50 protein-coding genes and 1 riboswitch (1 of these 51 cut by a window edge) are annotated in these 56593 nt (G+C 70.1%); of the genes, 33 read left to right on the top strand and 17 right to left on the bottom strand.

The window, feature by feature from the left end; genetic code table 11:
* Together AB0C30_RS35790 and AB0C30_RS35785 are read right to left on the bottom strand one after the other, a co-directional pair.
* Positions 1–1308: the 5' portion of an ABC transporter permease subunit gene (locus AB0C30_RS35790; RefSeq protein ID WP_357952579.1), read on the bottom strand. 261 nt of this gene lie to the left of the window's left edge; 1308 of the gene's 1569 nt are visible here — the first part of the coding sequence; its start codon is at positions 1306–1308; its stop codon lies off the left edge, out of view.
* A gap of 4 nt (positions 1309–1312) precedes the next feature.
* A complete protein-coding gene (locus AB0C30_RS35785; protein ID WP_357952578.1) occupies positions 1313–2596 on the bottom strand; it encodes a maltose ABC transporter substrate-binding protein in 1284 nt (427 codons plus the stop codon).
* Between the two features lie 267 nt (positions 2597–2863).
* On the opposite strand from AB0C30_RS35785, the gene AB0C30_RS35780 reads away from it, so the two are divergent.
* The 3 genes from AB0C30_RS35780 (at position 2864) to AB0C30_RS35770 (ending at position 6667) form a co-directional block, all read left to right on the top strand.
* Positions 2864–4351: a glycoside hydrolase family 13 protein gene (locus tag AB0C30_RS35780; RefSeq protein ID WP_357952577.1), complete on the top strand. Its 1488-nt coding sequence runs from the start codon at positions 2864–2866 to the stop codon at positions 4349–4351.
* A 79-nt stretch (positions 4352–4430) separates the two neighbouring features.
* Positions 4431–5771, top strand: a complete 1341-nt coding sequence (locus AB0C30_RS35775) for a HAMP domain-containing sensor histidine kinase (RefSeq protein ID WP_357952576.1) — start codon at positions 4431–4433, stop codon at positions 5769–5771.
* A 77-nt stretch (positions 5772–5848) separates the two neighbouring features.
* Entirely contained in the window at positions 5849–6667 is an 819-nt protein-coding gene (locus AB0C30_RS35770) for an SAM-dependent methyltransferase (RefSeq protein WP_357952575.1), read from the top strand.
* Between the two features lie 40 nt (positions 6668–6707).
* On the opposite strand, the gene AB0C30_RS35765 is transcribed toward AB0C30_RS35770, so the two are convergent.
* Entirely contained in the window at positions 6708–8048 is a 1341-nt protein-coding gene (locus AB0C30_RS35765) for a cation:dicarboxylase symporter family transporter (protein ID WP_357952574.1), read from the bottom strand.
* A 105-nt stretch (positions 8049–8153) separates the two neighbouring features.
* Between AB0C30_RS35765 and AB0C30_RS35760 the strand changes: the two genes are divergently transcribed.
* The 5 genes from AB0C30_RS35760 to AB0C30_RS35740 all read left to right on the top strand — a co-directional run bounded on the left by AB0C30_RS35760 (position 8154) and on the right by AB0C30_RS35740 (position 14669).
* Positions 8154–9671 carry a sensor histidine kinase gene (locus AB0C30_RS35760; protein WP_357952573.1) on the top strand — a complete coding sequence of 506 codons (1518 nt, stop codon included), beginning with the start codon at positions 8154–8156 and terminating at the stop codon, positions 9669–9671.
* Positions 9668–10333, top strand: a complete 666-nt coding sequence (locus AB0C30_RS35755) for a response regulator (protein WP_357952572.1) — start codon at positions 9668–9670, stop codon at positions 10331–10333. Before AB0C30_RS35760 ends, AB0C30_RS35755 begins: the two co-directional genes overlap by 4 nt.
* A gap of 72 nt (positions 10334–10405) precedes the next feature.
* The gene (locus AB0C30_RS35750) at positions 10406–12442 is read left to right on the top strand and encodes an N-acetylneuraminate synthase family protein (RefSeq protein ID WP_357952571.1); all 2037 of its coding nucleotides are present in this window, start codon (positions 10406–10408) and stop codon (positions 12440–12442) included.
* 11 nt (positions 12443–12453) lie between these two features.
* A complete protein-coding gene (locus AB0C30_RS35745) occupies positions 12454–13434 on the top strand; it encodes a glycosyltransferase family 2 protein (protein ID WP_357952570.1) in 981 nt (326 codons plus the stop codon).
* The gene (locus AB0C30_RS35740; RefSeq protein WP_357952569.1) at positions 13431–14669 is read left to right on the top strand and encodes a polysialyltransferase family glycosyltransferase; all 1239 of its coding nucleotides are present in this window, start codon (positions 13431–13433) and stop codon (positions 14667–14669) included. Before AB0C30_RS35745 ends, AB0C30_RS35740 begins: the two co-directional genes overlap by 4 nt.
* A 46-nt stretch (positions 14670–14715) precedes the next feature.
* Here AB0C30_RS35740 and AB0C30_RS35735 read toward each other — a convergent pair whose 3' ends face one another.
* Positions 14716–15876 (bottom strand): DUF6716 putative glycosyltransferase, encoded by a 1161-nt coding sequence (locus tag AB0C30_RS35735; RefSeq protein WP_357952866.1) that lies wholly within the window; start codon positions 15874–15876, stop codon positions 14716–14718.
* Between the two features lie 173 nt (positions 15877–16049).
* Complete coding sequence (locus AB0C30_RS35730) at positions 16050–16994, bottom strand: hypothetical protein (RefSeq protein WP_357952568.1); 945 nt, start codon at positions 16992–16994, stop codon at positions 16050–16052.
* Positions 16995–17090: 96 nt separating this feature from the next.
* Here AB0C30_RS35730 and AB0C30_RS35725 point away from each other — a divergent pair, with 96 nt between their 5' ends.
* From AB0C30_RS35725 to AB0C30_RS35710, 4 genes are all read left to right on the top strand, one after another.
* Positions 17091–17918, top strand: a complete 828-nt coding sequence (locus tag AB0C30_RS35725) for an aldo/keto reductase (RefSeq protein ID WP_357952567.1) — start codon at positions 17091–17093, stop codon at positions 17916–17918.
* Positions 17919–17937: 19 nt separating this feature from the next.
* Complete coding sequence (locus tag AB0C30_RS35720) at positions 17938–18891, top strand: Gfo/Idh/MocA family oxidoreductase (protein ID WP_357952566.1); 954 nt, start codon at positions 17938–17940, stop codon at positions 18889–18891.
* 118 nt (positions 18892–19009) lie between these two features.
* A riboswitch (cyclic di-AMP (ydaO/yuaA leader) is annotated at positions 19010–19148 on the top strand.
* A gap of 12 nt (positions 19149–19160) precedes the next feature.
* Positions 19161–19844: a CHAP domain-containing protein gene (locus AB0C30_RS35715; protein ID WP_357952565.1), complete on the top strand. Its 684-nt coding sequence runs from the start codon at positions 19161–19163 to the stop codon at positions 19842–19844.
* Between the two features lie 267 nt (positions 19845–20111).
* Complete coding sequence (locus AB0C30_RS35710; RefSeq protein WP_214641500.1) at positions 20112–20276, top strand: hypothetical protein; 165 nt, start codon at positions 20112–20114, stop codon at positions 20274–20276.
* 90 nt (positions 20277–20366) lie between these two features.
* On the opposite strand, the gene AB0C30_RS35705 is transcribed toward AB0C30_RS35710, so the two are convergent.
* Positions 20367–21101 carry a hypothetical protein gene (locus tag AB0C30_RS35705; RefSeq protein WP_357952564.1) on the bottom strand — a complete coding sequence of 245 codons (735 nt, stop codon included), beginning with the start codon at positions 21099–21101 and terminating at the stop codon, positions 20367–20369.
* A gap of 640 nt (positions 21102–21741) precedes the next feature.
* Here AB0C30_RS35705 and AB0C30_RS35700 point away from each other — a divergent pair.
* From AB0C30_RS35700 to AB0C30_RS35660, 9 genes are all read left to right on the top strand, one after another.
* On the top strand, positions 21742–22173 hold the full coding sequence (locus AB0C30_RS35700) for a YciI family protein (RefSeq protein ID WP_357952865.1): 432 nt from the start codon (positions 21742–21744) through the stop codon (positions 22171–22173).
* Positions 22174–22282: 109 nt separating this feature from the next.
* A complete protein-coding gene (locus tag AB0C30_RS35695) occupies positions 22283–23527 on the top strand; it encodes an RNA polymerase sigma factor (protein WP_357952563.1) in 1245 nt (414 codons plus the stop codon).
* Between the two features lie 395 nt (positions 23528–23922).
* On the top strand, positions 23923–25263 hold the full coding sequence (locus AB0C30_RS35690) for an extracellular solute-binding protein (RefSeq protein WP_357952562.1): 1341 nt from the start codon (positions 23923–23925) through the stop codon (positions 25261–25263).
* A 57-nt stretch (positions 25264–25320) separates the two neighbouring features.
* Positions 25321–26241: a sugar ABC transporter permease gene (locus AB0C30_RS35685; protein ID WP_357952561.1), complete on the top strand. Its 921-nt coding sequence runs from the start codon at positions 25321–25323 to the stop codon at positions 26239–26241.
* A complete protein-coding gene (locus AB0C30_RS35680; RefSeq protein ID WP_357952560.1) occupies positions 26238–27068 on the top strand; it encodes a carbohydrate ABC transporter permease in 831 nt (276 codons plus the stop codon). Before AB0C30_RS35685 ends, AB0C30_RS35680 begins: the two co-directional genes overlap by 4 nt.
* Positions 27065–28474, top strand: a complete 1410-nt coding sequence (locus AB0C30_RS35675) for a GH1 family beta-glucosidase (protein WP_357952559.1) — start codon at positions 27065–27067, stop codon at positions 28472–28474. Before AB0C30_RS35680 ends, AB0C30_RS35675 begins: the two co-directional genes overlap by 4 nt.
* Positions 28455–29456, top strand: a complete 1002-nt coding sequence (locus tag AB0C30_RS35670; RefSeq protein WP_357952558.1) for a LacI family DNA-binding transcriptional regulator — start codon at positions 28455–28457, stop codon at positions 29454–29456. Before AB0C30_RS35675 ends, AB0C30_RS35670 begins: the two co-directional genes overlap by 20 nt.
* Positions 29457–29500: 44 nt before the next feature.
* Entirely contained in the window at positions 29501–30343 is an 843-nt protein-coding gene (locus tag AB0C30_RS35665; RefSeq protein ID WP_357952557.1) for an aldose 1-epimerase family protein, read from the top strand.
* A 65-nt stretch (positions 30344–30408) separates the two neighbouring features.
* Entirely contained in the window at positions 30409–31407 is a 999-nt protein-coding gene (locus tag AB0C30_RS35660; RefSeq protein ID WP_357952556.1) for an aminoglycoside phosphotransferase family protein, read from the top strand.
* Here the strand turns inward: AB0C30_RS35660 and AB0C30_RS35655 are convergent.
* Together AB0C30_RS35655 and AB0C30_RS35650 are read right to left on the bottom strand one after the other, a co-directional pair.
* Complete coding sequence (locus tag AB0C30_RS35655; protein WP_357952555.1) at positions 31351–33597, bottom strand: M64 family metallopeptidase; 2247 nt, start codon at positions 33595–33597, stop codon at positions 31351–31353. The genes AB0C30_RS35660 and AB0C30_RS35655 overlap by 57 nt on opposite strands.
* Before the next feature lie 58 nt (positions 33598–33655).
* A complete protein-coding gene (locus tag AB0C30_RS35650) occupies positions 33656–34516 on the bottom strand; it encodes an anti-sigma factor (RefSeq protein ID WP_357952554.1) in 861 nt (286 codons plus the stop codon).
* Between the two features lie 120 nt (positions 34517–34636).
* Here AB0C30_RS35650 and AB0C30_RS35645 point away from each other — a divergent pair, with 120 nt between their 5' ends.
* The 3 genes from AB0C30_RS35645 to AB0C30_RS35635 all read left to right on the top strand — a co-directional run bounded on the left by AB0C30_RS35645 (position 34637) and on the right by AB0C30_RS35635 (position 38161).
* Positions 34637–35836: an FAD-dependent oxidoreductase gene (locus AB0C30_RS35645; RefSeq protein WP_357952864.1), complete on the top strand. Its 1200-nt coding sequence runs from the start codon at positions 34637–34639 to the stop codon at positions 35834–35836.
* Between the two features lie 79 nt (positions 35837–35915).
* Positions 35916–37262: a class II 3-deoxy-7-phosphoheptulonate synthase gene (locus AB0C30_RS35640; RefSeq protein WP_357952553.1), complete on the top strand. Its 1347-nt coding sequence runs from the start codon at positions 35916–35918 to the stop codon at positions 37260–37262.
* A gap of 122 nt (positions 37263–37384) precedes the next feature.
* Entirely contained in the window at positions 37385–38161 is a 777-nt protein-coding gene (locus tag AB0C30_RS35635) for an SAM-dependent methyltransferase (RefSeq protein ID WP_357952552.1), read from the top strand.
* Positions 38162–38226: 65 nt separating this feature from the next.
* Here the strand turns inward: AB0C30_RS35635 and trxA are convergent, their stop codons facing one another.
* Positions 38227–38601 carry a thioredoxin gene (trxA, locus tag AB0C30_RS35630; RefSeq protein ID WP_357952551.1) on the bottom strand — a complete coding sequence of 125 codons (375 nt, stop codon included), beginning with the start codon at positions 38599–38601 and terminating at the stop codon, positions 38227–38229.
* Positions 38602–38953: 352 nt separating this feature from the next.
* On the opposite strand from trxA, the gene AB0C30_RS35625 reads away from it, so the two are divergent.
* Positions 38954–39988 (top strand): iron-containing alcohol dehydrogenase family protein, encoded by a 1035-nt coding sequence (locus AB0C30_RS35625; protein WP_357952863.1) that lies wholly within the window; start codon positions 38954–38956, stop codon positions 39986–39988.
* A gap of 119 nt (positions 39989–40107) precedes the next feature.
* On the opposite strand, the gene AB0C30_RS35620 is transcribed toward AB0C30_RS35625, so the two are convergent.
* Complete coding sequence (locus AB0C30_RS35620) at positions 40108–41718, bottom strand: DUF6880 family protein (RefSeq protein WP_357952550.1); 1611 nt, start codon at positions 41716–41718, stop codon at positions 40108–40110.
* A gap of 298 nt (positions 41719–42016) precedes the next feature.
* On the bottom strand, positions 42017–43699 hold the full coding sequence (locus AB0C30_RS35615) for an ExeM/NucH family extracellular endonuclease (protein ID WP_357952549.1): 1683 nt from the start codon (positions 43697–43699) through the stop codon (positions 42017–42019).
* Between the two features lie 106 nt (positions 43700–43805).
* On the opposite strand from AB0C30_RS35615, the gene AB0C30_RS35610 reads away from it, so the two are divergent.
* On the top strand, positions 43806–45239 hold the full coding sequence (locus AB0C30_RS35610) for a pentapeptide repeat-containing protein (protein ID WP_357952548.1): 1434 nt from the start codon (positions 43806–43808) through the stop codon (positions 45237–45239).
* 55 nt (positions 45240–45294) lie between these two features.
* Here AB0C30_RS35610 and AB0C30_RS35605 read toward each other — a convergent pair whose 3' ends face one another.
* From AB0C30_RS35605 to AB0C30_RS35595, 3 genes are read right to left on the bottom strand one after another with little or no spacing between them, the layout of a single operon-like run.
* Positions 45295–45729, bottom strand: a complete 435-nt coding sequence (locus AB0C30_RS35605) for an SRPBCC domain-containing protein (protein ID WP_357952547.1) — start codon at positions 45727–45729, stop codon at positions 45295–45297.
* A complete protein-coding gene (locus tag AB0C30_RS35600) occupies positions 45722–46063 on the bottom strand; it encodes a metalloregulator ArsR/SmtB family transcription factor (RefSeq protein ID WP_357952546.1) in 342 nt (113 codons plus the stop codon). Before AB0C30_RS35600 ends, AB0C30_RS35605 begins: the two co-directional genes overlap by 8 nt.
* Positions 46060–46413 (bottom strand): VOC family protein, encoded by a 354-nt coding sequence (locus tag AB0C30_RS35595; RefSeq protein WP_357952545.1) that lies wholly within the window; start codon positions 46411–46413, stop codon positions 46060–46062. Before AB0C30_RS35595 ends, AB0C30_RS35600 begins: the two co-directional genes overlap by 4 nt.
* A 93-nt stretch (positions 46414–46506) precedes the next feature.
* Here AB0C30_RS35595 and AB0C30_RS35590 point away from each other — a divergent pair, with 93 nt between their 5' ends.
* On the top strand, positions 46507–47199 hold the full coding sequence (locus tag AB0C30_RS35590) for a permease prefix domain 1-containing protein (RefSeq protein ID WP_357952544.1): 693 nt from the start codon (positions 46507–46509) through the stop codon (positions 47197–47199).
* Here the strand turns inward: AB0C30_RS35590 and AB0C30_RS35585 are convergent.
* Positions 47170–47505, bottom strand: a complete 336-nt coding sequence (locus AB0C30_RS35585; protein WP_357646300.1) for a helix-turn-helix transcriptional regulator — start codon at positions 47503–47505, stop codon at positions 47170–47172. The two genes, AB0C30_RS35590 and AB0C30_RS35585, sit on opposite strands and share 30 nt — an antisense overlap.
* A gap of 105 nt (positions 47506–47610) precedes the next feature.
* Here AB0C30_RS35585 and AB0C30_RS35580 point away from each other — a divergent pair, with 105 nt between their 5' ends.
* From AB0C30_RS35580 to cydC, 4 genes are read left to right on the top strand one after another with little or no spacing between them, the layout of a single operon-like run.
* The gene (locus tag AB0C30_RS35580; RefSeq protein ID WP_357952543.1) at positions 47611–48762 is read left to right on the top strand and encodes a cytochrome ubiquinol oxidase subunit I; all 1152 of its coding nucleotides are present in this window, start codon (positions 47611–47613) and stop codon (positions 48760–48762) included.
* 10 nt (positions 48763–48772) lie between these two features.
* Entirely contained in the window at positions 48773–49537 is a 765-nt protein-coding gene (locus AB0C30_RS35575) for a cytochrome d ubiquinol oxidase subunit II (RefSeq protein ID WP_357952542.1), read from the top strand.
* A 6-nt stretch (positions 49538–49543) separates the two neighbouring features.
* Entirely contained in the window at positions 49544–51379 is a 1836-nt protein-coding gene (gene cydD, locus AB0C30_RS35570; protein WP_357952541.1) for a thiol reductant ABC exporter subunit CydD, read from the top strand.
* Positions 51376–53145, top strand: coding sequence for a thiol reductant ABC exporter subunit CydC (gene cydC / locus AB0C30_RS35565; RefSeq protein WP_357952540.1), 1770 nt, complete (start codon positions 51376–51378; stop codon positions 53143–53145). Before cydD ends, cydC begins: the two co-directional genes overlap by 4 nt.
* Positions 53146–53155: 10 nt before the next feature.
* Here cydC and AB0C30_RS35560 read toward each other — a convergent pair whose 3' ends face one another.
* Together AB0C30_RS35560 and AB0C30_RS35555 are read right to left on the bottom strand one after the other, a co-directional pair.
* Entirely contained in the window at positions 53156–54091 is a 936-nt protein-coding gene (locus AB0C30_RS35560; RefSeq protein WP_357952539.1) for a discoidin domain-containing protein, read from the bottom strand.
* An 18-nt stretch (positions 54092–54109) separates the two neighbouring features.
* Complete coding sequence (locus AB0C30_RS35555; RefSeq protein WP_357952538.1) at positions 54110–55678, bottom strand: alkaline phosphatase D family protein; 1569 nt, start codon at positions 55676–55678, stop codon at positions 54110–54112.
* A 136-nt stretch (positions 55679–55814) separates the two neighbouring features.
* Here AB0C30_RS35555 and AB0C30_RS35550 point away from each other — a divergent pair, with 136 nt between their 5' ends.
* Both AB0C30_RS35550 and AB0C30_RS35545 read left to right on the top strand, forming a co-directional pair.
* The gene (locus AB0C30_RS35550) at positions 55815–56255 is read left to right on the top strand and encodes a PadR family transcriptional regulator (RefSeq protein ID WP_357952862.1); all 441 of its coding nucleotides are present in this window, start codon (positions 55815–55817) and stop codon (positions 56253–56255) included.
* Positions 56248–56593 (top strand): ATP-binding cassette domain-containing protein (locus tag AB0C30_RS35545; RefSeq protein ID WP_357952537.1); only part of this gene is annotated, 346 nt, incomplete at its 3' end. The genes AB0C30_RS35550 and AB0C30_RS35545, both read left to right, overlap by 8 nt.

Below are 56593 nucleotides of genomic sequence, written 5' to 3'. Positions count from 1 at the left end.
CAGCGGCGTCAGCGCCACCAGCAGCAGCGGCAGCGTCACCTTGCGGAAGCCCTGCCACGGCGTCGCCCCGTCGATGGAGGCCGCCTCGGTCAGCTCGCGGGGGATGGCCTGCAGCGCGCCCGTGGTCACCAGGAACATGTATGGAAAGCCCAGCCAGAGGTTGACCAGAATGACCGCGAACCTGGCGGTGGACGGCTGCCCCATCCAGTCGACGTCCAGCCCGAACAGCTGGTTGATCAGCCCGAAGTCGCGGTTGAACATGTCCCGCCAGACCAGCAGCATCGCGAAGGCGGGCATCGCGTACGGCAGGATCAGCGCGATCCGGTAGAAGCGGGTGCCGCGCATGCGCGGATGGTGCAGCGCGAGCGCCACGGCCATGCCGAGCGCGAACGTGGCCGCCACGGATACCAGGGCGAACACCACGTTCCATCCGAAGACCCCGATGAAATATCCGGAGATCGTGGGATTCGTCAGGACGCGGGTGAAGTTCGCGAAGCCGACGCTCACCTGCCAGCCCTGCGCGAGGTGCGCGCCCGCGGCGTTGACGAAGTAACCCTGCCCCTCGTCGGCCTTCCATCGGTCGCCCTCGCCCTGGACGCAGTCGCAGCGCGCGTCATAGACCAGCGCCGAGCGGCCCTCGACCGCGCGGCTCAGGCCGTTCGCCTTGATCAGGCCGCCGCGGGTCGGTACGGCCAGCGCCGCGATCTGCTGCGCCCTGGCCGCCGCCTGCGGTGCCGTCAGCACGGTGAAGCCGGGCGCCCGCAGCACCTTGCCCGTCACGCCCACCTCGGCACCGGTCACCGGCGCGAGCCCGGCCGGGTCGCCGGCCTGGACCTGCTTGGTCTTCGGGTCCACGAGGAGGAAGACCAGCCGGTCGCCCTTGAGCGCCGTGGTCAGGCTGTACTCGGGTGAGCCGGGCGCCTGGCGTACGGAGCCGGTCTCGATCGCCGTGATGGCGGCCTGCTTGTCGCCGCGGTGGCCGTCGCCGAAGTTCGTGAACGCCGTGCTGACCGTGTAGAGGACCGGGAACACCTGGAAGGCGATCAGGAAGACGGTGCCGGGGATCAGGTACTTGGCCGGGATGAAGCGGCGGGTCAGGTAGAGGTAGGCGATGGCCGCGGTGGCCAGGCCGAGGACCGCCAGGGCGGGCCACGACCCGGCGGCGATCAGGGGCGGCGCCGCGTACACCAGGAGCGCCGCCGCCACCGCGAGCACCACGACTCTGCTGACCAGGAACGCCGTGGTGATCTCGCGGCGGGGCCGCGGGGGAGCATGGGATCCCGCGGCCGCACGCACGTCCAGGGACATGACGTCAGTTCTTGAGGGAGCTGTCGATGGCCTTCTGCGCGGCCTCGGCGGCCTTGGCCGCGTCGCCGCCCTTGACCACCGCCGCCTCGGCGATGCCGAACGGCTCCCAGACGGCCTGCATCTCGGGGATGGCCGGCATCGGCATACCGTTCTTGCCCGCGTCCATGAACTTGCCCGCGTCGGGGTCGGTCGCGCCGACCTCCTGCAATGCCTCGGTCAGCGCCGGGGGCCGCGGGTCGGCCGCGTACAGGGCCTTGGCCACGTCCTTGTTGGTCACGTAGTTGGCGACGAACTCCTGCGCCAGGGTCTTGCTCTTGCCCTTGGAGGCCACGAAGAACGACTGGACGCCGACGAACGGGGTGGCGGGCTTGCCGTCCTTGAACGACGGGACGGGCGTGATGTCGTAGCTGATGCCGCCCTTCTTCACATCGCCCATGGCCCAGGGTCCGGAGATCAGGAACGCGCACTTGCCGCCGGCGAAGCTGGCGATGTAGTTCTCGTTGGTGATGGACGTCTTGAGCGCGCCGTCACCCTTCTCCCCCAGCTCCTTCAGCTTGCCGAACGCCTTGACCGAGTCGGGCGAGCCGAGCAGCACCTTCTTCGGGTCAGGGTCGCCGGAGGCGGTGGTGCCGAACAGCGAGCCGCCGCCCGCCGCGAAGATCGGGTAGACGTGGAAGGCGTCGCCCTTCTGCGCCACCGGCAGGCAGAGCACCTCCTTGACCTTGCCCGCCGCCTTGAGCTCCTTGCCCTTCTTGACCATGTCCTCGAGCGTCGCGGGGGCCTCGGGCGCGAGCTTGGTGTTGCGGATCAGCGCGATGTTCTCCACCGCGTACGGCGCGGCCATCACCTGCCCGTTGAAGGTGACCGCCTTGATGGCGATCTCCGGGAACGCCGCCTTCTGCGCGTCGGTGAGGTTGACCGGGTCGATGGCACCGTTCTGCACCAGGTTGCCGATCCAGTCGTGCGCGCCGACCATGATGTCCGGGCCGCTGCCCTGCTGGGAGGCGGTGAGGAAGGTCTGCTGGTTGTCCTTGCTGATCTCCTTCACCTCGACGGTCACGCCGTTCTCGGTGCCGAACTGCTCGGCGAAGGGCTTGAGCGCCTTGACCCGGTTGGGGTCGGCCCAGATCACCAGCTTGCCGCTGCCCTTGTCGGCGGGGGCCGAGGAGGAGGCGGCGGCGGAACCGCTGGGGGCGGCGGAGGGGGTGCCGGGCTGAGAACCGCCGCAGGCCGTGGCGGCTAATGCCAGGGACGTGAGAGCGGCCACACCCAGGGCTCGCTTGCGCATGGGACCTCCTGAGGTCACGGAGGGAGCAATTGACCGCTTTCGCGGCTTATGTTTCCGGGACGTTAGCGACTCTTTGCAAAATTTGGAAGAACTTGCGAAAGAGCGTTACCCGATCCAGACCCGCTGGATACTCCCTTGACCTCGCCAACCGAACGCGGCGGAGAAGTGGGGCCCCATCTGCAACTTTCCGCAACTTACACTTGACCCCACTGAACCATGCAGGCCATCCTGCACCAGACATCACGGACAAACCCCGGAAGGACCCCCATGCTCGGCAACGACGACTGGTGGCGGGACGCCGTCGTGTACCAGGTCTACCCACGCAGCTTCGCCGACGCGAACGGCGACGGCATGGGAGACCTGCCGGGCGTGCGCGAACGCCTGGACTACCTCGCCGAGCTGGGCGTGGACGCCATCTGGCTGAGCCCCTTCTACACCTCGCCGATGGCCGACGGCGGTTACGACGTGGCCGACTACCGCGACGTGGATCCGATGTTCGGCACGCTGGCCGACCTCGACGGGCTGATCGCCGACGCGCACGAGCGGGGCATTAGGGTGATCGTGGACCTGGTGCCGAACCACTCCTCCGACCGGCACCCGTGGTTCCAGGCAGGGCTGCGCGACCGCTACATCTTCCGGGACGAGCCCAACGACTGGGAGTCCATCTTCGGCGGCCCCGCCTGGACCCAGGTGGCCGACGGGCAGTGGTATCTGCACCTGTTCGCGCCCGAACAGCCCGACCTCAACTGGGACAACCCGGAGGTGCGGGCCGAGTTCCGCGACATCCTGCGGTTCTGGCTGGAGCGCGGGGTGGACGGCTTCCGCGTCGACGTGGCGCACGGCATGGTCAAGGCCGCCGGGCTGCCCGACGTGGGGCCCAAGGAGGGCCGCCAGGCCGAGATGCTCGGCGACGAGCGCGTGCCGTACTTCGACCAGGACGGCGTGCACGAGATCTACCGCGAGTGGCGGCCGATCCTCGACTCCTACCCCGGCGGGCGGATGGCCGTCGCCGAGGCGTGGGTGTCCTCCCCCGAGCGGCTGGCCCGCTACGTCGGCCCCGACGAGCTGCACCAGGCGTTCAACTTCGACTTCCTGCTGGCCGACTTCCACGCCAAGTCCTTCCGCGCGGTCATCGAGAAGGCGCTGGCCGAGGCGGAATTGGTGGGCGCGCCGACCACCTGGGTACTGTCCAACCACGACAAGCCCCGGCACGTCACCCGCCACGGCGGCCTGGCCAGGGCCAAGGCGGCCACGCTGCTGATGCTGGCGCTGCCCGGCTCGGCCTACCTCTACAACGGCGAGGAGCTCGGCCTGCCCGAGGTGCTCGACCTGCCCGACGAGCTGCGGCAGGACCCGGCGTTCCTGCGCAGCGGCGAGAGCCGCGACGGCTGCCGGGTGCCGATCCCGTGGACCACCGCCCCCGGCCTCGGCTGGCGGGACCCGTGGCTGCCGATCCCCGCCTCGTGGGCGGCGCTGTCGGTCGAGGCCCAGCACGACGACCCCGGCTCCACGCTGAACCTCTACCGGACCGCGCTGCGCCTGCGCAAGGCCCACCCGGCACTCGGCGGCGGCACGCTGACCTGGCTCGACTCGCCCAAGGACGTGCTGGCCATCGAGCGCTCGCCCGGCCTGGTCGTCATGCTGAACACCAGTGACCAGCCGGTGGAGGTGACCGGCGAGGTGCTGCTGTCGAGCGGCCCGCTCACCGCGGACGGCACCCTGCCGCCCGACACCACGGTGTGGCTCCAGCACTGACACGGGGCTGTTGGAGAATGGGACAAACTTTCCCCTTGTCCGACATATCGGGGTAAATGCCGTTAGTAGCCTCGATTTGATGTCACGCCTATGGGCGAGTTCTCTCCGCGGCCGCATCACGCTGGTGGCGGCCGCGGTGGCTACCGCTGTGCTGATTCCCGTGGGGACCGGCACGATCCTCGTGGCCAGGTCCGTGGTCGAGGCGAACGTGTGGAAGCAGACCAGGGACACCGCCGAGCAGGTGGCGGCCGAGTGGCGCGTGGGCGACCTCCCGCTGGGCGCGGCGATGCCGCTGATCGACCCCTCCGTCGACCTGATCCAGGTCGTCACGCCGACCGGTCAGGTGGTGGCGACCAGCGACGCGGCCCGCAACCTGCCGCCGCTCAGCGACGTCTGGCCCACCGCGGACAACCGGGTCATCAGCACCACGCACTGCCTGCCGAGGCAGTGCGTCCACCTGACGGCCGTCCGCACGTCGCCGTCCCCGACCTCGAACGTCGTGTACGCCGGGCGCACCACCCCCGGCCTGCTGGACACGAGGATTCTGGAGGCCGTCGTGCTCACCGAGATCCTCGTGCTCATCGCGCTGGCCACCTGGACGACCTGGCTGGTCATGGGCCGGGCGCTGCGGCCGGTGGGCGCGATGCGGGCCGAGCTCGACGCGGTCAACGCCAGCGACCTGAGCAGCCGGGTGAGCCAGCCGCCGGGCAAGGACGAGGTCGCCCAGCTCGCCAGGTCCGTCAACGGCACGCTGGCCCGCCTGGAACGCTCGGCGTACCAGCAGCGCCGGTTCGCCTCCGACGCCTCGCACGAGCTGCGTACCCCCATCGCCGGGCTGCGCGCGCAGCTGGAGAGCGCCCAGCTCTACCCCGAGGACACCGACTTCATCGCGCTGGTGGACAGCGCGCTGCGCGACACCGACCGGCTCGAAGCGATCATCACCGACCTGCTGCTGCTGGCCAGGATCGGCTCCCGCGTGGACGTGGTGAAGGAGCGGGTGGATCTCGCCGTCCTGGTCCGCGACGAGCTGTCAACCCGCAATGACCGGCTGCCCGTCAAGCTGATGCTGGACGAGGGCGTGGTGGTGGAGGGGGTACGCCTGCAACTGGCCCGGGTGCTGACGAACCTGCTGGACAACGCCCAGCGCCATGCCGAGAGCATCGTCAAGGTGGCGGTCACCAGGGACGGGGACATGGCCGTACTGGCCGTGGAGAACGACGGCGTGGAGATCGCGCGGGCCGACCGCGAGTCCATCTTCGAGCGCTTCACCCGCCTGGACGCGGCCCGCAGCCGCGACTCCGGCGGCACCGGCCTGGGCCTGGCCATCGCGCGCGACGTGGCGGTGGCGCATCGCGGCGAGATCCACGTCGAGGAGTGTCGCGGCGGCGCCCGCTTCGTCCTGAGGCTGCCTGCCGTGTGACACGATCCACCTCCCGTTAGTCACCTTGTGACATGAAACGGTGGATTTCCTGATTGTTTGTCCGAGATCATGGGCACATGACGGAACAAGCGCCGCAAGGTGTGGACCCGCACATCCCCAATGCGTCGCGGATGTACGACTACTTTCTCGGTGGCAAGGACAACTTCAAGGCCGACCGGGATCTCGCCGAACTGGTGATGAGCGTCCTACCCGAGGTCAGAGAGGGCACGAGGCAGAACCGCAAGTTCATCGGGCGAGTGGTCGAATACCTGTGCCGTCAGGGCATCACCCAGTTCCTCGATCTCGGCTCCGGCCTCCCGGCCGCGGAGAACGTGCACGAGGTCGCCCACCGGTTCGCGCCGGACGCGCGCATCGTCTACGTCGACAACGACCCCGTGGTCGCCGCGCATGGCCGCGCCCTGCTGGCCGACCCGAAGAAGGTCGCCATGGTGCTGGGCGACGGCCGCGAGCCGGAGAAGCTCCTGCAGCATCCCGAGGTGCTGTCGGTGCTGGACTTCGACCAGCCGGTCGCGGTGCTCATGATGTTCTTCCTGCACCTGGTGCCCGACGAGGACCGCCCGCAGGAGTTCGTGGCCGCCTACCGGGACGCGCTGGCGCCGGGCAGCTACCTGGCCATCTCCCATGTCGGCAACGACGTCGTGCCGGAGCGGGTGGCCAAGATCGTTGAGTTCTACCAGAAGGCCAACTCGCCGTTCTGCCCGCGCCCCGGCGCGGAGATCGCCCGGTTCTTCGGTGACTTCGAGCTGATCCCGCCGGGGCTGGCCAGCGGCCTGGGGCCGGAGGTCGGCTGGCCGTTCAACGACCCACAGGAGACGATCTTCCTCGACGACGAGATGGCGCGGATGGGCTACGCGGGCATCGGCCGCAAGCTCTGACCCGTCTGACGACGGAGCAGAGCTTGCGGCGACCAGCGGCTCAGACCGGCGACATCTCCCGCCGCTCGTCGTCCGCCGCGGGCGGCTCGGGCCGCTCGTCCTCGTCCAGCAGCGTCGACTCGTCGAACGGCGCGTTGCCGGCGAGCACCTCGGCGGCTCGTTCCTTGTCGAAATCCCCCGTCCAGGTGGCGACGAGGATGGTGCCGACCGCGTTGCCGGCGAAGTTCGTCAGGGCGCGGGCCTCGGACATGAACCGGTCGATGCCGACGATGAGGCCGACGCCGTCGACCAGCGCCGGCCGGTGCGACTGGAGAGCACCGGCCAGCGTGGCCAGGCCCGCTCCGGTCACGCCCGCCGCGCCCTTGGAGGCGATCATCATGAACAGCAGCAGCGCGATCTGCTCACCGAACGACAGCGGCGCTCCGGTGGCCGAGGCGACGAACAGCGTGGCCATGGTCAGGTAGATCGCGGTGCCGTCGAGGTTGAAGGAGTAACCGGTCGGCACGGTGATGCCGGCCACCGTACGGCTCACGCCGAGGTGCTCCATCTTGGCGATCAGCCTGGGCAGCGCGGCCTCGGACGACGACGTGGACAGGATCAGCAGGAACTCGCGCCCCAGGTAGCGGAAGAGCGGCCACATGCCCACCTTGGCCACCATCCACAGCAGCGGGCCGAGCACGAGGCCGACGAACAGCAGGCAGGTGATGTAGAAGGCGACCATGATGATGCCCAGGGCCTTGAGCGCGTCCAGGCCGGTGGCGCCGACGACGGCGGCGATGGCGCCGAACGCGCCGATCGGCGCCGCCCACATGATCATGGCGAGGATGCGGAACACCAGCCGCTGGATGTGCTCGACGGCCGTCAGGATCGGCGCGGCCTTGGGTCCCATGGCCAGCAGCGCGAACCCGACGAGGAGCGCGACCAGCAGCGTCTGCAGCGTCTGTCCCTCGGTGAACGCCGACACCAGCGTGGTCGGGATGATGCTGAGCAGGAAGTCGGTCGATCCGGCGGCGGCCCCCTTGGCCGCCTCGGCCTCCGCGGCCTGCTTGGCCGCGTCGGTGAGGTGCAGCCCTGAGCCCGGGTCGATGAAGTTACCGACCACGAGTCCGATGATCAGGGCTACGGTGGACATGATGGTGAAGTAGCCGATGGTGAGGCCACCGACCTTGCCGACCTTGGCCGCCTTGCTGACCGAGCCGACACCGAGCACGATCGTGCAGAAGATGATCGGGCCGATCATCATCTTGACGAGGTTGACGAACGCGGTGCCGAGCGGCTTGAGCTCCTTGCCGACGTCCGGCCAGACGAATCCGACCAGGATCCCTAGCAGCACCGCCACGATGACGGCCATGTAGAGAAGGTGGGTGCGATCACGACGCATGGGACGGTCTCCGGTCGTATGGACGAGACTGCTAACCATGCGAATATGCGCTCTGTGGTGACGCAGGTCACCATTGCGTAAGTTTCGTACACTGAAGAGATTCCCATGAGCCGATGGACCCTGGCCGGCCAGATGCTGGCCCTGCAACTGTTCGTTGTCGTCCTCACCCTGGTGAGCGCCGCCACGCTCGTCTCCGTGCTGGCCGGCAACCTCGTCACGGCCGAGGCGGCGGCCCAGGCCAGGGCGGCGGCCACCGCGGTGGCGGCCTCGCCCGACGTGCTGGCCGCGCTGGACGCTCCGTCGCCGACCAGCCGCCTGCAGCCGTTCGCCGAGCAGGTGCGTACCCAGACGGGCGTCGACTTCGTCACCATCATGAAGCCCGACGGAACCCGCTACACCCACCCCAACCCGGCGGAGATCGGCAAGCGCTTCCTCGGCCACATCGACCAGGCCCTGCGCGGGCAGACGTTCACGGAGACCTACACCGGCACGCTCGGCCCGTCCGTGCGGGCGGTCGCCCCGGTCCGCGCGCACGGCGCGACCGGCCCGGTGCGGGCGCTGGTCAGCGCGGGCATCAAGGTCGAGAGAGTGAGCGCCAGGCTGCGCGGCCTGCTCTTCTGGACCGGGCTCATCGCGCTGGTCGTGCTCGCCCTCGGCGCCGCCGGCACCTGGCTGGTGACGGCCCGGCTGCGCAGGCAGACACACGGGCTCGGGCCGGCCGAGCTGGGCCGCATCCACGAGCACCATGACGCGGTGCTGCACGCCGTACGCGAGGGGCTGCTGCTGGTCGGCAAGGACGGCACGCTGACGCTCTGCAACGACGCCGCGCGGCAGCTGCTCGGCCTGCCCGCCGACGCCGAAGGGCGGCACCTGGACGAGCTGGGCCTGTCGGAAGTGCTGGACGCCGGCCAGGAGGAGCGGGTGCACCTGGTCGGCGACCGGGTGCTGGCCGTCAACGGCGCGGCCAGCAGGCTGGGCACGGTGGTGACCGTGCGCGATCACACCGAGCTGCAGGCGCTGGCCGGGCAGCTGGACGCCGAGCGCGGGTTCGCCGAGTCGCTCCGGTCGGCCGCCCACGAGTCGGCCAACAAGCTGCACACGGTCATCACTCTGGTGGAGCTGGGCCGCACGGAGCAGGCCGTGGCGTTCGGCACCGCGGAGCTGCGGGCGGCGCAGCATCTGACGGACCGGGTGATGGGCGCGGTACGCGAGCCGGTCCTGGCCGCGCTGCTGCTGGGCAAGAGCGCGGAGGCGGCCGAGCGCGGCGGCGAGCTGGTGATCAGCGAGGACAGCGAGCTGGACGACCTCGGCCTGGACGCCGGGGAGCTCGTCACGATCGTCGGCAACCTCATCGACAACGCGATCGACGCGGCGACGCGGGTCGAGGTGCTGCTGCGGGCCGGGCCGGACGGCTTCCTCATCAGGGTGGCCGACGACGGGCCCGGTCTGACCGCGCCCGACGCGTTCCGGAAGGGCTGGACCACCAAGGGCGACGGGCACGGGCTGGGGCTCGCGCTGGTGGGGCAGGCGGTGCGGCGGCTGGGCGGGTCGATCGAGGTGGACGGCTCGGTGTTCACCGTACGACTGCCCGTTCCCGAGCCCGCGACGGAGCCGGTCCGATGATCTCGGTGCTGGTGGTCGAGGACGAGGAGATCACCGCCGAGGCCAACCGCATCTACGTGGCCCGGGTGCCGGGCTTCGAGGTGGCGGGCGTGGTGCGCTCGGGCGGGGAGGCGCTGCGGTTCCTGCGGCGCACGCCGGTCGATCTCATCCTGCTCGACCTGTACCTGCCCGACATGCCGGGGCTGGAGGTCTGCCGGGCCGTACGGGCGGGCGGGCTGCTGTGCGACGTGATCGCGGTCACCTCCGCGCGCGATCTGGCCATGGTGCGTTCGGCGGTGTCGCTGGGCATTTCCCAGTACCTCCTCAAGCCGTTCACCTTCTCGACACTTCACGAGAAGCTGACCCGCTATGCCCGGTTCAAGGAGGAGGCCTGCGAGATCGTCGGGCAGGGTGACGTGGACCGGGTGCTCGGCACCCTGCGCGGCCGCTCCGAGCTGCCGAAAGGCATGGCCCGCGACACCCTCGACGTGGTCGTCGCCGAGCTGCGCGGGCGCCCCGCGGGGATGTCGGCCCAAGCCGTGGGGACGGCGGCCGGGGTCTCCCGGGTGACAGCCCGCAGATACCTGGAACACCTGGTGGAGCTGGGGATCGCGGTACGGATGCCACAGTACGGCGGAGTGGGCCGTCCAGAGTTGCTCTACCGGATCCCCCCGGAAAGTTAATAAAGGGGATGCTGCTCGTTCAATCCGTGCCTCTAGCTTCGGGATGCAATCCGTAAGCACTGAGGAGTCACGTTGCGAGTCCTGGCCGTTGTTCCCGCCCGCGGCGGTTCTGCGGGTGTTCCCCTGAAGAACCTCGCGCCGGTCGGTGGTATCCCCCTGGTCACCCGAGCCGTACGCGCCGCGCTGCGCAGCGAGCTGATCGACCGGGTGGTGGTCAGCACCGACCACGCGGGAATCGCCGAGGCCGCCAAGGAGGCGGGCGCGCACGTCGTGGACCGTCCGGAAGAGCTGAGCGGCTCGACCGCCTCCAGCGAGTCGGCGGTCCTGCACGCGCTCGACACGCTCGGTGAGGACCCGGAAGTGGTCGTGCTCGTGCAGTGCACCAGCGCGTTCATCGACTCCGAGGACCTGTCGGCGGCCGTGCGCAAGGTGCTCGACGGCGAGGCCGACGCGGTCGTGTCGGGCCTGCCGACGCACGAGTTCCTCTGGACCCCGGCCGGCGCCGGGATCAACCACGACCCCGCGTTCAGGCCGCGCAGGCAGGACCGTGAGCCGCAGTTCCGCGAGAACGGCGCGTTCTACGTCATGCGCACCTCCGGGCTGCGCGAGCACGGCCACCGCTTCTTCGGCACCATCGCCGTGCAGCCGGTGCCGGTGCGGCACGCGATCGAGATCGACGACCCCGAGGACCTGGAGCTGGCCCGCGCGCTGGCCCCGTTCGTGGACCTGCCCGAGCCGATCGACGTCGACGCGGTCATCACCGATTTCGACGGCGTGCACACCGACGACCGCGCCTACGTCGACTCCGACGGCCGCGAGATGGTGCTGGTCAGCCGCTCCGACGGGATGGGCATCGCGCTGCTGCGCCGCTCCGGGGTGAAGGTGCTGGTCATGTCGACCGAGCACAACCCGGTCGTGGCCGCCCGCGCCCGCAAGCTGGGCGTGCCCGTGCTGCAGGGCATCGCCGAGAAGCGGGTCGTGCTGCGCGACTGGCTGACGATCGAGGGCCTCGACCCGGCCCGCGTCGCCTACGTGGGCAACGACGTCAACGACCTGGGCCCGATGGCCGAGGTGGGCTGGCCGATCGCGGTGCCCGACGCGCACCCGCGGGTCCGGGCGGCCGCCAGGGTCGTGCTGTCCAAGGCGGGCGGCGAGGGAGCCGTACGCGAGCTGTGCGACCGGGTCGTGGCGGCCCGGCCCGCGGAGCCTGCGCCTGAGACCAGGCAGCGGCCCAGGTTCGGCCCGGTGGCGGTCGGCGAGGTGCTGGTCGGCGACGGCGAGCCCGTCTACGTCATCGGCGAGATCGGCATCAACCACAACGGCGACCTCGACCTGGCCCGCCGGCTCATCGACGTGGCGGCCGACGCGGGCTGCCAGGCGGTGAAGTTCCAGAAGCGCACCCCGGCGATCTGCGTGCCCGAGGCGCAGAAGGGGCAGATCAGGCAGACGCCCTGGGGCGAGATGACCTATCTGGAGTACAAGGAGCGGACCGAGTTCGGTTACGACGAGTACCGCCAGATCGCCAAGTACTGCGACGAGCGCGGCCTGCACTGGTTCGCCTCGCCGTGGGACGTGCCCTCCATCGACTTCCTCGAAGAGATGGACGTCGTGGCGCACAAGATCGCCTCGGCCAGCGTCGCCGACCATGAGCTGCTGCGCGCCCTCGCGGCGACGGGCAAGCCGCTGATGCTGTCGACCGGCATGTCCACGCTCTCCGAGATCGACCAGGCCGTCGAGATCCTCGGCACCGACAAGCTGATCATGATGCACGCCACCTCCACCTACCCCCTCCCGCCGGAGGAGGCGAACCTGCGTACGATCACCACCCTCAAGGAGCGCTACGGCGTGCCCGTCGGCTACTCCGGGCACGAGCGCGGCCTGCAGATCTCGCTGGCCGCGGTGACGCTCGGCGCGGTCTGCGTGGAGCGGCACATCACGCTCGACCGGACCATGTGGGGCTCCGACCACGCCGCGTCGCTGGAGCCGTCGGGTCTGGAGCACCTGGTGCGCGACATCCGGATCATCGAGCAGGCCATGGGCGACGGCGTCAAGCGCGTCTTCCCCGGTGAGGAGGCCCCCAAGGCCCGCCTGCGCCGCGTCACCGTCTGACGAGCGCGATCTTGACCACTCTGTCCGTCATCGTGCCCGTGCGTGACGGCGAGCGTTTCATCGCCGACGCGCTCGCCTCGCTCTGCCGCAACGCCCGGCGCGACTTCGAGTTCATCGTCGTGGACGACGGGTCGGTGGACGCCACCGGCGCCATCGCCGATGACTTCCGCGCCGACCTGCCCGGCCTGTCCGTCCTGCGCAATCCGGCGCCGGTCGGGCTCGCCGACGCGCGCAACACCGGGCTGTCGGCCGCCTCGGGCCGGTACGTCACGTTCATGGACGGCGACGACTGGCTCGCCCCCGGCTACCTGGCCGGGCTCGTCGAGGCCATCGAGGGCCTCGGCTGCGACTTCGTCCGCGCCGACCACGTACAGGTCGAGGGACGTAAGCGGGTCGTGCACCGCGCTCCGCTGGCGCGGCGGGGCGTGGTGCTCAACCCTCGGGACGCGATCCTGCCCGCGAACGTGCGGACCATGGTCGACTATCCCTACGCCTGGGCCGGGATCTACCGGCGCTCGCTGCACGATCTGCTGCACTTCCCCGGCTCGCTGCACACCGCCGAGGACCGGCCGTGGATCTGGCGGCTGCACAGGGAGGCGGCCTCGTTCGCGGTGGTCTCCCTGGCCGGGGTGTTCTACCGGCGGATGGTGTCGGGGTCGCTCACCCGGGTGGGCGACGAGCGGCAGCTGCACTTCTTCGACGCCTTCGAGCTGGTGTTCAAGGACCTCGAGGAGGAGTTCCTGCCCAAGGCCGTACGGAACTTCTGCGCGCTGCTGGCCCACCACCTGGAGATCGCCGACCGCTTCACCCCGCAGCTGCGCGCCCGGTTCGAGGAGCGCGGCGCGGAGATGGTGCGCACGCTGCCCACCGGCCTGGTGGCGGACGTGGTGTCGCGGATGTCCGTGGAACGCGAGGCCACCCTGCGGGCCCTGCTGCCCGACCTCCCCCCGAACCCCCACGTGCGGCCGCGCCGCGAACGGGAGGACTCATGACGACCGTCTTCTACGCCTCGACGCTGTTCGGGGCGATGTCGCTGGCGGCCGGGATCGACGACGGCCGCTTCGCCGAGGGACGCCGGGTCCTCATCGTGTCCAACAACGCGGCGATCCCCGAGGTGACCGTCCCGCTCGACCGGACGCCGGGCTTCGCGGTGCTGCGCTCCCGCTTCGACGAGATCCACTCGTGGAACGACCTGATCGCGCCGCTGCACCCGTCGGACTGGAAGGCCCGCGTCATCGAGGTGCCGATGATGGAGCGGCTGATCCGCGCTCAGTTGGGGCTCGAGGACGCGGCCGAGCTGGTGCTGGAGTCGATCGCCGTGCCGCCCGCCCGGACGATCGCCGGGCTGGTGCGCGACTGCCCGATCACCGTCTACTCCGACGGCCTGATGAGCTACGGCCCGACCCGCGACCCGCTGCCCGCCGAGATCTTCCGCCGCATCACCCGCCTGCTGCATCTGGACCTCGTGCCGGGGCTGGAGCCGCTCCTGCTCAGCGAGTACGGCGTGCCGGCCCAGATCCTGCCGGACGAGGCGTTCCTGGCGGTGGTCCGGCAGGTGGCGACGACCGCGCCCGACATGCTGGCCGGGCAGGCGATGATCCTCGGGCAGTACCTGTCCGCGCTGGAGATCGTCACGCCGGAGGAGGAGGCGGCGCTGCACGAGACGATGCTGCGCGGCCTGGTCGCCCGGGGCTACTCGACCGTCGTGTTCAAGCCGCACCCGGCGGCCGGGCGCCGGCACGCGCAGCTGCTCAGGGCCGCCGCCGAGCCGCTGGACGTGCGGCTGCTGGTCGCCGGGGAGAGCGTCCCGGCCGAGGTGTGCTTCCCGGCGCTCCGGCCCGAGCTGGTCGTGGGCTGCTTCTCGACCGGCCTGATCACGGCCGGGCGCTACTTCGGGCTGCCGGTGGCCTCGTACGGGACCGATCTGGTGCTGGAGCGGCTGGCCCCGTACGAGAACAGCAACCGGGTGCCCGTCACGATCGTCGACGCGCTGCTGCCCCGCATGTCGGCGGACGGCACGATCGAGCCGGCGCCGCGCGGCTACCTTCGGGAGCTGGTGCGGGCCGTGGGTTACTGCATGCAGGCCGAGACCTATCCGGAGCTGCGGCCGGTGGACTTCGACTTCGACCCGCGCTACTTCAAGCGCAAGCGCCTGGAGACGCTCGGGCTGACGGCCAAGCCCACGGCGCTGACGCGGCTGCGCCGCAAGATCCGCTCCGCGATCTGAACGAGCGGCGCCCCCGGAGGACAGCGTCCTCCGGGGGGCAACGACTTCAGGACAGCGCCCGCAGATAGCGGCGCATCCGCCGCTTGGCCCGGTAGCCGACGCGCAGCATGGTGGGCGGCACGTCCAGGCGCATCCTGGCCCGTCGGCGGGCGGCGGCGTGCTCCGGCCCGTCGAGCAGCGACCTGGCCGGGACCCGCGGGCCGCCGGCCACCAGCCCGCCCAGCAGCGCGGCCCAGTCGTTGCGCTCCGCCGGGTGGAAGTAGTTGGCCGCGCACCACCTGGCGTCGGCGGCGCGGAAGCCGCCGCCGGCCAGCTCGTCGAGCGTGCCCAGCAGCCCGCTGTCCTCGAACACCAGGTTGATCATCTCCGCGCTCACGCCGAAGTCGCTCAGCACCAGCAGCGGCACGTCCTGCGCGATGGCCTCCAGCGCCGCCGTCGAGCTGACGGTCACGAACCCGGCCGCCTGAGCCAGCTGGTCGTGCATCGAACCCACCTCGAACGCCACCCGCCCCGGCTCGCCGAGCTCGCGCCAGAGCCGCTGGTAGTGGAAGCGCTCGTTGTGCGTCTGCCGCTCGTCCTCCAGCGCGCGCAGCTTCACCACCACGTCCAGGTCCGGGCGGCGGGCGGCCAGCTCGGCCAGGGACAGCAGGATGCGTTCGCGATCCTCACGCTCACGCGGCACCTTGGCCTGGGTGGCGAACACCACGCGGTTCCCGCCGCCGCGCACGGCCCGCGGGCGCAGGAACGGCAGCCGGGCCAGCCCGACCGCCCCTCCCCCGCCGAGCTGGGCGGCGATCCCGCCGAACTCGGCCACTTCCCGCTCGCTGTGCACCACGAACAGGTCGCACCCGCTGCGGAACAGCCACGCCTTCTCCGTCGCGGGCACCGAGATGCCCGGCAGCCCGGTCACGAACACCGGCCGCGGCCGCAGCCCGGCGAACGCCTCGGCCACCAGTACGTCGACGACCGGCCCCGTACAGGCCACGATGATCGCGTCCGGCCGCGTCCGCTCCGCCAGACGCCGCACCGCCCGCGCCGGCATCAGCGGCGGCGCGGGACGCCCGCCCACGGCGGCGGCGATCTGCTCGGGCGAGGGCGCGATCGGCGTGCGCACCACCGCGAGGTCCGTCTCGCAGCCGGGCGGCAGGTCTTCCAGCAGGCAGGACGCCCACTTCAGGTACGAGTCGGAGTCGGCCACGGCCAGCACTCTCAAGTGGTCACTCCAGTCAAATACGGGCAGACGCCCAGTCGTATGGGTTGAACGCCGGTCTTGACCGGCCGTTCCAGTCACGTACGGAGCAAGCCGGTCACCCGGCGACTCCGTCAGCTGCGGGATGAGCCGGTCACCCGGCGACTCCCATCAGCGGCGAGATAAGCCGATCATCCGGCCACTCCGGTCAGATGGGAGCGCAGGTCGGGGGCCGCCCTGCTGGTCCACCAGTCGTCCGGCACGTCCACCGCCTCGACCGCGACGCCGCGCGGGCCGAGCAGCACGCGCAGCGAGGTGATCGCGGTGGACGGCAGGCTGAGCACCCGCTGGCCGGGATCGAGACCGCGCAGCGTCAGCTCAGCGGGTACGCCGGCGTCGTGCACGGTGATCTCGGGCCGCTCGCGGATGACCGCCACGTCAGCGGGGTCCTCGCGGCGGTGCGGGAAGTAGGCGAGCGGCTCCTCGGCGGCCCGCTCCATCAGCCAGCTCAGGTAGCGGTCCCGGTGGACCAGTCCGTTCCTGACCAGGGAGGTGCCGAGCACGACGGTCCGCTCGGCCGGTCCCGGCCCGCTCAGCGGCTGCTCGCGCAGCCAGCCGAAGTCGTGGCGGACCAGGTCGACGCCCGCCGCGCGGACGGCCGCCGCCAGCTCGTCGGTCACCGGCAGCGCGGTGAAGACCGACACCCGGCTCGCGCGCAGCCTGATCGCCGCCGCCAGCCCCAGGGCCGCGCGCAGCTTTCCCGGGTGGGCCCGCGCCCGTAACAGCGGTTTGTACGGCCCTTCGGCTAGCAGAGACAGCAACCGGAGCGTGGCCAGCCCGTCATCGACGATCACGATGCGGCCCGGATGGGAGACGAGCCAGCGCAGCTGAACCCGGCCGGAGAAGGCGTCGCCGACGGCGTGCGGGGAGCGCGGCATGCGCTCGCGCGGCTCGGCCAGCTCCAGCCCCTCGGGCAGAGCCAGACCGGACAGCTCCCGGCGAGTGGCTTTGAGCGCTCGCAGCCCGGCACGCGGCACGACGACCGTGGCAGGCCCGAGCAGTCCAGCGCGGTGCGCCTCTATGGCGCACAGCATCTGAAGCGGGGACTCCACCCAGGCCGACGCCTGTTTGCCCACTCTGTTACCCCCGCGGGGTGATAGCCCGATCACGACCGCTTCAAGCTAGCCCGGCCGCCTTAAGCCGCCAGAAACGGGACATGAACAATGGGACCCATGAACTCGCTACTACTCAACAGCGACGGCGTGCAGGTGCCGCAGCTCGGGTTCGGCGTCTGGCAGGTGCCGAGCGACGAGGCCGAACAGGTCGTGACGGCCGCTCTGGAGACCGGTTACCGCCACATCGACACCGCCAGCGCGTACGGGAACGAGGAGGGCGTCGGCCGGGCCGTACGCGCCTCGGGGATCCCGCGCGAGAAGCTGTTCGTCACCACCAAGCTCTTCAACAACGACCACGAGCGGGCGGAGGAGGCGTTCGACGAGAGCCTGTCCCGGCTCGGTCTCGACTACGTGGACCTGTACCTGATCCACTGGCCGGTGCCGTCCCGGAACAAGTATCTGCAGGCCTGGCGCGGCCTGGAGAAGATCTACCGTCAGGGACGGGCCAAGGCGATCGGTGTGTCCAATTTCACCATCGAGACCCTCACCCGGGTCATCGACGAGGCCGACATCGTTCCGTCCATCAACCAGATCGAGCTGCACCCGTACTTCCAGCAGCGCGCGCTGCGGGAGTTCCACGAGGCCAACGGCATCCTCACGGAGGCGTGGAGCCCGCTGGGGCAGGGCAAGGGCCTGCTCGGCGACCCGGCGCTGGCCGTGCTGGCGGAGAAGCACGGCAAGACGCCGGCCCAGATCGTGCTGCGCTGGCACATCCAGCTGGGCAATGTGACGATCCCCAAGTCGGTCACGCCCGCGCGGATCAAGGAGAACTCCGAGGTGTTCGACTTCGTCCTCGACACCGAGGACATGGCGGCCATAGGCGCCCTGACCAAGCAGGACGGCCGGATCGGGCCCGACCCGGAGACTTTCAGCTGGATGGGGTAAGTCCCTAGGATCTTCCCCCATGAAGGATCTCGCATGGGGCATAGCGGCCACGGGTGTCATCGCTGCAAGGGTCGGGGCGGTCATCGCCGCTGAGCCGGGAATGCGGGTGGCCGCCGTCGGTTCGCGCGACCTCGGCCGCGCGCGGGCGCTGGCCTCGGAACTGGGCGCCGAGTCGGCGTACGGCTCGTACGCGGAGCTGTGCGCCGACCCCGGCGTCGACGCGATCTACGTGGCGACCCCGCACGCCCAGCACCTGGAGGTCGCCGAGGCGGCGATCGCGGCGGGCAAGGCGGTGCTGTGCGAGAAGCCGCTCGCCGCGTCCGTCGCCGACGCCGAGCGGATGGTCCAGCTCGCCCGCGATGCCGGGGTGTTCCTGATGGAAGCCATGTGGACCCGGTTCAATCCGCTCATTCAGCGGGTGGCCGGCGATCCCCGGTTCGGGGAGATCCGCTCGGTCCAGGCGTCGTTCGGCTTCAAGGCTCCCTACGACCCCGCGCACCGGCTGTGGGCGCCGGAGCTGGGCGGCGGGGCGCTGCTCGACCTGGGCGTCTACTCGTTCGGGCTGGCGCAGCTGCTGCTCGGGATGCCCTCACGGATGCACGTCACGGGCTCGCTGGCGCCCTCGGGGGTGGACGCGGAGGCGGGCGGGGTGCTGGTCTATCCGGGCGGCAGGCGGGCCCTGGTGGAGTGCTCGCTGCTGGGCCCGTACGCGAACGACGCCCTCGTGGTGGGCACCGACATGCGCGCCCACATCAAGGCGCCGTTCTGGGCGCCGGAGCGGGTCGTGCTGAGCGGGCCGTCGATGGAGACGGAGGAGTTCGTGCTCGATCCGGCGGACAACGGATACGCCGGCGAGGTGCGCGAGGTACGGGACGCCATGGCCGAAGGCAGGACCGAATCCGCGATCATGCCACTTGACGAAAGCCTTGCCATGATGGGGCTTCTGGCCGACGCGAGGGAGCAGCTCTCTTAGCTGGCGATTTATCCATTTGTAAGACCCTTGCCACTTGCATTACCTTTGTGGTCATATGAGGCATACGTCCGGTTTGTCCGTTCGTTGCCAGACCATCGCACAAAGGCATCACAGGACCGTCCTGTGACCGCTGAATCCGCCTCGCGCGGAACCGGGGACCCACCGTCCTTTGGGGTGTATCGGCACGTCACGTGCCGTAGGACAGCTTCCACGTCCGAACCCGTCAGCTAACCCGGTAAGCGGCATGGAAGCAAGGAGTTACCCCCTCGATGGCCAAGTCCCATCTTTTTCGCGCCACCAAGTCGACCTTCGCTCACGTCGTCCTCGGCGTGAGCGTCGCGGCCGCCGCCTTCGCCGGCCAGTCCGCCGCCCACGCGGACACCGCCACCGCCCACGCTGCCGCGGCCCCGGCACACGCCGCCGCCGCGAAGAGCCACCCGGAGAGCGAGGTCAAGGCCAAGGCCACGGTCTCGCGGGTTCTGGCGCTAGCCAAGGCCCAGGTCGGCACCACTGAGAACGCCTACGGTGGCGGCACCAAGTTCCAGAAGTGGTACATGAACTCCCCGCGCGCCCTGGAGACCCTCAGACGCGACGGCGGCACCCGCGCGGACTACCTGAACGCCGCCTGGTGCTCGATGTTCGTCTCGTGGGTCGGCGAGCAGTCCGGCGCGCGCAGCATGATCGGCTGGGACGCCTACACGGTCGAGCACGCGAAGTGGTTCGCCAACAACAACCACTGGGGCACGACCCCGAAGCCGGGCGCCGTGGTGTTCTTCTCGTGGGGCGGCAGCAAGAGCCTGGACGACATCGAGCACGTCGGCTTCGTCGTCAAGGACAACCACGACGGCACAATCTCCACGATCGAGGGCAACACAGGCAACGGCAGCGTCCAGCAGCGCGTCCGGCCGACGTCCCAGGTGGTCGGCTACGGCTACCCGAACTACGGGGCCTGACGACTTCCTGATCGAGGGCTCTCCTGCCGACGAGCGCGCGTCCTACTGGACGCGCGCTCGTCGGCGTCCTACTCTCCCGTACCGGCGTCTTACTCTCACGTACCGGCTGCCGAAAAGCCCACCACGTTGGGCTGAACAGCGCATGGCTGCCTTATCTGCCCATCCGACCGCAACCCCCCAAGTTTGGGGATGTCACGGGCCTGCCGTCACCTCGGACACTGACGGTGGCCGGACAGCGAGCCGGTTCTCGATACTGGAGGAGGGGACATGTCACCGACGACGCAGCAGGACAACTGGCGCTTCTGTAACAAGTGCTACACCCTTTGGTGGAATGGCCGCCCCGACAACGGACACTGCCCCGCGGGCGGCGCCCACGAGGGACACGGCAGTTGGAACTTCTACCTCCCGGCGAACCCCGCCGAGCACATCTGACGCAAGACCGGACCCCCGGCCGATCTCCCCGCGACGCCACGGCTTCGCGGGGAGATCGGCGTTGGACGACGCTTTCGGCGATCCGGCGAGTCAGCCCAGTTGCTGGGCGTTCAGGCCGGTGAGGCGTTCGTAGGCGGGGCTTTCGCCTGGGTAGACGACCTGGATGTCGATGGGAAGGGCTGTCCCAGGATCGACGCTGTGCCCGCCGCCTTCGGGGGAGCCGAGCAGGACGGCGCCGTCGCTGCCGTCGCGGAAGATCTCGCCCCAGAAGGTGTCGACGAAGCTCTTGGACAGCAAGGTTCCCTCCGGCAGGCCGCCGAAGCCCACGGCCCATTTCATGACGCGGGTGTCCTCGGCGTGCATCGTGAGCCGGTAGGAGTAGATGTGGCCCGAGCCTTCCGCCCAGTGGCCTCGCAACTCCTGGTCGACGCGCAGGTTCCCCACGAAGCGGGCCGCCAGCGCGGACTGGGCCTGGTCGTTCCAGGAGCCGTTCGGGCTCTCGGCCATGGGGATGTCCGACAACCTCGCGATCGAGGCTCCCCGCTCCACCGGCAGTGAGTGTCCCTGCTGGTTGGCGGCCGAGAAGAGCGCGTTGTCCTCGACGGTGTTGTTGACGACGGCGCTCACCCCATCACCGCTGTGGTCGAACCCGTACTCGGAGAAGTCGTTGGCATGCGCGCCCATCGGAATGGCCAGGATTTTGTCGCCACGCCCCGGGGTCTGGCCCGCGTTGAAGTTATTGGCCCGATAGAGACAGAAGTGCCCCTCGGGACACGCATCGGCCCCCTGGCCGTAGATCAGCTTTGGTTCCTTGTCGTCGCTCATCGCGCTCCCTAACCGTTGACGGTCGGCGCGGCTGCCCTGGTGGCAGCCGCCGGGTTCTGCGGACCATGGTTGTCTCGGGTGCCGTTCGAGGACGTAGCCCAGAACATCGTGACGACGGAAACGGCGCAGAAGCCCAACAGATACGGTATGCGCCGTAATAGCTACTCTGTGTATTGACACGCGAGGTTCGCCGCCGACTATCTGCAGCCCCTGGAGTCAGGACTCGAACAGCCCGCAAGTCACCCGACTTCCGCCTGCTGCCTGCGGCGGCGGTCGCCTTCGTGGTCCTGATCGGCTCCGGCGTGCCCGCCCGCGCGGCGGACGCCTCCGCCATGACGGCACCGTCCTGCGGCAGGGCAGGACACTGGCCATCTATACGCTCCCGTACTACCGCAAGAACTGGCGAGAAGCGGACTACGGCGGATCCCAAGCCCGGATCACGGCCAGGAGGATGTCCGGGTCCTCGCTGGAACGTAAGATCGCCGGTCCTTACCGCTGGCGGGCTGAAGGCGCCGGTCTTGGTTCGCGGTGCCGATGACGCTGCGACGTCTCCTGGTGAAGAATTTCTGCTCACGTGTCGATTCGGGGCCTTGACCGTTCGACGCGTTCGTGAGAGTGAAGGAGGCGGATCGTGAAGTTCATGATCGTAGGGAAGGCGAACGAGGCGACCGAGGCCGGCGAACTGCCCAGCCAGGAACTCGTCGACGCGATGGGCGCCTACAACGAGAGCCTGGCCAAGGCGGGGGTGCTGCTGGCCGCCGAAGGGCTGTACCCCAGCTCCCACGGTGCGCGGATCGCCTACACCAAGGATGGCAAGGCGACGGTGCTCGACGGGCCGTTCGCCGAGGCCAAGGAGCTGATCGCCGGGTTCTGGCTGATCCAGGTCAAGTCCCGGGAGGAGGCCATCGAATGGGCGCTGCGGGTGCCGGTTCCCGGTGGGCATGAGGGGGTCGGGCTGGATGTCTGGCAGGTGTTCGACGCCGCCGACCTGCCGGACGGGTCGATGACCCCCGAGGAGGCCGAACGCGAGGCGGCATTGCGCGAGCGCCTGACGGGTTCCGCCGAACAATAGAAGCCGCTTCCCGCCCGCGAGCCCAACTCTCCGTTGGGGGCCCGAATCGCCCACCAGGCTCCGGTCCCGGCTTGCGGGAGCTGGGGCGGGCTGGTCTTATGGCCAGGTGATGGCTTCCGATACGCATCGGGCGATCGAGACGGTCTGGCGAATGGAGGCGGCGCGGCTCATCGCCGGCCTGACCGGGCTGGTGCACGACCTCGGCCTGGCCGAGGAGCTGGCCCAGGACGCCCTGGTCGCGGCGCTGGAGCAGTGGCCGGAGTCGGGGGTGCCGGGCAATCCCGGCGCCTGGCTCATGACCGTCTCCAAACGCCGCGCCATCGACCTGCTGCGCCGTCAGGAACGCTACGCGCGCAAGCTGACCGAGATGGGCCGCGAGCTGTCGGAGGAGCCGGGTGCCGACGAGGAGCTGCCCGGCACCGATGAGATCGAGGACGACCTGCTGCGGCTGGTGTTCACGGCGTGTCATCCGGTGCTGTCCACGGAGGCCCGGGTGGCGCTCACGCTGCGGGTGCTCGGCGGGCTGAGCACCGACGAGATCGCCAGGGCGTTCCTGGTCCCTGAGCCGACGGTGGCGCAGCGGATCGTCCGGGCCAAGCGGACGCTGGCCGACAAGCAGGTGCCGTTCGAGGTGCCGCAGGGTGAGGAGCTGGCCGGACGCCTGTCGTCGGTCCTGGAGGTCATCTACTTGATCTTCAACGAGGGCTACTCGGCCACGGCCGGTGACGACTGGATGCGGCCCGGTCTCTGCGAGGACGCGCTGCGGCTCGGCCGGGTGCTGGCCGAGCTGATGCCCAAGGAGCCCGAAGTGCACGGCCTGGTCGCGTTGATGGAGATCCAGGCGTCGCGCGCGGCCGCCCGGGTGGGACCGTCCGGCGAGCCGATCCTGCTGCTGGAGCAGAACCGGGGCCGCTGGGACCGCCTGCTGATCCGCCGTGGCCTGGACGCGCTCCAGCGGGCCGAGGATCTCGACGGCGACCTGGGCCCGTACGTGCTGCAGGCCGCCATCGCCGCCTGTCACGCCAGGGCGCTCACCCCCGAGGAGACCGACTGGCGGGCCATCGCCACCCTCTACGAGGCGCTGGCGCGGATGTCGCGCTCCCCGGTAGTCGAGCTCAACCGGGCGGTCGCGCTCGCCATGGCGTACGGTCCGGCGGTCGGGCTCGAACTGGTGGACCAGCTCGTCGACGAACCGGCGCTGAAGGGCTACCACCTGCTGCCGAGCGTACGCGGGGATCTGCTGGTCAAGCTGGGGCGACAGGGTGAGGCGCGCGCCGAGTTCGAACGGGCGGCGGCCATGACCCGCAACGCCCGCGAGCGCACCCTGCTGCGAGAGCGCGCCGCCACCTGCTGATCCCTGTCGCCCGCTGATCCCTGTCGCCTGCTGATCGCCGCCAACGCGCCGTACGGACGCCTCAGCAGTCGCGACCGCGAGCCCGACTGCGCTCGTGACCACGGGCGTGACCACGAGAAAAGCCCGCAGTGTGTGGGCGACATGCCCAGAAAGCAAACACAAACGAGTCCCTTGTGATGGGAGCGCTCCCAAACGGCTCTTTGCGTCGTAAGTCACCAAAAATCCCCTTTCAGAATGAGAAATCGCACCATTGGTAACGGTTGCGTTTCAGCGCATTGACGGGCACAGGCCATAAGTGCACCCTTTGTGGGAGCGCTCCCAAGGATTTCCCACCGCGGCCCGGAGCGTGTGTCGCGGTGCACCTCCCCACCCATTCACCCGAGAAGGGGTCCACCATGTTGAACCGCAAGCGTCGCGGCGGTCTCGCCGCGGCTTCCGCCCTGGCGGCGGCGGCCCTGACCGTCGCATCCTGCGGCTCCGGCGGCACTCCGGCGGCCAGCAACGCACCCGCGTCCTCGTCGGCCGCCGAACCGGTCACGATCCGGGTGCAGACTTTCGGCGGCGGCTCGAACTTCGGCTACAAGAACGCCATCACGAAGTGGAACGCCGAGCACAAGGACATCCAGATCAAGGAAGAGCACCTGACCGACCAGTTCGAGCAGCAGTACTGGCCGCAGATGATCCAGTGGCTGCAGGCGGGCAACGGCGCGGGCGACGTGGTCGGCATCGACGAAGGTGGCATGGGCCTGGCCAAGGCGCACCCGGAGTGGTGGGCGGACCTGAAGGAATTCGGCCTGGACTCCCGCAAGGCGGACTTCCCCGCCTGGAAGTGGGAGAACGGCCTCACCGCCGACGGCAAGCTGTTCGGCCTGGGCACCGACATCGGCGGTATGAGCATCTGCTACCGCTCGGATCTGTTCAAGAAGGCCGGACTGCCCTCCGAGCGCGACAAGGTCAGCGCCCTGTGGCCCGATTGGGACGCCTTCATGAAGGTCGGCCAGCAGTTCCAGGCGAAGGTGAAGGACACCAAGTTCGCCGATGGCACGAACACGCTCTACCAGGTGGTCCTCTACCAGGAGGCGGCCAAGAACGGCAACGTCACCTATTTCGACAAGGACAACAACCTCATCGTCGACAAGAACCCGGCGGTGAAGGCCGGCTTCGACTTCGCCACGAAGATGAGCCAGCAGGGCCTGACCGCCAAGCTGCGTAACTTCACCGACGAGTGGGCGGCGGGCACCCAGAAGGGCGCGTTCGCCACGGTCGGCTGCCCGTCGTGGATGCTCGGCGTGGTCAGCGGCAACGCCGGCGACGGCGGCAAGGGCAAGTGGGACGTGGCCGCGGTACCCGGCGGCGGCGGCAACTGGGGCGGCTCCTGGCTGTCGGTGCCGAAGCAGAGCAAGCACCCGAAGGAAGCCGCGGCGGTGGCGGACTACCTGACCCAAGCGCAGACCGAGGCGAGCATCTTCACCGACTTCGGCAACATGCCGAGCAACACGAAGGCGCAGCAGGACCCGGCCGTGCAGAGCGCGAAGAACGAGTTCTTCAACGACGCCCCGATCGGCGAGATCTTCGCCAAGTCGGCGTCGAGCCTCCAGCCGGTCTTCCTCGGCGTGAAGCACGCCCAGGTCAAGAACGCCATCGAGTCGGTGATCCAGGGCATGGACGACGGCTCGGTGCCCTACGGCAAGGCCTGGCAGCAGTTGGTCGACGACGCGGTTAAGGCCGCGGGCTGATCTTCCCCGCCCGGCCCGCCATGAGCGGGCCGGGCTACTGCCGCCGAAAGGTCTCCTATGAGTATCGACACCCTTCCGACCGGCCGTCTCTGGCGTTCCAGACTGGACGTCAAGGTGATGCCGTACACGCTGGTGTCCCCGTACTTCATCCTGTTCGCCGCCTTCGGGCTCTTCCCGCTGGCGTTCACCCTCTACTACTCGCTCTACGACTACGACCTGGCCGGGACCACGAAGTGGACCGGGCTGGGCAACTACGCCAAGCTGCTGGCCGACGAGGACTTCTGGAACGCCGTGGTCAACACGGTCGGCATGTTCCTGCTGGCCACCATCCCGCAGTTGCTGCTGGCGCTGTTCCTGGCCAACGCGCTGAACAAGCGGTTCCGGCTGCGCCTGGCGATCCGGATGAGCGTGCTGCTGCCGCTGGTGACCTCGGTGGTCGCGGTGGCGGTCGTGTTCACCCAGCTCTTCGCCCGTGACTGGGGGCTGGTCAACTGGATCCTCAGCTGGTTCGGCGTGGACGCCATCAACTGGCGGGCCGAGCGGGTCCCGTCGTGGCTGGCCATCGCCACCATGGTCGACTGGCGCTGGACCGGCTACAACGCGATCATCTTCCTGGCCGGCATGCAGACGATTCCGCGCGACCTGTACGAGGCCGCGGCCATCGACGGGGCCTCGCGGCGGCGGCAGTTCTGGCAGATCACCCTGCCGATGCTCCGCCCGACCATGATCTTCGTGGTGCTCAACTCCACGATCGGCGGGCTCACGCTGTTCTCCGAGCCGACGACGTTCTACAACGGCAACGTCGACGGCGGGTCGCAGGGCCAGTTCCAGACGGTCGCGATGTTCATCGTCAAGCAGGGCTTCCGCGAGTTCGACTACGGCTACGCCGCCGCGGCGGCCTGGCTGCTGTTCCTGCTCATCCTCATCGGGGCGCTGATCAACTTCCTGTTCGTCCGCAGGATCGGGGGCACCAAATGACCAACTGGTCGCCGACCCTCATCACCCGGGTCATGCTGGCGCTGGCCATCGTGCTGTCCGCCTTCCCGCTGTACTGGATGCTGGTCATCGCCTCGCGGACCAACGCCGACGCGGTGGCGGTGCCGCCGCCGTTCCTGCCCGGCGGGAACCTCGGCCAGAACATCCTCGCCGTGCTCAACAACGAGGACGCCCACTTCCTGCTCGGCCTGACCAACTCGTTCATCGTGGCGAGCGTGGTCACCGTCTCGGTGGTCATCATCTCGACGCTGGCCGGCTTCTCCTTCGCCAACCTGTCGTTCAAGGGCAGGAACGTGCTGCTCCTGGCCGTACTGCTGACGATGGCGGTGCCGCTGCAGCAGATGGGCGTGGTGCCGCTCTACCGGCTGATGGTCAGCCTGGAGTGGACGGGCACCCTCAAGGCGGTCATCCTGCCGTACCTGCTCAACGGGTTCGGCGTGTTCCTGATGACCCAGTACACCCGCCAGGCGGTGCCGATGGAACTGGTCGAGGCGGCCAGGGTCGACGGCGCGGCCACCCTGCGGATCTGGTGGAACGTCGTGCTGCCGGCCGTACGGCCGGGCATGGCGGTGCTCGGGATCAATACGTTCATGCTGATGTGGAATGACTTCATGTGGCCGCTGATCGTCCTCACTCCGGACAATCCGACGGTGCAGATCGCGATCACCTCGCTGAACGCCAGGTTCTCCACCAACTACACATTGATCTTCGCGGGAACGGCGCTGTCCATCATTCCGCTCATCGCGGTATTCGTCGCATTCGGCCGCCAAATCGTCGGCGGACTCATGGAAGGTGCGGTCAAGGCGTGACGACACAAGAGGAACAGACGCGTGCCGGGCTGCAGTTCCCCACGGGATTCGCGTTCGGCGCGGCCACCTCGGCGTACCAGATCGAAGGCGCGGTCGCCGAGGACGGGCGCGGCATGTCCATCTGGGACACCTTCACCAAGACCCCGGGCCGCGTGCTCAACGGGGACCACGCGGACGTGGCCATCGACCACTACCACCGATACCGGGAAGACGCCCAGATCATGGCGGAGCTGGGCCTGACCGCCTACCGCTTCTCCGTATCCTGGCCCCGGATCCAGCCCGACGGGTCCGGCAAGATCAACCAGAAGGGCCTCGACTTCTACAAGCGGCTCACCGACGAGCTGCGGCAGCACGGCATCGACCCCTGGCTGACCCTCTACCACTGGGACCTGCCCCAGGCGCTGGAGGACAGGGGCGGCTGGCCCAACCGCGACACGGCCTACTGCTTCGCCGACTACGCGGCGACCGTGCACGAAGCGCTGAAGGATCACGTACATACCTTCAGCACCGTCAACGAGCCATGGTGCACCGCGTTCCTCGGCTACGCCTCGGGCGAGCACGCCCCGGGCCGTCGCGAGCCGGAGAACGCGATCAGGGGCGCGCACCATCTCAACCTCGCGCACGGCCTTTCCGTACAGGCGATGGGCGCGAGGCGGGTCGGCGGTTGCGTGAACCTCTACGCGATCACCCCGGCCACCGACAGCGAGGCGGACCAGGACGCGGCGCGGCGCATCGACGGGCTGCAGAACCGGTTCTTCCTCGACGCGCTGATGACCGGCCGCTACCCGCAGGACGTCCTCGACGACCTCGGAATGGACCTGGACTTCATCAGGGACGGTGACCTGGCGACCATCAAGGCGCCGATCGACGTGCTGCTCGTCAACTACTACAGCCGCTTCACGGTTTCGGGAGCACCAGGCGGCAGGGCCTCGGCGGCGGCGGCGCCCACGGATTCCGCCTCGCCCTGGGTGGGCAGCGAGCACGTGTCGTTCGTCGACGGCGGCCGGCCGGTCACCGCGATGGGCTGGGAGATCGACCGGGGCGGCCTGGTGGAGGTGCTGACCAGGGTGGCGCGGGACTACCCGGCGATCCCGATGGTCGTCTCCGAGAACGGCGCGGCCTTCGACGACGTCCTGGAGCACGGCCGGGTACACGACTCCGAGCGGGTGGCCTACTTCGAGGACCACCTCCGCGCCTGCCGCGACGCGATCGACGCCGGGGTGCCGCTGGAGGGCTATTTCGCCTGGTCGCTTATGGATAACTTCGAGTGGGCATGGGGCTACGGCAAGCGCTTCGGCCTCGTGCACGTGGACTTCGAGAGCCAGCGGCGCGTGCTCAAGGACAGCGCTATCTGGTACTCGGAGATCATCCGGCAGAATAGGCGTCATGAACCGACCGACTCTTGAGGCAGTCGCCGCTCTGGCCGGAGTAGGCCGTGGCACGGTGTCCAGAGTCATCAACGGCTCACCCAACGTGAGCGAGAAGGCCCGCGACGCCGTGCAACGGGCCATCCAGGAGCTGGGCTACGTCCCCAACCGCGCGGCGCGGGCGCTGGTCACCCGGCGCACCGACACGGTGGCGCTGGTGGTGTCGGAGTCCGAGCTGCGCGTCTTCGACGAGCCCTACTTCGCCGGGACCATCAGGGGCATCGGCTCGGCGCTGGCCGAGACGGGCCTCCAGCTGATCCTGGCCATGGCCCAGTCGCAGGAGGAGCACGAACGCCTGGAGCACTACCTGACGGGGCAGCACGTCGACGGCGTGCTGCTCCTGTCGCTGCACGGCGCCGACCCGCTGCCCGGCCGGTTGGAGGCGATGGGCGTGCCGACCGTGCTGGGCGGCCGCCCGGTCGGCCTCACCCCCTACAGCTACGTCGACATGGACAACCGGGCCGGCGCCCGGCAGGCGGTCAAGCACCTGCTGGGTCTCGGCAGGCAGCGCATCGCCACGATCGCCGGGCCGCAGGACATGGGCGTGGGCGTCGACCGGCTGGCCGGCTACCACGACGCGCTGCTCACCTTGGGAGCTCGGGAGCTGGTCGCCTATGGCAGCGACTTCTCCGAGGAGAGCGGCGCGGCGGCGATGCGCGAGCTGCTGGCCGCCGAGCCGGAGCTCGACGCCGTGTTCGCCGCCTCGGACCCGCTGGCGGTGGGGGCGATGCGGGTGCTCAAGCTCGAGGGCCGGGCCATCCCGGGTGACGTGGCGGTGGTGGGGTTCGACGACTCCAAGGTCGCCTTGCACGCCGACCCGCCGCTGACCACCGTGCACCAGCCGGCCGAGGAGATGGGCCGCCAGATGGCGCGGCTGCTGGTGGCGCGGATCAACGGCGAGGCGCTCCGCCAGCCCGTGGTCATCCTCGACACCCACCTGGTCCGCCGGGAGTCGGCCTGACCTCGGGATACCCTTTGCTCAACCCCCCGAGAGAGGATTCTTCCGTGCCCCAGCTCGCCGCCGCCGGATACACCGCGCGGATCAGCCCGCGCGGCGCCGCGCTCAGGACGCTCCGCCACGGCGCGCGCGACCTGATCACGAGCTGGCCCGCCGAGGGCCCGGTCCCCTATTTCGCGGGCACGATCCTCGCCCCCTGGCCGAACCGGGTGGGCGGGGCCCGCTATCCGTTCGGCGGGCGGACGCACGAGCTGGCGGTGAGCGAGCCCGAGCGCGGCCACGCCCTGCACGGGCTGGTGTCCGGCGTCGACTGGCAGGTCGTGGAGCTGCTGGCCGCCGAGGACCACCACGCCTTCGTACGCTTGGCGCACACGATCACCCCCACGGCCGGTTACCCGTTCACGCTGACGCTGCGGGTGCTTCACCGCCTCGACGAGCACGGACTGACCACCACGGTCACCGCCCGCAACGACGGCGCCGACGCCGCCCCCTACGGCTGCGGCCCCCATCCCTGGCTGCTCGGCGACGACCTGGAGCTGCCCGCCGCCAAGGTGCTGGTCACCGACGAGCAGCTGCTGCCGCGGTCCCTGGACGACGTGTCCGGCTCCCCGTACGACTTCCGCAAGGCCAGGGTGCTCGACGGCGACGTGATCGACCACGCGTTCACCGGGCTGGCGGCCGGAGAGGCCCGGGTCGGGGGCGTACGCATGACGTGGGACCCGGCCGTGCTGCCGTGGGTACAGGTCTGCACCAGCGGGCAGCTCGGCTACGAGGGCGTGGCGGTGGAGCCCATGACCTGCCCGCCCGACGCGTTCAACTCCGGCACCGACGTGGTGGTTCTCGAACCGGGCGGCGAGCACGTGGCCAGCTGGACGATCAGCGCCGCCTGACGCCCACAAGCAGGTCCCGTGGCGAGCTGGACGATCAGCGTCGCCTGACCCCACAATCGGGTCTCGTGGACAGCAGGACGAAACGGCGTCTATCGCCCACCGAGCTCGACGATCTCGCCCGGCGCGCGCTCGGCGCGGGTGTTACCCAATCCACCGAACTCACCGACGGCTACGCCAACGCGGTCTGGCGGCTCCTCCTCGACGACGGCCGCGACGTGGTACTCAAGCTGGCTCCCTCCCCCGAGCTGGACCAGCTCAGCTACGAACGCAACCTGCTGCGGATGGAGGCGGCGGCCTGCGAGCTGGCCGTCGCCGCGGGCGTGCCGGTGGCGAGGCTGCTGGCCGCCGGGTTCGACGATCCGGTGCTCGGCGGCGACTACCTGCTGTTCGGGACGCTGGACGGCGTGTCGTGGAACGACGTGAAACCGGACGGCGCCGACGCGGCGCTCCGGCGTGAGCTGGGCCGCCACCTGGCCAGGTTCAACGCGGTGACGGGCGAGGTGTTCGGCTACCCGCACGCGGGCATCACCGGCCGCACCTGGCGCGAGGCGTACCTGGCCATGGTGGGGGCGCTGCTGGCCGACACCGAGCGCTACCCGACGCCGCTCCCCCGGCCCGCCGCGGAGATCGGCGAGCTGCTCGCCGCCGCCGCGCCCGTGCTGGACGAGGTGACCACGCCGCACCTCGTCCACTTCGACGTCTGGGCGGGCAACGTCTTCCTGGACCTGTCCGGGACGCCCAGGATCCAGGCGATCATCGACCACGAGCGGGCGTTCTGGGGCGACCCGCTGGCCGAGTTCGTCACGCCGACCATCTTCGGCGAGCTGCGCGACGACGACCCGCTCCTGGCCGGGTACCGCGAGGTGACCCCGCTGGAGCTCACCCCCGCCGCGCGGACCCGGCTCGACCTCTATCGTGCCTACCTCTACCTGATCCTGCTGGTGGAGAACGGGCCGCGGCAGTATCCCGAGTCGGAGTACGCGCGGGCCCGCGACCTGTCCATCACCTCACTCACGGACGTCCTGGACCGCCTCGTAGGAGGTGCCCCCGGCTCCCGCGCCTAGCTTGCCGCACTGTCCCGCGCCCACGCCGGTGACCTTGTTGGGCACGTCCAGGTCCACGGGCGCGGGCGTGTTGCCCGTACAGGCGAGCGCGCCCTTGACCGTGGTGCCCGACAAGATCGGCGCCGTGTTCGCGGTCAGCAGGGCGGCGCCGCGGATGTCGGCGCCCACGACGGCCAGCGAGCCGGCGCGGTCGACGTTCAGCGCGCCGTCCACCCGCGCGCCGAGGACCTGCACCGAGGCGGCCCGCGAGGCGATGAGCGCGCCGGAGAGCCGGCCGCCGGTGACGACCACCGATGCGCCCGCCCGCACGGTCACCGGCCCGCTCACCTGCGCGTGGTCCAGACAGGTGACGCCGTCGGCGACGGTCAGCGGGCCGCGCTGGGCGCCGGTGAGGGTCCTGGTGCAGGCGGGCGGCGGGGCGATCGTGGTGACCGTGAAGCTGCCCGCCCTGCCGTAGTTGCCCGAGCCGTCGATCGAGCGGTACTCGATCGTGTGCCGCCCCCTAGGGAGCTTGCCGTACACGAGGGAGTCGATGGTCGTGCCGTCCTCGGTGAACGTCCACGGCAGGTCGGAGGAGGTCGGCCAGCCGAAGTAGTTGAACCAGCCGTCGCCGTCGACCCTCGACTCCGAGACCACGTAACCGCCCTGATCGTCAGTGCCGGTCAGCTTCATCGAGAACGGCCCGTTGTAGACATAGGTGTCGCCGGACCTGACGAGCGGCGGCGACAGCTCGTAGCCGGTCTTCGGCGAGGTGGCGTCTACCGTCCAGGTCAGCGTCCGGTCGCCGACCGTCGCGGTGAGGGTGTGCGTGCCGTCGGCCGGCTTCAGCGCGCCGAGGTCCAGGTCGCTGTCGCCCTCGCCGACCCGCTTTCCGTCGAGCGCCCACGCGACCGCGGGAACGCTCGCCGCCGGGTGCGTGGTCTCCACGTACACGACCTCGGTACGGCCCAGCGGCCGCTCCACCGAGGTGGCGGAGACGATGCCGGGGGTGACGCCGTCGGGCGGGGTGGTCAGTGACGTGTCGACGGTCCAGGTGCGGGAGGCGGACATCGCGGCGCGGATGGCCGGGTCCCTGACGAAGTTCGTCGGGTCGCTGACCGTCGCCTTGACCGTGTGGGTGCCAGGGGTGAGGCCAAGCGCGCGTAAGTCCAGGGCCGTGCCTTGTCCGGCGGGCCGGTCCGTGCCGTCGACGTTCCAGGTGACGGTGAGCGCGTGGCCGTTCGGGCGCATCGGCTCCACCCAGAGCACCCGGTCGGCGCCGACGGGCGCGGCCGAGGGGGTGGCGTCCTGGATCACCGTCGTCTTGCCGGTGATCCGCTGCGCCATCACCTCCCGGCTCACCTGGTCGTAGTAGTAGCCGAGCGTCTTCATCATCGAGTGCCGGCTCGGCCGCCAGACGCCCGTGGTGGCGTACATGCCGCCCTCGTAGCGGCCGATCGGGCCGCCGGACTCGCTGGGCTCGCCGAGCCAGCGCCACCACTTCTTCTTCTGGTCGAGCATCTGCTGTTCGGTCAGCAGCGTGTGGTGGGCGGAGGCGGGCTCGGGCCCCGTGTACGGGCCGCCGGGGACGCCGCGCTGGTAGTAGTCGTACTCGTCCTGCAGGCCGCCCAGGGAGTGGCCCAGCTCGTGCGGGCTGATCAGGGCGGACATGGAGTTGCTGCCGGAGGCGGTCGCGTAGGAACCGCCCGCGCCGCCGTACGTCCCGCTGTTGGCGAGCGCGAGGATCTGCCGGTTGGCCGAGGTCGTGCCGGTGACCAGGTTCGCGTAGCGGGTGGCGGCGGTGTTGTCCATGGTGATCAGCCGCTGGACGCTGCTGGGGTTGCACTGGCCCCAGAAGCCCATGCTGAGCGGGGTGGTCTTCTTCGGTGAGGTCAAGGCGGGGTCGCAGCTGACACCCGACTCGCCGGAGACGATGTCCACCCGGTAGACGTTGATGTAGGCGCGGTAGGACTTGTACGGCTCGATGGACCACATCACGTTGAGGTGCCGGTCGACGTCCGCCCGGAACTTCGCCTGCTCGGACTCGGTGTAGCCGTCGCCCATGATGACCAGGTTGAACCGTTTGGCGGGCGTACCGGTGACCTGGACCGGCACGACGGTGGCAGCGCCGGGCGCGGCGGCTGCGTCTGCGTTGGCTGGGGGGATGTATAAGACGGCGGCGGCCAGGACCAGGGCCGCGGATCTACGCATGATCCGCATTATCGGCCCGTTGTGTGCCGGCGTCTCATCCCAAAGCCGATAAATCTGGTCAGGCTGTGGGGAGTTCGGCCAACAGGACCGGCTGGGTGGTGGGCTGCTTGGAGCCGCCCGCCGGTTCGACCGTGAGGCCGATGCGCTCGTCCCCCTTGGCCGCCCCGGTCAGCATGGGCGTGGTGACGCCATCGGGGCGCCGGTCCAGGAGTCCCGCCGAGCGGATGCCGTCCGGGCCCATCAGCCACAGCTCGTACACCCTCGACCGGGGCAGTTCGGGCAGGCCCGACGACGTGAACACCATCCGGCCCCGCGCGCGTGACACCACGACGGTGCCGCTGCCACCCGCGGTGACCGGCAGACGTACGGTCCGGACGTCGGGCGCGGCCAGGACCGCCGCGACCTCGCCGTCCCTGGCCTGGAGGTCGCCCAGGTCGCGGCGGGCGTCGAACACCACGACGCCGAGCGCGACGGCCGCCGCCGTGGACACGGCCGCCAACCCGGCCACCACCCTCCCCCGCCCTCGCCGACGCCGCAGGGGCACGACGTCACTCCCGGTCACCGCCTGACCGGCTGAGGACGGCTTCGGCAACCAGACCGTCGCGTCACCCGAGGACGGCCCCGCCGCCCAGACGGTCACGTCACCCGCCGGACGCCGCACGTCGCGGAGAGTCTGTCGGGGCGAGCCTGCGGGAGCCTGGGGCGTGCGGGCGACGGCCGTGAGAACGCGGGTACGCAGGGCGGCGGGGGGTGGCTCGGCGACCGCGAGGGAGAGCAGGACGGCCGTCTCGCGCAGCCGCCGTACCTCCGTCCGGCACGACGGGCATTCCTCCATGTGCGTTTCGAACAGCACCCCGTCGCTGTCCGGCAACGCGTGCACGGCATAGGCGCCGGAAAGGGTGTGGAGCTCATCGCTCATGTCGCACTCCACGTCGGTCGGGGTCACGTCATTACTTCGGTAGTACTTCGGCGTTTCGGGCGTGCCGGATGGCACCGGGCAAGTGCATTTCTCCATAGACGGGGTTAAACTCAATACGTGATGAATTCCTGTGTGATAGCCGGCGGCGGCCCGGCGGGCGCGATGCTCGCCCTGCTGCTGGCCAGAGCGGGTGTCGAGGTGACCCTGCTGGAGAAGCACGCCGATTTCCTCCGCGACTTCCGCGGCGACACGATCCACCCGTCCACGCTTCAGGTGCTGGACGAGCTCGGGCTGGCCGCGGAGTTCCTGAAAATCCCCCACCGCAAGACGTATGGGTTCACCCTGCTGACCGACGACGGGCCGATCCAGATGGCCGACCTTCGTCGGCTGCCGGGGAAGTACAACTACATCGCGTTCGTCCCGCAATGGGACTTCCTGAAGCTCGTTACGTCGGCCGCTGAGAAATACCCGACGTTCCGGCTGCTCATGAACTCCGAGGCGTACGGCCTGATCCGCGAGGACGGCGCGGCCCGCGGACTGCGCTACCGCGACAAGTCGGGCGAGCACGAGATCAGGGCGGAGCTGACCGTGGCCGCGGACGGCCGCGGCTCGACGCTGCGCGCGGCCGCCGGGCTGGTGCCGCGGGAGTTCGGCGCGCCGATGGACGTCCTGTGGTTCCGGCTGCCGCGCCTCGGCAGCGACCCTGAGCAGACGTTCCTGCGGATCTCCACCGGCAACGCGATGGTGGGCATCAACAGGGAGACGTACTGGCAGCTGGCCTACCTCATCCCCAAGGGCGGCTACGACCAGCTGACCGATCGGGGCATCGACGCGTTCCGTGAGACGGTGGCGCGGCTGCTGCCGTACCTGGAGGGGCGCGTCGGGCAGATCGCGAGCTTCGACGACGTCAACATGCTCACGGTGGCGATCAACCGGCTCCGCCGGTGGTACCGGCCCGGATTTCTGGCCATCGGAGACGCGGCGCACGCGATGTCGCCGATGTTCGGCGTCGGCATCAACCTGGCGGTGCAGGACGCGGTCGCCACGGCCAACCTGCTGGCCGAGCCGCTGCGGGCGGGCCGGCCCATCCCGGAGGCCATGTTGCGGCAGCTGGAGCGCCGCCGCATGCTGCCCACCAGGATCACCCAGGCCGCGCAGCGCGTGGGTCAGGACCGGCTGATCGGCCCGACGATCGACAGCCGGGTGGGGCCGCCGCGCATTCCGGCGAAGCTGCCGCAGAATCCCCTGGTCGGCGGGGTGTTTCGGCGTTTCCTCGGGCTGGGGGTGCGCCCTGAGCACGTACGGACACCCGAACTCTGACCCGTCCCGCGGGGCCGCTTTCTCACAACGTGGACATCGGGGTCGGTGACGCCGAGCCGGTAGCATACCCTCGTATGTCGTGAGCGCACTGAGCAATCCCGAGGAACTCGATTCCTGGCGAGCCCTGCCGGCGGCCCAGCAGCCTGACTGGCCTGACCGCAGCGAGCTCGAGAAGGTCGTCGCCGAGCTCGGCGGCCTGCCCCCACTCGTCTTCGCCGGCGAGTGCGACCAGCTCAAGGAGCAACTGGCCGCCGTCGCCCGAGGCGAGGCGTTCGTATTGCAAGGCGGCGACTGCGCCGAGACGTTCGCCGGGGCGACCGCCGACAACGTGCGCAACAAGCTCAAGACGCTGCTGCAGATGGCCATCGTGCTGACCTACGCCGCCAAGGTGCCGGTGGTCAAGATCGGCCGCGTGGCCGGGCAGTTCGCCAAGCCGCGTTCCAAGGGCACCGAGACGCGTGACGGCCTGGAGCTGCCCGCCTACCGGGGCGACATGGTCAACGGCTTCGCCTTCACCCCTGAGTCCCGCACGCCGGACCCGTGGCGGCTGCTGAAGGCCTACCACTCCTCGGCCGTGACGCTCAACCTGGCCCGCGCCTTCACCAAGGGCGGTTACGCCGACCTGCGCCAGGTGCACGCCTGGAACCAGGACTTCGTGGGCGAGTCCCCCGCCGGTCGCCGCTACGAGCAGCTGGCCAGGGAGATCGACCAGGCGCTCGCGTTCATGCGCGCCTGCGGGGCCGACCCGGAGGAGTTCCACACCGTCGAGTTCTACTCCTCGCACGAGGCGCTGATCCTCGACTACGACCGGGCGCTCACGCGCATCGACTCGCGGACCGGCCGCCCGTACGACGTGTCGGCGCACATGGTCTGGATCGGCGAGCGCACCCGCCAGCTCGACGGCGCGCACGTCGACTTCTTCTCCCGCATCCGTAACCCCATCGGCGTCAAGCTCGGCCCGACCACCACGCCCTCCGAGGCCCTGGCGCTGGTCGAGAAGCTCAATCCCGAGAACGAGCCGGGGCGGCTCACGTTCATCACCCGGATGGGCGCCTCCAAGATCCGCGAGCACCTGCCCGCGCTGGTCAAGGAGGTCACCGCGGCGGGCGCGCAGGTCGCGTGGATCTGCGACCCGATGCACGGCAACACGTGGGAGGCGCCGAGCGGCCACAAGACGCGCCGGCTCGACGACGTGCTCGACGAGGTGACGGGCTTCTTCGAGGTGCACCGCTCGCTCGGCACGCATCCCGGCGGCATCCACATCGAGTTCACGGGCGACGACGTGACGGAGTGCGTGGGCGGCGGCCACGAGATCGTCGAGGACGACCTCTCGCGCCGCTACGAGACGGCCTGCGACCCGCGTCTCAACCGCGGCCAGTCGCTCGACCTCGCCTTCCGGGTGGCGGAGCTCTACCGCTCCAGCTGAGTACGTAGGCGGCAGCCCCGGGTCGGGCCGGGGCTGCCAGAGGATTCTTCGGTCACGCCCGTCCGCGATCTTCTATGATCGGCCTGACAAAGGTGAGAATTCCTCAACTATTGGGAGAAATCGTGGACAGCGCCCCCGATGGCGTGGACCCGAGCGTGCCCAACATCGCCCGGATGTACGACTACTTCCTGGACGGCAAGGACAACTTCGCCTCCGACCGGGAAGCGGCCGAGCAGATCTTGAAGCTGTTCCCCGGCACGCGGGACTCCGCGAGGGCCAACCGCGACTTCCTCCGCCGGGCCGTACGCCACCTGGTCGACTCCGGCGTCGACCAGATCGTGGACCTCGGCGCCGGACTGCCCACTCAGGGCAACACGCACGAGATCGCGCCCGAGGCGCGCGTCGTCTACGTCGACTACGACCCCGTGGTGTGCGCGCACGGGCGGGCCCTGCTGTCCAGGGGCGCGAACGTGGAGTTCGTAGAGGCCGACATCAGGGACATCGACCAGTTGCTGGAGACCCTGGCCGAGACGATCGACTTCGGCCGCCCGGTGGCGTTCCTGATGCTGGCCGTGCTGCACTTCCTGCCCGACGAGGCCGCGTACGGCATCGTCGGCAGGCTGCGCGACGCGGGTCCCGCGGGCAGCCGGCTGGTCATCAGCCACGCCGTGGACGCCGCGCCCGACTCCACTCCGCAGGCGCTGGAGATCTACAAGCAGGCGACGGCCGCGCTCAACCTCCGGACGGCCGAGGAGATCGCCGCCTTCTTCGAGGGGTACGAGCTGGCCGAGCCCGGCCTGGTCTACCCACAGGACTGGCGCCCCGACCCCGGCGAACCCCTGCTGGGCACGAAGGCCGTCACCGACGTCGGCTACGCGGGAGTCGGCCGCAAACCGTAGATCGTTGGCGGCCCCGTAGAACGAGAAAAGCCCCGCTGGTACGGCGGGGCTTCGTGGTGCGACGGTCAGTTCTGCTCGGCGTTCTTCATCTCCTCGTTGAGCTCGGTCCTGATCGCGTCCATGTCGAGCGCGCGCACCTGGCTGATCAGGTCTTCGAGCGCGGGCGCCGGGATCGCGCCGGGCTGCGCGTAGACCACGATCCCATCGCGGATCGCCATGAGCGTCGGGATCGAGCTGATGTCGAAGCCCTGAGCGAGGGCCTGCTCCGCATCGGTGTCGATCTTGCCGAAGGTGATGTCCTCATGCTTGTCGGACGCCTTCTCGAAGATCGGCCCGAACATCTTGCACGGGCCACACCACTCGGCCCAGAAGTCGAGCAGGACGATCCCCTTGTCGGCGATGTCGTTGAAGTTCGTCTCGGTTACCTCGATAGTCGCCACAAGTGGCTCCTCGTATCGTCGCGTGAAGTCTGTATGTCATCCCAGGGTGCAAAGCTGTCAACCACGTACCCGCCACCAGCATTCCATGCCCACGCCGTCGGGCCTCACATAACGGGCGCGGGGATTTCCTGGACAGCGACCTGCCCGGACCACGCACTAGCGGACTGAACACGGCGAATGCCTCGATCGGCCATGAAGGCGACCTCGCGCTGCAGCGCGGATGACGACTGTTGACGTCCCGGACACGAAGATCGCTAGATGCTGCTAATCTCACGCATTCGATCAGCTCAGCCCGGTCGCAGACGTCGACATTCATCCGAGGACAAGGACACCTATGCCGCTGTTGGCTCGCATGCTCTCCGCGCCCCTGTTCGTCGACGTCCGGGCCGGTGCGGTCGCCAGCCTCGGCACGCTGCTGACCGACCTGCAGATCGCCCGGCAGGGCAGGGTGGCCGTCGCCGTCGGTCCCAGTCAGGGTGACGGCATCTGCGAGGAATTGCGGATCGATGGGGCCGAGGTGCTCCGTATTCCCAACGGAACCCTTGCCGCCGCTGTTGAGCTCGGACAGCAACTGCGGGCCGGCCAGTTCGAGGCGATCGCGGGCATCGGCGGCGGCAAGACCATCGACGTGGCCAAGTTCGCCGCGCACATGGCGGGCATCCCGATGGTGGCGGTGACCACGAGCCTGGGCCACGACGGCATCGCCTCGCCGGTCAGCACGCTGCGACACGAGTCGGGCACGGGCTCCTACGGCGTCGTGATGCCGGCGGCCGTCCTGGTGGATCTCGACCGCGTCCGGTCGGCCCCGGCTGCACTCTCCACGGCCGGGATCGGCGATGCGATCAGCGACCTGTCCGCGGTGGCTGACTGGGAACTGGCCGCTGCCGAGGCCGGCGAGCACATCGACGGGCTGGCGGTGGCGATGGCCAGATCAGCGGCGCTGGTGGTCCTGCACCAGCCAGGTCTGGCTCGAGACGACGAGTTCCTCACCGTACTGGCCGAGTCGCTGATCCTGTCCGGGATGGCGATGGCGGTCGCCGGATCGAGCCGACCGGCCAGCGGCGGGGACCACGAGATCATGCATGCCATCAATCAGCTCTACCCCGGCACGGCCAGCCACGGAGAACTCGCCGGAGTCGGTGCGCTGTTCTGCAGCTACCTGCGTCAGGACGAAGCCAAGGTCGAGCTGATCTCCGCATGCCTGGGACGGCACGGCCTCCCGCGCACCCCCGGCGATCTCGGCTTGTCAGACGCCGACTTCGCCAAGGCCGTGGCGTACGCGCCGCGAACCCGTCCGGGCCGGTACACCATCCTCGAGCATCTCGACCTATCCGAGGCTCAGCTCGCCGACCACGTGGGGGCCTACGTCAAGACAGTCGCGGACTGATCCACGTACGTCGGGGCTAACCCGCGCACGTCGCGGACTAACCCGCGCACGTCGCGGACTAGCCCACGTACAAGGGGGAGGGGCGTGATGGCGTCTGAGTCGGCGTGCGCGTGATGGCGTCAGAGGAGGCCCGCACCGTCCAGTTGGGTGTGGAAAGCCTTCTTGCCTGGGTGGGCGGCGCGGAGGCGGGCGACGTAGGAGGCGAACTCGGTCTGATCTCCGGTGCGCTCGAACAGGGTCCGTAGCGTGAAGAGATACTGGATCGCCTCCTGGTAACCGGGTCTGCTCGCCCGGCTGACGCAGGATTCGGCCAGTTCCCGGTAGACCGGGATGGCGTCCTGCGGATGGGTCTGGGCGCGGGCGTTGACCACGCGCATGCGCAGGTCAGAGTCCAGTCCGTACGTCTGGAGGACCTCCCAGGCGCCCGCCACGTCCCCGTTGATCAGCAGCACCTCGGCCAGCGTGGGGGCCATGGCGGGCGATGAGCGGAGGTGTGTGATGGCCTTGGCCTGCCACGGGGCCGTGTCCGGGGCGGCCTGGCGGATCAGGCTCTGATAGGTGTGCGTGGACGGTGAGAGGGTGAAGAGCTGCCAGCGGGTCTCGAGCGCCTGCTCGGTCCGTCCGGCGCGCTGATGGCAGTCAAGGGCGAGGGTGAGGAGGTGCTGATCGCGGCCGTAGCGGCCGATCCCCTGATCGATCCAGGCCAGGGCTTCGTCGTGGCGCTCCTCGCCGATCAGGAGACGGGCGATCTTCTCGATGTCACCGCTGCCGGCGGCCCGCTGGGCGAGCAGGGCGATCACGGCGTCGGTGCCGCCCTCGGCGCGGGCGAGCGACTCGCGCAACGTGCTCAGCTTGTAGTCGCGGATCCCGCGTGCGAGGGTCCCGTCCAGCAGCTCGTGACAGTGGCGCAGGCCCTGGTCGCCCAGCACGGGAGCATAGCCGGGCAGCGAGCTCTCGAAGGTGCACCAGTTGCTGGTCCGCACCTTGCCCATCAGCCACTCCGCCAGCCGCACCGGGTCGGGCGAGCCGGCCAGGCAAGCGTCCCGATGCATGCCCTGGACGCGTTCGAGATCGTCGACGAGCTGGCCGCCATAGACCTCCCCGGTGTCCAGCACCTCCTCGATGAGGTCGATCGCGCGGACGGTCAGCTCGCGAGCGGTGTCGGGTGACGGCTCGATCAGGTCGTCGATCTCGTCGAGGATCTCCTCCAGGTCCTCGAGATCGGGATACCACTCACCCTCGTACCAGGAGTCGCACACATCCGCGGCCTCGGCCAGCAGGTCCGCCATGACCGATTCCAGGTCGGCGAGGAGGTCGGTCGACTCCTCGCCGATGATGGTCTCCGCGAGCTCGGTCCGCAGCCGGTCGGCGAGCGCGGGGTCCGTCGCGGCCAGAGTGGCGAGGCGGCGGGCCAGCCAGTCGGAGTCCTGGGTACGCAGCAGCGCGTACAGGTCGGGCGCGGGCCGCACATCGCCCATCCGGACCCAGGTCACCGCCGCGGCGGCCGCATGGGCGCACAACTCGGGATCCAGACACTCGCAGACCGCGCGCATCCCGCGCGCGGTGAAGGTGACCGTCACCGAACGCCCGCTCACCAGCGCGGCGACCGACGGACCCTTCTCGGTCAACCCCGCGACCATGCCGCCGGCGACCAGCGCCAGAGCCTCGGCGAACACCGGCTCGCTGACCTGGCTCCGTACGGCTTCCTCGTCAACCTGGATGAGCGCCATGATTTCGATTATCCCGCAATGATCAACTGTGGTCGCCCCGGGTAGGTGAGCACTCGATGTCCACGCCACAGCCGGCCCGGAAGGGACACAGGCCCCTATACAGAACAGGGGTCCCCTACGCAACATGGGCGACCGCACGCAACACGCGCCGCCCATACACAACATAGGCGGGCGTCCGTAGGGAACCCCCAGGCCGCCGTACGCAACACAGGCGGGCGTCCCGTACGCAACACCGGCCGCCCATACGCAACGCAAGCGGGCGGCCCGTACGGAATACAGGCCGCCCGTGACGAAAGGATCAGTGGCCCGGCAGGGTGAGGCCGATGACGAGCGGGTCGTGGTCGGTGGACCGGAAGGCGTCCGGCTTGTACAGGGACGCCGGGTTGTACTCGGTGTTGTAGTCGAGAATGCGCGGTTCGTCCGAGTTGATGTGCCAGATCGTCGCGCTGGTGACCCGCTTGAGCAGCTGCCGGCCGACCAGCGCGTGGTCGAGCTCCCCGGCCAGGCCGTCGAACAGGTAGCTGTAGCGCTGCCGCGCCGGCACGAACCTCTTAGTCAGGCTGGTCAGCCCGCCCGCCTCCAGCGTGTGGATCGGGTCCTCCTCGCCGTAGGCGTTGAGGTCGCCGAGCACCACCGGGTTCGGCAGGTCCTTCACCAGGCCGAGCAGCGCCTGCGCCTGCTTGACGCGGGTGGCGTTCCAGCAGCTCTGCCCGTCGCCCTGGTCGGCGTCGGGGCCGTCGGCCGGGCAACTGCCCTTGGACTTGAGGTGGTTGACGACCATCGTGAACGGCTGGCCGCCCGCCGTCCTGCGGAACGTCTGGATCAGCGGCGGCCGGCTGAACACCGCGTCCTGCGACGCCTGGGGAGCGCCGACGGGCGTGAGCTTGGCCGGCTTGTAGATCACCGCGACCTGGATGGCGTCCGTGCCGGGGTACGGGTGCTGGAGCGCCGCGTACGTACCCGCGCCGACCTCGGCGTTGACGGCGTCCACGAGGGCCTGGAGCGCCGTCTGACCGTTGTTCTCGACCTCCATGAGGCCCACGGCGTCGGCGTTGAGCCCCTTCAGCGCCGCCACCAGCTTGGCGAGCTGCCGCTGCTGCTCCACGGCGTTGGAGGCGCCGCGCGAGCCGAGGGTGGTGAACCAGTTCAGCGTGTTGAACGAGGCCACCTTGACGTTGCCGATGACCGGGAAGGGCCGCGGCGTCCGGGGGTTGGTGTTGTGGTAGTTGATCGGCTTGGTGGGTTGCAGGCGGTAGGTGCCGAAGCCGTAGCCGAGTACGCCGGTGATGCCCGCGGCCAGGTCGCCGGTACGCACGATGGGCGGCAGGGTGGCCGGGTTCTCCCTGCTGGAGCCGTCGTCGATGAGCAGCGAGCGCCGCTTGTTCAGCGCCGCGTCCACGCCGGGCCGGTCCGTCGGCTGGAACAGCCGGCCGCCGGAGGAAACGGTGACCTCGCCGTAACGGCCCAGGTTGTAGTGCTCGCTGACGGTCAGCGGCTGCGGGAAGGTGAGCAGCATGTTCTCGACGGACTCCCGCCCGTCGTCCGGCAGCTTGTACGGCTGAGCCGCCACCGAGCCGGTGCCGCAGACGTCCACCGTGGTGACCGGTGACAGCTCCGTCCAGCCGTTGTACTCCGTCACCTTGCCCGTCACGAGCACCCGGTCGCCCGCCGCGACGTCCTTGAAGGTGTCGCGGGCGTAGGCGAACAGCCCTTCGGAGGTCTTCGGGTCGGCGTCCGGCTTCGGGTCCTGCAGGAAGAAACCGCTCAGCTGGTCGCCGCGCTGGAAGTCGCCGGTGACGATGCCTTCGACGGTGACGGTCTGCCCGGCCAGGGGGCTGGCGTCACCGCTCCCCTGCACCTCCGAGATGCGCCGGCTCGGCGGCGTGTCGCACGCGGTGGCCGGTGCGGCGAGCGCCGGGGTGCCGGGGAGGGCGGCCGCTACGACGAACGCGACGAGAAAAGTTCTGGATAAAACACGCATGACCAGCACTTTAGAGGGAATTGCGGTCACAGATTTCCACCAAAAAGTGGCTAGAACATTAAATCATCGAACCTTGACACTGCTCCCTTGCGGGTATGAGCACTGCATGGACTGGGTCACCTGCGCCTATTCGGCAGCCTGCTCGGGAATCGCCCACCAGCCGTACGACCGTTGCCTGGCACATCTGCAACCGGACGAAGTAGCCGAGATCCTCGACGAGATGGCCCCCGGCCGCCTGCTCGACCTGCGCGGCACGCCGATCAACGGCGCGCTGCTCAGCAGGATCATCGAGGTGACGGGCGGCCGACCAGGGCGGGCCCGGCTGGACCGGGTCACGTTCACCGGCGACGTACGGCTGTCCGGCGTGACCTTCGCCGGCGACGTGTCGCTCGACGGCGCCAGGTTCGAGCGGCTGGCCTCCTTCTTCGGCGCCCGGTTCGAGGGCAACGTCTCGCTGGCCGGGGCCGGGTTCGCCCGCGAGTTGTCCTTCCACGGCGTCCGAGTGCGCGGCCACGTGTCGCTGGACCGGGCGGTGATGTCGCGTGACGCGCTGTTCAGCCAGGCCGTGTTCGGCCACGGGCTGTCGTGCGAGCGGGCCAGGTTCGACGGCTACGCCACCTTCGACGGAGCCGCGCTGGGCGACGGCGCGAGCTTCCGCGGCGCCAGGTTCGGCCGTACGCTGTCCTTCCGCAAGGTCAGCGGCCCCGCCTGGTTCGACACCGCGCACTTCGCGGCCGACGCCTACCTGTCGGTCACCGGGCGGCTGTCCGCCTCGCGGGCCCGGGCCGACGGCACGCTCGACGTGGCCGTCGCCGCCGGCCGCGCGAACCTGCGGCGGATGGAGGTCACCGGCGCGACGACGATCCGGCTCGCCGACTCCGATGCCGACCTGGAGGGGTCGGTGCTGCGCGGGCCCGCGATGGTGACCGGGCGCGGCGGGTCCGCGCTGACCTCGCTGCGGCACGTCGACGCGGCCGACCTGGCGCTGTTCGGCCTCGACCTGTCGGGCTGCCGGTTCGCCGGGCTGGCCCGCCCGGCCGCGGTCCGGGTCAAGAACTGCACCTTCGCGCTGACCCCGCGGGGGGTGCGGGTGAGCCTGCACTGGCCGATGCTGCGCTGGTTCTCCCGGCGCAGCGCGCTGGCCGACGAGCACACGATGCGCGGCTGGGCTCCCCCCGCCCCCGCTCCGGACAAGAGCCCGGTCCGCCCGCCGGCCGCGTACGGCGCTCCGGCGGCGCAGGACCCGCCGGCCGGACCCGACCGGCTGGCCGCCCTCTACTCCGGGTTGCGCGCCCAGGTCGACGACGTGGGCACCTCGGCCGACTTCGCGTTCGCGGCGATGGAGATGCGCCGCCAGGCGGGCCGCCGGTGGTGGCTGTCCCTTTCGTGGCTTCTATGGGGGTACGGCATGCGGATGGGCCGGGCCGCGGGCTGGCTCGCCCTGCTGATGGCGATCACCGTGGCCGCCTTGTTCTGGACCTCGACCTCACACGCCGCACGCGGCGCCGAACAACCACCCGCACCCGCCGTCCACCCATAGCCGTTCAGCCTCAGACGCCGCCCGCCCATAGACGCCGTCCGTCACAAGCCGTCCGTCACAGCTCGTCGAGGACCTTGCCGATGGCGGTGAAGTGCATGGAGCGCCAGCCGCCGCCCATGATCTTGCGGGCCATCTGCTGCATGGCGTCGTCGGGGTCGAAGCCCTCGTGGTCGAGGAAGAGCCTGGTGCCCGTGCCCTCGGGCTCCAGCCGCCAGGTGACGGTCCAGTCGGCGAGCCTGCCATCGCTCCAGCTGATCTTCAGCAGCTTCTCCGGCTCCAGCTCCAGCACCTCGCAGTAGACGATGCCCTCGAAGCCGGTCTGCTTCACCGGCGTGGTGGTGAAGGTGAACCGGTGCCCCACCTCCGGGCTGAAGTCGTTGGGCATCAGCCAGCGGGCCACCAGTTCGGGCTCGGTCAGCGCCCGCCACACCTTCGCGGGCGGGTGCCCGAGGAACTGGTCCAGCCGGATCGAGCGCAGGTCGTCAGACATCCCCGTCTTCCCTTTCATGGTCTTCCATCTCGTCGAGCAGGTCGCTCAGGCCGGAGAGCTTCTCTCTCCAGAAGCGTTCGTACGGCGTGAGCCACTCACGGATCTCCATGAGCGGCGCCGCCTCCAGCCGGTAGAGCCGTTCTCTCCCCCGGCGCGTCTCGGCCACCAGCCCGGCGTCCCGGAGCACCTTGAGATGCTCCGAGACGCTGGGACGGCTCATGTCGAAGCGCTCGGCCAGCCGCCCGGCCGGTTGGCTGCCCTCATCGAGCAGCAGCCGCAGCAACTCCCGCCGAGCCGGGCTGGCCAGCGCGGTGAACACGTGGTCGGCGGTCATGCCTGACTGACCACGAACCCGTTGCCGTCGGGATCCTGGAACAGCAACTGCCTGCCCCACGGTTCGTCCGTCGGGCCTTCGCAGGCCGTACCGTGCTCGCGCAGGCGCCCGGCCAGCGCGTCGAGGTCGTCGGCGGCGACCACCAGGCCGCCGATGGGGGCCATGTCCGGGAACCAGGAGGCGAGCAGCAGCGTGGTCTCGGCCCCCTTCGGGGCGACCGTGAGCCAGCGGCCCATCGGGAACGGGTTGTCGGTGCGGGTCTCGAAGCCCAGGACGCCACCGTAGAAGGCGAGCGCCCGCTCCTGGTCCGTTACCGGCACGGTCACAGTTGTGATGCTGGAGATTGGCATGTGGGCCACTATATGTAGGAATTTCCCTACGAATCAAGGTATCGGGGAGATCCCTGATTACGTACCGGGTTCCGCCTTCGTAGGATGGGGGGCATGCGGATCGACGACTACGTGGCCGAGCTGGGCAGGTCTCTGGCCGGGCCGCCGGGGCCCAAGCGTGACCTGGTCGTCGAGGCGCGTGACAGCCTGGCCGACACCGCCGACGCGCTGGAGGCCGAGGGCCTGACCCGAGCCGAGGCCGAGCGGCTGGCGGTGCGGCAGTTCGGCGCGATCCCCGAGATCGTCTCCGGTTACCAAAGAGAGCTGACCGTCGCGGCCGGCCGGATGCTGGGCACGTTGCTGCTCATCAGCGTGCCGATGACCGCGCTGATGTGGTCGGTGCTCTGGCGCTTCTACCCCATGGACCCCAGCGCCTGGACCAACAGGCCCGCCTGGTTCTCGCCCGTCTCGCGGGCGCTCGACATCCTGCAGTTGGGCACGGGCGTGTTCGGCGGGCTATCGCTGTTCGCGCTGAGCCGGGGCGGCCGGTGGCGCCTCAGGCCGCATCTGGTGACCAAAGGGCTGGGGATCGTCGTCTGGGCGATGCTGCCGGTGGTCGGCGGGCTGAGCCTGCTGCTCAACTATGGAGCCGATCTGCCGCAGGGCGTCGACTTCTTCCTGCCCACCGTGCTCGCCAACCTCGTGACGTCGGCCTGCTGGGGCCTGCAGCTCTACGGCGCGACGCGCTGCCTGCGCCTCACCCGGGCCGTCTGCGCCTCACCCGGACTGCCTGATCCCCGGCCGTAGCACTCCGCCGATCACACTGGCGAACTCCGCCCAGGCCGACCGCTCCCCTTCCAGCTGCTTCCTGCCGGAATCGGTCAGGCGGTAGGTGCGCCGCTTGCGCCCGCCGACCGTGGCCCACTCGCTGGCCAGGTAGCCGATCCGCTCCAGCCTGCGCAGCGCCGGGTAGACGGTCCCGGTCGGCACGTTGAGCGCGCCCCCGCTGCGCGCCTGCAGGGCCTCGATGATGGCGTAGCCGTGCAGCGGCTCACCCTCCAGCACGGAGAGCAGCAGGGCGTCCATGTGGCCGCGCAGCGCGTCGGGGTTCATGACTCCGATCCTAGATAACCCTTCGTTGAGTAGCCAGTCTACATGTAGGCCGTCTATATGTAGACTGCCTATAGGTAGGCAGGCACAACGAAAGGGGGCCGGCGCATGGAAGCGCTGGAACTGGCCCGGTTGCAGTTCGCGATGACAGGGAACCTGCACTTCCTGTTCGTCGTGCTCACGCTGGGGCTCGCGCCGCTGGTGGCGATCATGCACACGCGCTGGGCACTGGCCGGTAAGCCGCTGCACGAGCGGCTGACCAGGTTCTGGGGCCAGATCTATGTCATCAACTACGCCTTGGGCATCGTCACCGGGCTCGTGATGGAGTTCCAGTTCGGGCTCTCGTGGAGCGGGCTGACGCACTACGCGGGCGACGTCTTCGGCGCTCCGCTGGCCATGGAGACACTGGTCGCGTTCTTCCTGGAGTCGACATTCCTCGGCCTGTGGATCTTCGGCTGGGGACGGCTGCCGAAATGGGCGCATCTGGCCTGCATCTGGCTCGTGACGCTCACGGCGTACGGCAGCGCCTTCTTCATCATGGCGGCCAACTCCTTCCTGCAGAACCCCGCCGGAGCCGTCGTCAGGGGCGATCGGATGGAGCTGGTCGACATCGGCGCGATGTTCACCAACAAGGCGCTGATCTTCTCCTTCCCGCACGTGATCGGGGCCGGGCTGTTCACCGGGGCGATGGTGCTGGTCGGGGCGAGCGCCTACCAGCTGCGCCGCCGTACGTCCGAGGTGGAGTTCTTCACCAAGTCGCTGCGCACGGGCGTGACCACGGCCGCGATCGGCATCTTCCTGACCGTCGGCTTCGGTTACGCCCAGTTCGCCGGCATCCAGGAGGGCAAGTTCGCGGGCGACACGGGGGCGGTGCCGCTCGGGATCATGATCGAGCTCGGGCAGTTGCTCGCGCTCGTCGTGCTGTTCCTGATGCTGCCGCTGATCCGCGTCCTGCCGCGCTGGCGGTGGACGTATCCGCTGCTCATGCTGATGACGCCGCTGCCGTTCGTCCTGGCCATCATGGGCTGGCTGGCCAGGGAGGTCGGGCGGCAGCCGTGGATGATCTGGCAGAAGCTCACCGTCGCCGACGCCATGACGCCCGGCCTCACCCCGCCGATGATCACCGGCTCGCTGATCGCCTTCGTGGGCGTGCTGGTGCTGCTGGCGATCGTCGACTACGTCCTCATCGCCAGGGTGGTCAGGCGCGGGCCGCGCGAGCTCGACCTCGGCGCCGTCCGCGAGCCCGCCCTGACCTACTAGGAGTCGTGACATGGAACTGATCTGGTTCGCCTGCTTCACGCTGCTGCTGGCCGGATACTTCGCGCTGGAGGGCTTCGACCTGGGGGTCGGGCTCCTGCTGCCGATCCTCGGCACGTCGGCTGACAGCAAGGATCGCATGGTGGCGGCCATGGCCCCGTTCGTGCTGGCGAACGAGGTGTGGCTGGTGGCGGTCGCCGGGACACTGTTCGGCGTCTATCCGGCGCTCGAGGGCGAGGTGCTGTTCGGGCTGTATCCGCTGGTGGTGGCCATGCTGCTGTCCTGGATCCTGCGGGACGCCGGGCTGTGGTTCCGTCGCCGGATCGGGGGCGCGGCCTGGCGGGGCTTCTGGGACCTGATGATCGCGCTCGGCTCGCTGGGGCTCACGTTCGGCTGGGGAGTGGCTCTGTACGCGGCCGCCACCGGGTTCGGCTCGTCCCTGCTGAACCCGCTGGGGTTGATGCTGGGCGTGGTGATGACGCTGCTGCTGGCCTTCCACGGCTGGACGTTCCTGGCCTGGCGCTCCCCAGGCCTGGCCGGTGTCAACCGCTCGGGGCGCGCGCTGGCCGTGTCCGGGGCGGTGGCCGCGATCCCCGCCCTCGGGGTGCTCCTGGGCAGCATGCCGTACCTGCTGGACCACACCGCGCCGGCCGAGACGCTGAATGTGCTGAGTGTCATGGCGCTGCCGTTCGCGCCGATCGTCCTCATCGCGCAAGGATGGGTGTGGCGCACTTTCCGTCCCGGCAAGGACGCCGTCCGGATCCCGTCGTTCTTTTGAGGGCTCGTGCACAAAGATCTCCTGCGGCTCATGCGGGCCGAGCAGTCGGTGCGGCGCCACCTGGCCGTCACCTTCGCGGCGGCGATGGCGGCCGGGCTGCTCGTGCTCGTACAGGCGGAGCTGCTGGCAGGGGTCCTGTCCGGCCGGTTCACGACCGTGGCGCTGGCGGGCCTGGCCGCCGTGGTGGGCCTCCGCGCGCTGCTGGGGTGGACGCAGGGCATCTTCGCCGGCCGTACGGCGACGGGCGTCAAGTCCGCGCTCCGGCACCGGCTGCTGGCCAGGCTGCAGGAGCTGGGTCCGGCCAGGCTCGCCGGTCACCGCTCGGGTGAGCTGGTCACGCTCACGGGACGCGGCCTCGACCGGCTCGACGCCTACCTGACCGGCTATCTGCCCTCGATCGCCGTCGCGGCGGTGGTGCCGCTGGCGGTGCTCGTCCGGCTGTTCGCCGCCGACCTGGCGAGCGCGGTGATCGTCCTGGTCACGCTGCCGCTGATCCCGCTCTTCGGGGCGCTCGTGGGGATGACGACCAAGGCCGTCACGGAGCAGCAGTTCCGCGCGCTGTCGCGGCTCGGCGGGCACTTCCTCGACGTCGTACGCGGCCTGCCCACGCTGCGCGCCTTCGGCCGGGCCCGCTACCAGGCGACGGTCATCCAGCAGGTGGCCGAGGCGCATCGGGCCACCACCATGCGTACGTTGCGGGTGGCGTTCCTGTCGTCGCTGGTGCTGGAGCTGTGCGCGTCGCTGTCGCTGGCCCTGGTGGCGGTGCCGATCGGGCTGCGACTGCTGGGCGGGTCGCTGGACCTGACGACGGCGCTGCTGGTGCTGCTGCTGGCACCGGAGGCGTACCTGCCGCTGCGGGCCATGGGCACCCGCTTCCACGCCTCCATGGAAGGGGTGGCGGCGGCGGACGCGGCCTTCGCCGTACTGGACGCCGAGCCCGCGGCCGGGCACGATGGCAAGCCCGCGGCCGGCCCGGACGCCGAACCCGCGGCCGCGTCTCGGAAGCGACTGCCGCAGGGTGCCGTGCCCCCGTCGATCCGGCTGGAGGACGTCACCGTCCGCTACCCCGGCCGCGACGACCCGGCGCTCGAGCACGTCTCGCTCACCATCGAGCCCGGCGAACGCGTGGCCCTGGTCGGCGCGAGCGGCGGCGGCAAGAGCACCCTTCTGCACCTCATCCTGGGCTTCGTCCAGCCGTCAGAAGGCAGGGTCCTCGTCGACGGCACCGACCTGCGCGAGCTCGACCTGGACGCCTGGCGCGACAGGCTGGCCTTCGTCCCGCAGCGCCCGCACCTGTTCGCCACCTCGGTCGCCGGGAACATCCGTCTCGGCGCCCCGTCCGCCTCCCTGGAGCAGGTACGGCAGGCCGCCGCGGCCGCCTACGCCGACGACTTCATCCAGGCGCTCCCCGACGGCTACGACACGGCAGTGGGCGAACGGGGCGCGAACCTGTCCGCCGGCCAGCGGCAGCGCGTGGCCCTGGCGCGCGCCTTCTGCCGCCCGGACACCTCGGTCCTGCTGCTGGACGAGCCCACGGCCCGGCTCGACGGCCGCAGCGAGGCGGCCGTCGTGACAGCCACCGGCGACCTGGCCCGGGACCGCACGGCGATCATCGTGGCGCACCGGCCGGCCATGATCGACCTCGCCGACCGGGTCGTCCGCATCCACGAGGGCCGGGTGATCGCCGACCGCGCCGGCCTCGGTACGGGCGGCGCTCGCTCGGACCTCGGTACGGGCGCGGCCCACTCCGGACCCGGTACGGGCACGACCCGCTCCGGACCCGGTACGAGCGCGACCCGCTCCGACCTCGATACGAGCACGGCCATGAGGGGTGACCGATGAACCGGCGCATGGGCCTGCGGCTCACCTGGGCGGTGCTGGCCGGAGTGGCGGCCGAGCTGGCCGGGCTGGGCCTGATCGCGGCGGCGGCGTGGCTGATCACGCGGGCCGCCGAGCAGCCGGAGCTGGCCGCGTTGAGCATCGCCATCGTGGCCACCAGGGCGTTCGCCACCAGCAAGGGCGTCTTCCGCTACGCCGAGCGGCTCACCGGCCACGACGTCGCCCTGCGCGCCCAGGCCGGCACCCGCGAACGCCTCTACCAGGCCCTCATCCCCCCGCAGCGGCCCCGGCACGGCGGCGCCGACCTGCTCAGCCGGATGGTGGACGACACGGAGGCCGTCCAGGACCTCCTGGTGCGCTGCCTGCTCCCCGCCACGGCCGCCGCGCTCGCGGGCCTGGCCGCCGTGGCCATCGGCCTCACCCTGCTCCCCGTCGCGGCCCTGGTCCTGCTGGCTGGGCTGGTCGTGGCGGGCGTCCTGCTGCCCGCCGCCACGGCCGCCGCCGCGCGCCGCTGGTCGGCCAGGATCGCCCCCGCCAGAGCCGCCCTCGCCGAACGAGTGGCCGACCTGGTCCACGGCTCCGCCGACCTGGCCGCGTACGGCGCCGGCGACCGCGCCCTCGCCCAGGCCCGCGCCGCCGACGAGGCCCTGGCCGGGCTGGAGCGCCGCCAAGCCCGCGTCCACGCCACCGCCCTGGGGGCCGGCACGCTGGTGCAGGGCCTGACGGTGGCGGCAATCGTCCTGCTCGCCCAGGCCGCGGGGACCGACCGGGTGGCCATGGCGGTGCTCGCCCTGACCGCGCTGGTCTCCTTCGAGCCGGTGCTCCCACTGGCGGCGGCGGGCGAACGCCTGGCGGGCATCCTGGCCGCGCTCAGACGCCTGCGCGAGGTGAGCGCCACCCCGCCCGCCGTCACAGAGCCGGACACCGCGGCCACTCCCCCGCCGTCCACTCCCCCGCCGTCGACTGCGGCACCATCCGCTCAACCGCCGTCGGCTCCCACACTGTCCGCTCAACCGCCATCCCCGCTCCCGCGGTCGCCGCTGACGGTCGAGATCGACGACCTGGTCGTACGGCACGCGCCGGAGCAGCGGGCGGCCGTCGACGGGGTGTCGCTGAGCCTGACCCCCGGCAAGCGGGTGGCCCTGGTGGGGCCGAGCGGGGCCGGGAAGAGCACCCTGCTCGCCGCGCTGATGCGCCTGGTCGAGCCCGAGTCCGGCGCCATCCGGGTCAACGACGTGGACATCCGGGGGCTGGCCTCGGACGACGTACGGGCCATGATGACGGGGCTCACCCAGGACCCCTACATCTTCCAGACCACCCTGCGCGCCAACCTGCGGCTCGCCGGTCCCGAGGCCGGTGACGAGGAGCTGCGGCAGGCCGTACGAGACGCTCGTCTGGAGGAGTGGGTCGAGCGGGCCGGGTGGGAGGCCGAGCTGGGAGAGGACGGCCGGACCGTGTCCGGCGGGCAGTTGCAGCGGCTGGCCCTGGCCAGGGCGCTGCTGTACGACCCGCCGGTGCTGCTGCTCGACGAGCCGGCCGAGGCGCTCGACGAGGGGACCGCCGACGCGCTCATGGCCGACCTGCTCGACGTGACGCACGACCGCACCACCTTGCTGGTCACCCACCGGCTCCGGGGCCTGGAGCAGGTGGACGAGATCGTCGTGCTGGAGGACGGGCGCGTGGTTCAGCGCGGTCACCACGACGATCTCGTCACCAAGCCGGGCTACTACCGCGACCTTTGGGAGTCGGAAGTCCTGACCAGACGATGATCGCCGGGCGTCAGCGCACTTCGACCTCGACGATGCGGGTGTAGTCGTTGGCGCCGTTCGAGGCGAGCGCGACGATGCGGACGGCGTCCGCCGTGACCGGCGCGAAGTCCGAGCGGGCGTTGCCGGCGGTGTTGCCGCGTACCTGGGCGACCGTCTGCCACTGGCCCCCCACCTGGACCTGGACGTCCCAGTCGCGCAACCCGAAGGTCGAGGCCGGGTAGCGTTCGGTGCTCAACGTGTACAGGTCCACGCGGGAGACCTGCTTGGCGCTGCCCAGCGCGATGGCCACGGTGTCCGGCCAGGCTCTGGCGGTGGCGTCGTTCCAGCCGTTGCCTCCGGCCCAGCCGTTGGAGCCGTTGTCGCCGTCGGCGATGCTGCAGGGCGGGTAGTTGGCGTTGACGTGCTGGGAGGAGGCGGTGACCTGCCGCCTCAGCGCGAGGTTGCCGCCGTTGTCGAGTTTGTCCGGGGTCACCACCTCGACGGGTACGGCCAGTGTGCGGTCCCCGGTGCGCAGGCGCAGGCCGTACTGGCCTTCTGGGGTGGTCGGCGGGACTGCGACCAGCAGTTTCGCGCCGAGTTCGTAGCCGGGCGGCAGGTAGCTGGACAGGATCGAGCGGGAGGCGCTGAGCGGCTGGTCGATCTCCACTTGCATGTCGGAGTATGCGGCCTTTTTGGCGTCGCTGCGCATCCCGATCTCGATCTTTGCCGGGCAGGCGGGGTCCACGCCGAGTGGCGCGATGAGCTTGTCGGCGCCCGCGAGGGGGGTCAGTTTGCCGGTGCCCTTGGACTTGCCCGGTCTGACGTTGATCGAGGTGACGGAGGCGGGCTGCTGTTCGGGCGGCTGGGCGGCGGGTGAGGGGTCCTGCTGCGGAGCGGCTGCGTTCGCGCCCGGCCCGGTCAGGACCGTGACGGCGGCGACGGCCAGCGCGGCGGTGAGGTGTCGCATGATCATTCCTTTCCGGGGTCAGAGGGCTTGGAGGCCGGGGGTGCCGTCGAGGGTCACGAGGCTGGCCCTGGTGGAGACGGGCGCGCCTGGCTTGTCGACGTACGGGACGACCTTGAAGTCGGCCCGCCACTGGCTCCGGGTGACCTCGCAGGAGACGTAACCGCGCTGGTAGCTGGAGAACCTGAGGTGCGGGTTGGTCGGGTCGCTGCCCCCGGCCGGCAGTCCGGTGGTGGCGTTGCCGTTGCCGCCGCTGGTGACCGAGGTGCCGACGAACTCCACGCCGACCGTGCGCGAGGCGGGGTCGTCGAAGTTCGCCTTGAGCTCGCCGGCCAGGTTGTAGTGGATGTCGCCGGTCAGTACCACGGGGTTGCTGACCTCACGGTCGATCATGCCGTTGATGACGCGGTCCTTGGCGGCCTTGTAGCCGTCCCAGAGGTCCATGCTGAGCTTCTGGGCGGGGCCGGGGTCGTAGTCGAGCTGGATCATGGCGATCTGCTGGGCCAGTACGTTCCACTTGGCGCGGGACCTGTCCAGTCCGTCGAGCAGCCACTTCTCCTGCTCGGCGCCGAGCATCTGCCGGGCCGGGTCGAGCCGGTCGGCGCAGTCGATCTGCTGGCCGTCGCCGCAAGCCTGGTCGTCGCGGTACTGCCGGGTGTCCAGCACGTTGAACTCGGCGAGGTCGCCGAAGGTGAACCGGCGGTAGATCCGGGCGTCGGGGCCCTGCACGGCGGGCACCCTGATGGGCATGTTCTCCCAGTAGGCCCGGAAGGCGTTGGCGCGGATCACCAGGTAGTCCTGCTCGGTCACCTCGCCGCCGGGACCGTACTTGCCCGCCCAGTTGTCCAGCACCTCGTGGTCGTCCCAGGTGACGATCCACGGCGCGCGGTGGTGCGCGGCCTGCAGGTCGGGGTCGCTCTTGTAGAGGCCGTACTGGATGCGGAAGCGGTCGAGGGTGTCGCACTGCACCCGGTACTGCTCGGGCACCGGGGTGTTGCGCAGGCCGCCGGTGGGCACGATGCCGTACTCGTAGATGTAGTCGCCGAGGTGGAAGACCACATCGGGCTCCTCCTCCGCGAGGTGGCGGTAGGCGCTGTAGTAGCCGTCCTGCCACGAGGCGCACGAGGCGAAGGCCAGCTTCAGGGCGTCGGGCCTGCTCCTGGCCGCCGGGGCGGTCTTGGTCCGGCCGACCGGGCTGATCTGGCCGCCGGTGCGGAAGCGGTAGAAGTACTCGCGGCCGGGCCGCAGCCCGGTGGCGTCCACGTGGACCGAGTGACCGTACTCGGGCGTGGCCCACGCCGAGCCGCGCCCGGCGCGGCGGGTGAACGCCTCGTCCTCCGCGATCTCCCAGTCGACCTGGATCCTGCCGTACGGCATGCCGCCGAGCGGCTCCAACGGACTGACGGCCAGGCGCGTCCAGAGGATCACCCGATCGGGCAGCGGATCCCCGGAGGCGACACCTAACTGGAAGGGGTAGTCGGCCCTGGCGGTGGCCTGGGCCGTCCAGGGATCGGCGAGGTTGGTGGTGAAGGCCAGGGCAAGGGCGGAGCCGCCGATCCCGAGGAAGGATCGGCGTGAGGGACGATGCATGGGCTTCCTAAGAGCTGGGGGGTCGAAAGCCCTCACTTTTTAGCAAGCAGCCAAGCTCTTAACAAGACTTAGGTTAAAACTCACAGGCGATTGCGTTAAATCTCTCGCGAAGTACAAACGCGAGCACGACCGGCGCCTGCCCGGCGCCAAACCGCTCGCCTACGGCCAGGTGTACGCGACGCTGCAGCGCCTGCAGCGCGACGGGTTCGCCGAGGTCACGGAGACGGTGCAGGACGGCGGCCCGGAACGCACGGTGTACGCCATCACCGGCGAAGGGCTCGCCGAGCTCACCCGGTGGCTGGACGGGGTGGAGGCGCCCGCGCCGCACCTGTCCAGCGCGCTGCTGTCGCGCGTGGTGGTGGCATCCGTGGCCGGTGGCGCCGCCGACGGCTACCTGTCCCGGCAGCGGGCCGCGCACCTGGCGCGGATGCGCGAGCTCACCGCGGAGCGCTCGGCGGGCTCCCCCGCCCAGGCGCTGGCCGCCGACTACGCGCTCCAGCACCTCGACGCCGACCTGCGCTGGATCGAGACGGCCATGCTACGGCTGGCCGATCTGAAGGAGGACTCCCATGCTTGAAGCGCGCGCGCTGCGCAAAACGTTAGCCTCAACCGTCGCCTTGGACGGGGTCTCCCTGGAGATCGGCGCGGGCGAGATCGTGGCGATCACCGGGCCGAGCGGCTCGGGCAAGTCCACGCTGCTGCACTGCCTGGCCGGGATCATCCGCCCGGAGTCGGGCGAGGTCCTGTTCGACGGCAAGCGGATCGACACGCTCGGGGAGAGCGAACGTAGGAACCTGCGCAGGCGGAGCTTCGGCGTCGCCTTCCAGTTCGGCCAGTTGGTGCCCGAGCTGACCGCGACGGAGAACGTGGCGCTGCCGCTGCTGTTCGACCGGCACGGCCGCCAGGAGTCGCTGA

The sequence above is a fragment of the Nonomuraea sp. NPDC048901 genome (genome assembly GCF_040649695.1).
Classification (GTDB): Bacteria; Actinomycetota; Actinomycetes; order Streptosporangiales; family Streptosporangiaceae; genus Nonomuraea.
Note: the sequence above shows the minus strand (reverse complement) of the source record. Positions and strands in the feature narration are given on the sequence as shown.

Bases quoted from the DNA above. Each gene is read 5' to 3' on its own strand.
- AB0C30_RS35615 (WP_357952549.1), bottom strand. From the start codon at position 43,699: ATGCGTGTTTTATCCAGAACTTTTCTCGTCGCGTTCGTCGTAGCGGCC.
- AB0C30_RS35685 (WP_357952561.1), top strand. From the start codon at position 25,321: ATGAGTATCGACACCCTTCCGACCGGCCGTCTCTGGCGTTCCAGACTG.
- AB0C30_RS35595 (WP_357952545.1), bottom strand. From the start codon at position 46,413: ATGCCAATCTCCAGCATCACAACTGTGACCGTGCCGGTAACGGACCAG.
- AB0C30_RS35625 (WP_357952863.1), top strand. From the start codon at position 38,954: ATGCTCTCCGCGCCCCTGTTCGTCGACGTCCGGGCCGGTGCGGTCGCC.
- AB0C30_RS35785 (WP_357952578.1), bottom strand. From the start codon at position 2,596: ATGCGCAAGCGAGCCCTGGGTGTGGCCGCTCTCACGTCCCTGGCATTA.
- AB0C30_RS35780 (WP_357952577.1), top strand. From the start codon at position 2,864: ATGCTCGGCAACGACGACTGGTGGCGGGACGCCGTCGTGTACCAGGTC.
- AB0C30_RS35610 (WP_357952548.1), top strand. From the start codon at position 43,806: ATGGACTGGGTCACCTGCGCCTATTCGGCAGCCTGCTCGGGAATCGCC.
- AB0C30_RS35740 (WP_357952569.1), top strand. From the start codon at position 13,431: ATGACGACCGTCTTCTACGCCTCGACGCTGTTCGGGGCGATGTCGCTG.
- AB0C30_RS35560 (WP_357952539.1), bottom strand. From the start codon at position 54,091: ATGCGACACCTCACCGCCGCGCTGGCCGTCGCCGCCGTCACGGTCCTG.
- AB0C30_RS35695 (WP_357952563.1), top strand. From the start codon at position 22,283: ATGGCTTCCGATACGCATCGGGCGATCGAGACGGTCTGGCGAATGGAG.
- AB0C30_RS35670 (WP_357952558.1), top strand. From the start codon at position 28,455: ATGAACCGACCGACTCTTGAGGCAGTCGCCGCTCTGGCCGGAGTAGGC.
- AB0C30_RS35620 (WP_357952550.1), bottom strand. From the start codon at position 41,718: ATGGCGCTCATCCAGGTTGACGAGGAAGCCGTACGGAGCCAGGTCAGC.
- AB0C30_RS35585 (WP_357646300.1), bottom strand. From the start codon at position 47,505: ATGAACCCCGACGCGCTGCGCGGCCACATGGACGCCCTGCTGCTCTCC.
- AB0C30_RS35715 (WP_357952565.1), top strand. From the start codon at position 19,161: ATGGCCAAGTCCCATCTTTTTCGCGCCACCAAGTCGACCTTCGCTCAC.
- AB0C30_RS35725 (WP_357952567.1), top strand. From the start codon at position 17,091: ATGAACTCGCTACTACTCAACAGCGACGGCGTGCAGGTGCCGCAGCTC.
- AB0C30_RS35680 (WP_357952560.1), top strand. From the start codon at position 26,238: ATGACCAACTGGTCGCCGACCCTCATCACCCGGGTCATGCTGGCGCTG.
- AB0C30_RS35775 (WP_357952576.1), top strand. From the start codon at position 4,431: ATGTCACGCCTATGGGCGAGTTCTCTCCGCGGCCGCATCACGCTGGTG.
- AB0C30_RS35705 (WP_357952564.1), bottom strand. From the start codon at position 21,101: ATGAGCGACGACAAGGAACCAAAGCTGATCTACGGCCAGGGGGCCGAT.
- AB0C30_RS35655 (WP_357952555.1), bottom strand. From the start codon at position 33,597: ATGCGTAGATCCGCGGCCCTGGTCCTGGCCGCCGCCGTCTTATACATC.
- cydC (WP_357952540.1), top strand. From the start codon at position 51,376: ATGAACCGGCGCATGGGCCTGCGGCTCACCTGGGCGGTGCTGGCCGGA.
- AB0C30_RS35755 (WP_357952572.1), top strand. From the start codon at position 9,668: ATGATCTCGGTGCTGGTGGTCGAGGACGAGGAGATCACCGCCGAGGCC.
- AB0C30_RS35580 (WP_357952543.1), top strand. From the start codon at position 47,611: ATGGAAGCGCTGGAACTGGCCCGGTTGCAGTTCGCGATGACAGGGAAC.
- AB0C30_RS35770 (WP_357952575.1), top strand. From the start codon at position 5,849: ATGACGGAACAAGCGCCGCAAGGTGTGGACCCGCACATCCCCAATGCG.
- AB0C30_RS35645 (WP_357952864.1), top strand. From the start codon at position 34,637: ATGAATTCCTGTGTGATAGCCGGCGGCGGCCCGGCGGGCGCGATGCTC.
- AB0C30_RS35765 (WP_357952574.1), bottom strand. From the start codon at position 8,048: ATGCGTCGTGATCGCACCCACCTTCTCTACATGGCCGTCATCGTGGCG.
- AB0C30_RS35720 (WP_357952566.1), top strand. From the start codon at position 17,938: ATGAAGGATCTCGCATGGGGCATAGCGGCCACGGGTGTCATCGCTGCA.
- AB0C30_RS35710 (WP_214641500.1), top strand. From the start codon at position 20,112: ATGTCACCGACGACGCAGCAGGACAACTGGCGCTTCTGTAACAAGTGC.
- AB0C30_RS35555 (WP_357952538.1), bottom strand. From the start codon at position 55,678: ATGCATCGTCCCTCACGCCGATCCTTCCTCGGGATCGGCGGCTCCGCC.
- AB0C30_RS35760 (WP_357952573.1), top strand. From the start codon at position 8,154: ATGAGCCGATGGACCCTGGCCGGCCAGATGCTGGCCCTGCAACTGTTC.
- AB0C30_RS35605 (WP_357952547.1), bottom strand. From the start codon at position 45,729: ATGTCTGACGACCTGCGCTCGATCCGGCTGGACCAGTTCCTCGGGCAC.
- AB0C30_RS35575 (WP_357952542.1), top strand. From the start codon at position 48,773: ATGGAACTGATCTGGTTCGCCTGCTTCACGCTGCTGCTGGCCGGATAC.
- AB0C30_RS35690 (WP_357952562.1), top strand. From the start codon at position 23,923: ATGTTGAACCGCAAGCGTCGCGGCGGTCTCGCCGCGGCTTCCGCCCTG.
- AB0C30_RS35590 (WP_357952544.1), top strand. From the start codon at position 46,507: ATGCGGATCGACGACTACGTGGCCGAGCTGGGCAGGTCTCTGGCCGGG.
- AB0C30_RS35650 (WP_357952554.1), bottom strand. From the start codon at position 34,516: ATGAGCGATGAGCTCCACACCCTTTCCGGCGCCTATGCCGTGCACGCG.
- AB0C30_RS35700 (WP_357952865.1), top strand. From the start codon at position 21,742: ATGATCGTAGGGAAGGCGAACGAGGCGACCGAGGCCGGCGAACTGCCC.
- AB0C30_RS35600 (WP_357952546.1), bottom strand. From the start codon at position 46,063: ATGACCGCCGACCACGTGTTCACCGCGCTGGCCAGCCCGGCTCGGCGG.